55 protein-coding genes and 2 pseudogenes (2 of these 57 running past the window's edge) are annotated in these 56,730 nt (G+C 60.7%); 23 read left to right on the forward strand and 34 right to left on the reverse strand.

Translation table 11 applies throughout. From position 1 onward, the window contains the following. The 6 genes from N4R57_15875 to N4R57_15900 all read right to left on the reverse strand — a co-directional run. Positions 1-286, reverse strand: partial view of a hypothetical protein gene (locus N4R57_15875; GenBank protein ID UYV36468.1) — the 5' portion only. 1,139 nt of this gene lie to the left of the window's left edge; 286 of the gene's 1,425 nt are visible here — the first part of the coding sequence; it begins with the start codon at positions 284-286; its stop codon lies off the left edge, out of view. A gap of 529 nt (positions 287-815) precedes the next feature. Next, entirely contained in the window at positions 816-1,415 is a 600-nt protein-coding gene (locus N4R57_15880; protein ID UYV36469.1) for an ATP-binding cassette domain-containing protein, read from the reverse strand. A 57-nt stretch (positions 1,416-1,472) separates the two neighbouring features. Next, positions 1,473-2,216 (reverse strand): ABC transporter ATP-binding protein, encoded by a 744-nt coding sequence (locus N4R57_15885; GenBank protein UYV36470.1) that lies wholly within the window; start codon positions 2,214-2,216, stop codon positions 1,473-1,475. Next, entirely contained in the window at positions 2,216-3,172 is a 957-nt protein-coding gene (locus N4R57_15890; GenBank protein UYV36471.1) for a branched-chain amino acid ABC transporter permease, read from the reverse strand. Before N4R57_15890 ends, N4R57_15885 begins: the two co-directional genes overlap by 1 nt. Beyond that, positions 3,172-4,071 carry a branched-chain amino acid ABC transporter permease gene (locus N4R57_15895; GenBank protein UYV36472.1) on the reverse strand — a complete coding sequence of 300 codons (900 nt, stop codon included), beginning with the start codon at positions 4,069-4,071 and terminating at the stop codon, positions 3,172-3,174. The genes N4R57_15890 and N4R57_15895 overlap by 1 nt, the downstream gene beginning before the upstream one ends. A gap of 144 nt (positions 4,072-4,215) precedes the next feature. Continuing rightward, entirely contained in the window at positions 4,216-5,517 is a 1,302-nt protein-coding gene (locus N4R57_15900; GenBank protein ID UYV36473.1) for an ABC transporter substrate-binding protein, read from the reverse strand. 222 nt (positions 5,518-5,739) lie between these two features. On the opposite strand from N4R57_15900, the gene N4R57_15905 reads away from it, so the two are divergent. Both N4R57_15905 and N4R57_15910 read left to right on the forward strand, forming a co-directional pair. Then, a complete protein-coding gene (locus N4R57_15905) occupies positions 5,740-6,423 on the forward strand; it encodes a DUF2848 domain-containing protein (GenBank protein UYV36474.1) in 684 nt (227 codons plus the stop codon). 35 nt (positions 6,424-6,458) lie between these two features. Continuing rightward, positions 6,459-7,136, forward strand: coding sequence for a GntR family transcriptional regulator (locus tag N4R57_15910; GenBank protein UYV36475.1), 678 nt, complete (start codon positions 6,459-6,461; stop codon positions 7,134-7,136). Between the two features lie 10 nt (positions 7,137-7,146). On the opposite strand, the gene N4R57_15915 is transcribed toward N4R57_15910, so the two are convergent. From N4R57_15915 to N4R57_15970, 12 genes and pseudogenes are all read right to left on the reverse strand, one after another. Next, positions 7,147-8,478: an amidase gene (locus N4R57_15915; GenBank protein UYV36476.1), complete on the reverse strand. Its 1,332-nt coding sequence runs from the start codon at positions 8,476-8,478 to the stop codon at positions 7,147-7,149. Beyond that, positions 8,478-8,864, reverse strand: a complete 387-nt coding sequence (locus tag N4R57_15920; GenBank protein UYV36477.1) for a cupin domain-containing protein — start codon at positions 8,862-8,864, stop codon at positions 8,478-8,480. The genes N4R57_15915 and N4R57_15920 overlap by 1 nt, the downstream gene beginning before the upstream one ends. A 6-nt stretch (positions 8,865-8,870) precedes the next feature. Then, positions 8,871-10,358: a hypothetical protein gene (locus N4R57_15925; protein ID UYV36478.1), complete on the reverse strand. Its 1,488-nt coding sequence runs from the start codon at positions 10,356-10,358 to the stop codon at positions 8,871-8,873. A 17-nt stretch (positions 10,359-10,375) separates the two neighbouring features. After that, complete coding sequence (locus N4R57_15930) at positions 10,376-10,900, reverse strand: flavin reductase family protein (GenBank protein ID UYV36479.1); 525 nt, start codon at positions 10,898-10,900, stop codon at positions 10,376-10,378. After that, complete coding sequence (locus N4R57_15935) at positions 10,897-11,442, reverse strand: hypothetical protein (GenBank protein ID UYV36480.1); 546 nt, start codon at positions 11,440-11,442, stop codon at positions 10,897-10,899. Before N4R57_15935 ends, N4R57_15930 begins: the two co-directional genes overlap by 4 nt. A gap of 314 nt (positions 11,443-11,756) precedes the next feature. Beyond that, on the reverse strand, positions 11,757-13,151 hold the full coding sequence (locus N4R57_15940) for a M20 family metallopeptidase (GenBank protein ID UYV36481.1): 1,395 nt from the start codon (positions 13,149-13,151) through the stop codon (positions 11,757-11,759). Next, positions 13,148-14,715 (reverse strand): annotated as a pseudogene (locus N4R57_15945) (gamma-glutamyltransferase). The gene N4R57_15940 and the pseudogene N4R57_15945 overlap by 4 nt, the downstream one beginning before the upstream one ends. Beyond that, entirely contained in the window at positions 14,712-15,695 is a 984-nt protein-coding gene (locus N4R57_15950) for an ABC transporter ATP-binding protein (GenBank protein UYV36482.1), read from the reverse strand. Before N4R57_15950 ends, N4R57_15945 begins: the two are co-directional and overlap by 4 nt. After that, positions 15,692-16,687: an ABC transporter ATP-binding protein gene (locus N4R57_15955; GenBank protein UYV36483.1), complete on the reverse strand. Its 996-nt coding sequence runs from the start codon at positions 16,685-16,687 to the stop codon at positions 15,692-15,694. The genes N4R57_15950 and N4R57_15955 overlap by 4 nt, the downstream gene beginning before the upstream one ends. Next, positions 16,687-17,598: an ABC transporter permease gene (locus N4R57_15960; protein UYV36484.1), complete on the reverse strand. Its 912-nt coding sequence runs from the start codon at positions 17,596-17,598 to the stop codon at positions 16,687-16,689. The genes N4R57_15955 and N4R57_15960 overlap by 1 nt, the downstream gene beginning before the upstream one ends. A gap of 1 nt (position 17,599) precedes the next feature. Next, complete coding sequence (locus N4R57_15965) at positions 17,600-18,517, reverse strand: ABC transporter permease (protein ID UYV36485.1); 918 nt, start codon at positions 18,515-18,517, stop codon at positions 17,600-17,602. 130 nt (positions 18,518-18,647) lie between these two features. Next, complete coding sequence (locus tag N4R57_15970) at positions 18,648-20,159, reverse strand: ABC transporter substrate-binding protein (GenBank protein UYV36486.1); 1,512 nt, start codon at positions 20,157-20,159, stop codon at positions 18,648-18,650. A gap of 155 nt (positions 20,160-20,314) precedes the next feature. Here N4R57_15970 and N4R57_15975 point away from each other — a divergent pair, with 155 nt between their 5' ends. The 4 genes from N4R57_15975 to arsJ all read left to right on the forward strand — a co-directional run bounded on the left by N4R57_15975 (position 20,315) and on the right by arsJ (position 24,337). After that, positions 20,315-21,073, forward strand: a complete 759-nt coding sequence (locus tag N4R57_15975) for an IclR family transcriptional regulator (GenBank protein UYV36487.1) — start codon at positions 20,315-20,317, stop codon at positions 21,071-21,073. A gap of 155 nt (positions 21,074-21,228) precedes the next feature. Then, on the forward strand, positions 21,229-22,077 hold the full coding sequence (locus N4R57_15980) for a helix-turn-helix domain-containing protein (protein ID UYV36488.1): 849 nt from the start codon (positions 21,229-21,231) through the stop codon (positions 22,075-22,077). Beyond that, entirely contained in the window at positions 22,077-23,075 is a 999-nt protein-coding gene (locus N4R57_15985; protein UYV36489.1) for an ArsJ-associated glyceraldehyde-3-phosphate dehydrogenase, read from the forward strand. The genes N4R57_15980 and N4R57_15985 overlap by 1 nt, the downstream gene beginning before the upstream one ends. Continuing rightward, positions 23,072-24,337: an organoarsenical effux MFS transporter ArsJ gene (arsJ, locus tag N4R57_15990; protein UYV36490.1), complete on the forward strand. Its 1,266-nt coding sequence runs from the start codon at positions 23,072-23,074 to the stop codon at positions 24,335-24,337. The genes N4R57_15985 and arsJ overlap by 4 nt, the downstream gene beginning before the upstream one ends. 23 nt (positions 24,338-24,360) lie before the next feature. Here the strand turns inward: arsJ and N4R57_15995 are convergent, their stop codons facing one another. Continuing rightward, a complete protein-coding gene (locus N4R57_15995) occupies positions 24,361-25,269 on the reverse strand; it encodes a LysR substrate-binding domain-containing protein (protein UYV36491.1) in 909 nt (302 codons plus the stop codon). 112 nt (positions 25,270-25,381) lie between these two features. Between N4R57_15995 and N4R57_16000 the strand changes: the two genes are divergently transcribed. The 5 genes from N4R57_16000 to N4R57_16020 are packed head-to-tail and all read left to right on the forward strand — an operon-like array spanning position 25,382 to position 29,496. After that, the gene (locus tag N4R57_16000; protein UYV36492.1) at positions 25,382-26,404 is read left to right on the forward strand and encodes a D-cysteine desulfhydrase; all 1,023 of its coding nucleotides are present in this window, start codon (positions 25,382-25,384) and stop codon (positions 26,402-26,404) included. A gap of 44 nt (positions 26,405-26,448) precedes the next feature. Beyond that, entirely contained in the window at positions 26,449-26,919 is a 471-nt protein-coding gene (locus N4R57_16005) for an aspartate/glutamate racemase family protein (GenBank protein UYV36493.1), read from the forward strand. Next, positions 26,850-27,134: an aspartate/glutamate racemase family protein gene (locus N4R57_16010; protein UYV36494.1), complete on the forward strand. Its 285-nt coding sequence runs from the start codon at positions 26,850-26,852 to the stop codon at positions 27,132-27,134. Before N4R57_16005 ends, N4R57_16010 begins: the two co-directional genes overlap by 70 nt. Before the next feature lie 35 nt (positions 27,135-27,169). Further along, positions 27,170-28,444 (forward strand): histidinol dehydrogenase, encoded by a 1,275-nt coding sequence (gene hisD / locus N4R57_16015; protein ID UYV36495.1) that lies wholly within the window; start codon positions 27,170-27,172, stop codon positions 28,442-28,444. Between the two features lie 23 nt (positions 28,445-28,467). Beyond that, the gene (locus tag N4R57_16020) at positions 28,468-29,496 is read left to right on the forward strand and encodes a putative sulfate exporter family transporter (GenBank protein ID UYV36496.1); all 1,029 of its coding nucleotides are present in this window, start codon (positions 28,468-28,470) and stop codon (positions 29,494-29,496) included. Positions 29,497-29,546: 50 nt separating this feature from the next. Here the strand turns inward: N4R57_16020 and N4R57_16025 are convergent, their stop codons facing one another. The 9 genes and pseudogenes from N4R57_16025 to N4R57_16065 form a co-directional block, all read right to left on the reverse strand. Continuing rightward, the gene (locus N4R57_16025) at positions 29,547-30,530 is read right to left on the reverse strand and encodes a dipeptide ABC transporter ATP-binding protein (protein ID UYV36497.1); all 984 of its coding nucleotides are present in this window, start codon (positions 30,528-30,530) and stop codon (positions 29,547-29,549) included. Further along, positions 30,527-31,521: pseudogene (locus N4R57_16030) on the reverse strand (ABC transporter ATP-binding protein). Before N4R57_16030 ends, N4R57_16025 begins: the two are co-directional and overlap by 4 nt. Before the next feature lie 2 nt (positions 31,522-31,523). Continuing rightward, positions 31,524-32,441, reverse strand: a complete 918-nt coding sequence (locus N4R57_16035) for an ABC transporter permease (protein ID UYV36498.1) — start codon at positions 32,439-32,441, stop codon at positions 31,524-31,526. Beyond that, the gene (locus tag N4R57_16040; GenBank protein UYV36499.1) at positions 32,438-33,379 is read right to left on the reverse strand and encodes an ABC transporter permease; all 942 of its coding nucleotides are present in this window, start codon (positions 33,377-33,379) and stop codon (positions 32,438-32,440) included. The genes N4R57_16035 and N4R57_16040 overlap by 4 nt, the downstream gene beginning before the upstream one ends. A gap of 64 nt (positions 33,380-33,443) precedes the next feature. Then, on the reverse strand, positions 33,444-35,021 hold the full coding sequence (locus N4R57_16045; protein UYV36500.1) for an ABC transporter substrate-binding protein: 1,578 nt from the start codon (positions 35,019-35,021) through the stop codon (positions 33,444-33,446). Between the two features lie 49 nt (positions 35,022-35,070). Next, positions 35,071-36,567 (reverse strand): M81 family metallopeptidase, encoded by a 1,497-nt coding sequence (locus N4R57_16050; protein ID UYV36501.1) that lies wholly within the window; start codon positions 36,565-36,567, stop codon positions 35,071-35,073. A gap of 451 nt (positions 36,568-37,018) precedes the next feature. Beyond that, complete coding sequence (locus N4R57_16055) at positions 37,019-37,771, reverse strand: formylglycine-generating enzyme family protein (GenBank protein UYV36502.1); 753 nt, start codon at positions 37,769-37,771, stop codon at positions 37,019-37,021. 28 nt (positions 37,772-37,799) lie between these two features. Continuing rightward, a complete protein-coding gene (gene nirK, locus N4R57_16060; protein UYV36503.1) occupies positions 37,800-39,017 on the reverse strand; it encodes a copper-containing nitrite reductase in 1,218 nt (405 codons plus the stop codon). Positions 39,018-39,074: 57 nt separating this feature from the next. Then, complete coding sequence (locus N4R57_16065; protein UYV36504.1) at positions 39,075-39,506, reverse strand: pseudoazurin; 432 nt, start codon at positions 39,504-39,506, stop codon at positions 39,075-39,077. 149 nt (positions 39,507-39,655) lie between these two features. Between N4R57_16065 and N4R57_16070 the strand changes: the two genes are divergently transcribed. After that, the gene (locus N4R57_16070; GenBank protein ID UYV36505.1) at positions 39,656-40,375 is read left to right on the forward strand and encodes a Crp/Fnr family transcriptional regulator; all 720 of its coding nucleotides are present in this window, start codon (positions 39,656-39,658) and stop codon (positions 40,373-40,375) included. A gap of 19 nt (positions 40,376-40,394) precedes the next feature. Here the strand turns inward: N4R57_16070 and N4R57_16075 are convergent, their stop codons facing one another. After that, a complete protein-coding gene (locus N4R57_16075) occupies positions 40,395-41,300 on the reverse strand; it encodes an SDR family oxidoreductase (GenBank protein ID UYV36506.1) in 906 nt (301 codons plus the stop codon). A 154-nt stretch (positions 41,301-41,454) separates the two neighbouring features. Here N4R57_16075 and N4R57_16080 point away from each other — a divergent pair, with 154 nt between their 5' ends. Then, positions 41,455-42,360, forward strand: a complete 906-nt coding sequence (locus N4R57_16080) for an AraC family transcriptional regulator (protein ID UYV36507.1) — start codon at positions 41,455-41,457, stop codon at positions 42,358-42,360. A 51-nt stretch (positions 42,361-42,411) separates the two neighbouring features. Here N4R57_16080 and N4R57_16085 read toward each other — a convergent pair whose 3' ends face one another. Next, entirely contained in the window at positions 42,412-42,639 is a 228-nt protein-coding gene (locus N4R57_16085) for a hypothetical protein (protein ID UYV36508.1), read from the reverse strand. A 126-nt stretch (positions 42,640-42,765) separates the two neighbouring features. Between N4R57_16085 and N4R57_16090 the strand changes: the two genes are divergently transcribed. Genes N4R57_16090 through N4R57_16120 form a run of 7 tightly spaced genes read left to right on the forward strand, consistent with a single transcriptional unit; the run spans position 42,766 to position 48,922 of the window. Then, entirely contained in the window at positions 42,766-43,218 is a 453-nt protein-coding gene (locus N4R57_16090) for a cytochrome c (GenBank protein UYV36509.1), read from the forward strand. 12 nt (positions 43,219-43,230) lie between these two features. Further along, positions 43,231-44,580 carry a cbb3-type cytochrome c oxidase subunit I gene (locus N4R57_16095; protein UYV36510.1) on the forward strand — a complete coding sequence of 450 codons (1,350 nt, stop codon included), beginning with the start codon at positions 43,231-43,233 and terminating at the stop codon, positions 44,578-44,580. Positions 44,581-44,583: 3 nt separating this feature from the next. Next, positions 44,584-45,378: a CbbQ/NirQ/NorQ/GpvN family protein gene (locus N4R57_16100; GenBank protein UYV36511.1), complete on the forward strand. Its 795-nt coding sequence runs from the start codon at positions 44,584-44,586 to the stop codon at positions 45,376-45,378. Between the two features lie 5 nt (positions 45,379-45,383). Further along, a complete protein-coding gene (locus tag N4R57_16105; protein UYV36512.1) occupies positions 45,384-47,267 on the forward strand; it encodes a VWA domain-containing protein in 1,884 nt (627 codons plus the stop codon). A gap of 1 nt (position 47,268) precedes the next feature. Further along, a complete protein-coding gene (locus N4R57_16110; GenBank protein ID UYV36513.1) occupies positions 47,269-47,469 on the forward strand; it encodes a protein NnrT in 201 nt (66 codons plus the stop codon). Next, positions 47,466-47,726, forward strand: coding sequence for an NnrT protein (locus tag N4R57_16115; GenBank protein ID UYV36514.1), 261 nt, complete (start codon positions 47,466-47,468; stop codon positions 47,724-47,726). The genes N4R57_16110 and N4R57_16115 overlap by 4 nt, the downstream gene beginning before the upstream one ends. Before the next feature lie 2 nt (positions 47,727-47,728). Next, positions 47,729-48,922: an NnrS family protein gene (locus N4R57_16120; protein ID UYV36515.1), complete on the forward strand. Its 1,194-nt coding sequence runs from the start codon at positions 47,729-47,731 to the stop codon at positions 48,920-48,922. Between the two features lie 15 nt (positions 48,923-48,937). On the opposite strand, the gene N4R57_16125 is transcribed toward N4R57_16120, so the two are convergent. The 3 genes from N4R57_16125 to N4R57_16135 all read right to left on the reverse strand — a co-directional run bounded on the left by N4R57_16125 (position 48,938) and on the right by N4R57_16135 (position 53,070). Continuing rightward, positions 48,938-49,363, reverse strand: a complete 426-nt coding sequence (locus N4R57_16125) for a universal stress protein (GenBank protein UYV36516.1) — start codon at positions 49,361-49,363, stop codon at positions 48,938-48,940. 11 nt (positions 49,364-49,374) lie between these two features. Then, positions 49,375-51,999 (reverse strand): TRAP transporter permease, encoded by a 2,625-nt coding sequence (locus tag N4R57_16130; protein ID UYV36517.1) that lies wholly within the window; start codon positions 51,997-51,999, stop codon positions 49,375-49,377. A 111-nt stretch (positions 52,000-52,110) separates the two neighbouring features. Next, positions 52,111-53,070: a TAXI family TRAP transporter solute-binding subunit gene (locus N4R57_16135; protein ID UYV36518.1), complete on the reverse strand. Its 960-nt coding sequence runs from the start codon at positions 53,068-53,070 to the stop codon at positions 52,111-52,113. A 126-nt stretch (positions 53,071-53,196) separates the two neighbouring features. Between N4R57_16135 and N4R57_16140 the strand changes: the two genes are divergently transcribed. Further along, positions 53,197-54,519 (forward strand): aspartate aminotransferase family protein, encoded by a 1,323-nt coding sequence (locus tag N4R57_16140; GenBank protein ID UYV36519.1) that lies wholly within the window; start codon positions 53,197-53,199, stop codon positions 54,517-54,519. 3 nt (positions 54,520-54,522) lie between these two features. Here the strand turns inward: N4R57_16140 and N4R57_16145 are convergent, their stop codons facing one another. Continuing rightward, entirely contained in the window at positions 54,523-55,092 is a 570-nt protein-coding gene (locus N4R57_16145; GenBank protein ID UYV36520.1) for a TetR family transcriptional regulator, read from the reverse strand. Between the two features lie 175 nt (positions 55,093-55,267). Here N4R57_16145 and N4R57_16150 point away from each other — a divergent pair, with 175 nt between their 5' ends. Further along, positions 55,268-56,614, forward strand: a complete 1,347-nt coding sequence (locus N4R57_16150; protein ID UYV36521.1) for an NAD(P)-binding domain-containing protein — start codon at positions 55,268-55,270, stop codon at positions 56,612-56,614. Next, positions 56,611-56,730 carry the start of a bile acid:sodium symporter family protein gene (locus tag N4R57_16155; protein UYV36522.1) on the forward strand. Its footprint extends 786 nt past the window's final position, so 120 of the gene's 906 nt are visible here — the first part of the coding sequence; its start codon is at positions 56,611-56,613; its stop codon lies off the right edge, out of view. The genes N4R57_16150 and N4R57_16155 overlap by 4 nt, the downstream gene beginning before the upstream one ends.

Raw genomic sequence — 56,730 nt, forward strand, 5'->3', positions numbered from 1 at the left:
TCGCCGCGCCGGTGTTGTTGGTAAAAGTGTCGAAAAACCGCGCATAGCCCTGCGTTTCAGAGACGTAAATCTTGCGCGAAACATCAAGCCCGCTGGTATGGGTGCCAACAGTCTCGTGCTGGCGGCCATTCATGCTCTCGATCGATTGCGTTGCAGACGTGGCAAACCAAGAAAGACCAAACGCACTGTCAAACGCGTCATCCGTGCCGTCGAGAATCTCTCCTGTGTTCCTAATGTCCCATTCGAACCCGTCGCCATCTTCAAGATTTACGGTAAAAGTGGCCATTATGCTTTCCCTTTTAAAATTTCCCGAACTGAGCCAAGAGCAGCATGGGGACGATGGAAGCCAATGCCCAACAATCCGCTGATGATCAAATTCAGTTCAATTAATCCGATTTGATGCAAACACTTGCACGCGCGGCTACCGCCGTTTGGTTTCATTTTTTTCAATCAACTGCGGCATTCTAGCACGGGATGCTGATAGGTCAAATTTTATGATTGCGCGTTGACGGGGGCGGTCTGCTGTTGGGTCTGTCGGCATTAAGGGGCCGCATTGCGAGCGGTGTCACAGGCCGCAAGGCCGCTAAACGGTGCGCTAATTGGTGAGGCTTTTCAGGAGCTTGCTCTGTTTTTACCCTGTGCTTGTCTGTGCTGGCCCCGGCGTAGGCTCTGGCGCGCGGGTTGCGGTAGGGTCGACATTCACATGGTCGCGCCGGTCTTTGGTCACGGCGAGGTCAGGGTCAGGGTCGGTGCCAGGCAGGGCAAACGCGGGCGCATGTCGTGGGTGAATTGGGCCATGCGCCCGGCGCGAGTGCTTAGGCGGCGGTCAGAACGCCGCGTTCGATCTGAAGCGTTTCATCGGCGATTTCATCGAGCAGCTTGGGGGACGATTCCGTGATCAGCAGCGCGATGTCGGGCCGGTGCTCACGCAGTTTCGACAGCGTGCGCGCGTATTCAAGCGCCAGCGCCGGGGCGAGCCCCTGAAACGGTTCATCAAGGAACAGCACCTTGTCCGCCACCATCAGCGCACGACCAAGCGCCACCATCTTGCCCTGCCCGCCTGACACGCCGCCGCCGGGGCGCTGGCGCAGATTGCGAAGCTCTGGCAGGAACTCATAGACCTCTTCGAGCCTGCGTTTGCGTTCCGCAGCAGGCAGGTTCAGAGCGAGCGCCGGAAGCAGGATGTTGTCTTCGATTGTGAACTCGCCAATGAGGCGGCGATCTTCGGGGGAATAGCCGATCCCGAGGGCGGCGCGCGCATGGCTGGGTAGGTCATGCACCGCAGTGCCGTTCAGCCGGATCACGCCCTTTTGCCGTGGCAAAAGCCCCATGATCGCGCGCAGGGTTGTCGTTTTGCCCGCGCCGTTACGGCCGATCAGAACGGTGCAGACACCGGCCTTCAGATTGAACGCCAAGTCCCGCAGGGACCTGAACGCCCGCGATCTCGACAGAAAGGTCTTTGACTTCAAGCATTATATTGCCCCCACCACACTTTTCAGAACGCGCGGATCTTTCATGACCGTATCCGGGTGCCCTTCGGCCATGACCTGACCGGCCTCCCAGACCACAACGCGATCGGCGTATTTTTCAACGATTTCCATGTCATGTTCGACAAAGAGCGCGGTGATGTTCTGCGCCCTCATGGCCGTCATGAGCGTATCCATCAGTGGAAACCGCTCAAGCGCGGACACGCCACTTGTTGGCTCGTCCAGCAGCAACAGGCGCGGTCGGAGCGCCATGGCCACTGTGACATCAGCCAGTTTGCGCAGCCCTTCGGGCAAGGCCCCGGCGAGGGTGTTGGCGTGCTCTTTCAAGCCGAGCAGTTCAAGCAGTTCCATCGCCTCGTCGATATAGGCCGGGCGCGTCAGCGGCGTGAGCATCTCCCAGATGTTGCGATGGGCGGCAAGCGCGAGCATCACATTCTCGATGACCGTATGTTCGGTGAACAACTGCGGGATCTGAAAGGCCCGCGCGATCCCTTTGCGCGCAATCGTGCGCGGTGGCATCGCCGTGATCTCGCGATCTTCGAGCCAGACAGACCCGGCATTCGGGCGCAGATAGCCGGTGCATAGGTTGAGAAATGTCGTCTTGCCCGAGCCATTCGGCCCGATGATTGCAACGAATTCGCCCTCGTGAATAGTCAGGTCCACGCCGTCCGCAGCCTTGACGCCACCAAAGCTCACCTCAAGCCCTTGTGCTTTCAACAATGGTTTCATCACAGTTTCGGCTCCCCTTTGTGGTCCTTGATGCCGGACAGCTTTTCGACAAGGCCAAACAGGCCGCGCGGCAGGAAGAAGATCACGACAAGCAGGGTAACCCCGACGATCATGTTCCAGGCCTCGGCAAAGTATCCGACGGCCGCAGTGTGAACGACTTCGAGAAAGACCGAGCCGAGGAACGGTCCGGCGATGCCGGCGATCCCGCCCAGAACCGCAGTCAGAACAAAGTGGCCGCTTTCCGTCCAGAAGGCGTATTCCGGCAGGACGTGTCCGATCGACGTGGCCGCGATGGCCCCGCCCAAACCGGCAAGCGCCGCCGAGAGGCCATAGCCGACCAGAAGCACCGACCACGCCGATACGCCAAGATATTCGAGGCGTACTTCATTGGTGTGAACCGCCGAGAGCGCATGGCCCAGCGGGCTGTGCAGGTAGCGGTGCACGACAAAGCCGACCACAACCACCAACAGCAAGGCGATGTAGTAGAGCAGAGTGTCAAACGCCGCCTTTTCCAGCTCAAACCCGAAGGCCGTTGGCACCGGCACGCCGATCCCGTCGGTGCCGCCGGTGATGCCGTAAAGCTTGGACACAAGCGCATAGGCGACCATCGACACCGCGAGATTGAGCATCGCGAAAAAGATCGCGCGATAGCGGACAAGGAACATCCCGACAATCAGCCCGACAACCGCGGCAAGCACGGTCGATGCCAGCAGGATGAGAACGATGTCCGTCACCCCCAGCCGCGTGGCGAGGAAGGCCGCGCCATAGGCTCCGGCGGCAAAGAACATCGCATGACCGAGCGAGATCAGCCCCGCGCGCAACAGCAAGGCCACGCCCAGCGCCGCGAACCCTTTGGCCATGGCGATGGTTAGCACGAACTGGATCGAGGGAAACGCCAGAGGCGCGAGCATCATCGCAACAACGCCGCCGGCAAGTATGGTGTGAAATCTGGTCATCAGATCCTCCGGGTCGCGCCGCTGCCGAACAGGCCATAAGGCCGCACGATCAAAACGACGAGCATGACAAGATAGGGGGCGACCGCATCAAGCGCGGGGGCGAAATAGATCGCCAGCACCTTGGCGACAGCGACGATGATCGAGGCAAGGGCCGCGCCTTCGACCTGTCCAAGGCCACCGACAGCGGCAACGGCAAAGGCCAGCACCATGGTTTCAGCGCCAAGGCCGGGCGATACGCCGGATGTCGGGGTGGCCAGCGCCCCGCCCAGGGCCGCCAGAAAGACGCCGATGGTAAAGGCGATCACGAACATCTTGCCCGTGTCGATCCCCATCGCCTGTGACACTTCGCGGTCTTCGACGACCGCCGCCAACAGCTTGCCAGTGCGCGAGTAAGCGATGAACACCTTCAGCGCGATCAGCACGATAATCGCGAATGCGATCAGCAGCAGTTGATAGTTGAGATAGACGATCCCGCCGAGTTGGGTGATCCCCAGAAGTGCCATCGGTGTGTCCTGATAGACCGACTGCACGCCGAAAACCATGCGCTGCAGGTCTTCGAGGATCAGGAACAGGGCGAAGGTCACCAGCACCTGCACCGCTTCGCTTTTGTCATAGGTCCACCGCACCAACAGCTTTTCGATCAGCGGGCCGAACAGCAGGGCGACAAATGCCGCCGACAGCAACAGCGCCGGAAATGTGAGCCACGCAGGCAGGCCGGCAGCGATGATCCACATGCCGACGCTGGCGGCAACATAAGCGCCGATGGAATACAGGCTGCCGTGGGCAACATTCAGAATGCGAAGGACGCTGAACACCAGGGTCAGACCCACCGCCACGAAGAAGATCAGGGCGGCATTGGCGAGCGCGTCGACCGCCAAGGGGATGATTGATTGTAGCATTGTGTTTACCTTAACTCGGGCACGAACGCGGGCACGGAATTGAGTACAGATTTGGGGGCGGGCTGGGGCGGAGACGGGCTTTTACATGGAGCACCCGGCACCGCAAGTGCAGGACCCGCAACCTGTGCTGCGGGTCCTGCCATTTCATGTTGGCTTACTTGTAGCTACCTGGATCGGGCAGTTTGTCGAGGATCGACGGCGTGAGCGTGCCGATCCAGCCAAGCGGTCCTCTCCGAGCGGCGGCAGCAAAGTCGCGCCATCATAGCGCACCATGTTGCCGAGCACTGGATAGTCGATACCTTCAACGATCGTTGTCGTGCCGACGACCTGATCTACGATACCGTCGTTATCCTCACGGAAACGCATCTTGCCGGTCATCGTGTCCATGCTGAGACCTTCCATAGCGCCGACCAGTTCGGCATGGGTGGGCCATGTGCCGCCGTTGGTTTTCATGGCCGTTTCATAGGCGGCCTGCATCACAAGGAAGGCATTGGCCATCTTCACCGCCGGAAAGACCGGATCTTCGCCGAATTTCGCTTTGTAGGCGGCGGCGAAAGGCTCGGCTTTGCCGATTTTTTGCGCGTCCGGCGATCTCCACCAGCCGTCACCCAGCACGCCGACGATCACGCCTTCGGGCAGGTTAGAGCGTTGCAACACCGTTTCGCCAAGGGCGAGAACCGCTTTGCTCTGGGCGAAAATGCCGCGCGGCTGGGCCTGACGGATGAAGTTTTCAAGGTCGCCACCCCAGAGGTTCGAGAAGATCACGTCTGGGCGTGCCGCCGCGAGGCGCGAAATTTCGGTCTGATAGGTGGCTGAGCCCAGTTTGGGGAACAGTTCGGCCACGACTTCGGCTTCCGGCTTTACGGCCTTGAGCGTTGCCTTGACGATTTCGGCGGCGTCATGGCCAAAGGAGTAGTCCGGGTTGATAATCGCCACGCGCTTTACGTCCGGATTTTCCTCAAGAAAATAGAGCGTATAGGCCATGAATTCGGCAATCGTGTTGCCGTTGGGGCGATAGAAATAGTCGTAATTCTTTTTGTAAAGCTGGTGCGTGTCGCAGTTCCAACCAACCGTTGGCACCTGCAATTGATCCGCGATCGGTGCCAGAGCCAGACAGTTGCCAGACGACAGCGCCGCGATCATGAAGTCGGTCTTGCCTTCGGCCAAGCGGCGGTATTCCGAGATCACACCTTCGGCGCCTTGCGCCTCGTCTACAAAGGTGGCCGCGATCGGCACGCCGGCAATGCCGCCGTTTGCGTTGATCTGTTCGATCATGATTTCTGCGCCCTGCCGTCCCGGCATGCCATAGGCTGCCGCCGGTCCCGACATGAACGTGAAGACGCCGATGTCAATGCTCTCGGGCTTGTCCTGAGCCATCACGGATGTCGCCAGCGTTGTCAGGGCCAAGGCCGCAATGGCCAGGGTCTTTTGTCTGAAGTGTTGCATTCTACTTCCCCGTTTTGCTTTTCATCTTGGTTTCGCGGCGTTTTTCCAAAGAGCGGAGCGGGTTAGCCCGGCAAGCTCTAAATAAAAACGCTTGTGATATATCACATAATGATTGTAAAACCGATCCTGTCAAGACGGTTTCCGATGCGGCCCGCCCAAAACGTACAGAATTCAACAGCGCGTCCGAAAAACCATCAAATTGCTAAAGAAAAGGAACACTCCATGACGATTTCGTTGAACATCGTTTCCAAAAACGCCGAAGAGATGCTTGTTCTCGATGCGAATCAATTGGTGATTGCCGGTTGGGCCGGGCGCGACAAAGCTGCGATGGAGCACCACATTGCCGAGCTTGAAGCCCTCGGTGTGCCCCGCCCCGCGGAAACGCCGACTTTTTATCGTGTCGCAGCAAGCCGCCTGACCATTGATCCGTCGATTCAGGTTTCGGGCGATACATCAAGCGGCGAGGTCGAGCCGGTGATCGTTGCAAGCGGCGGAAAGCTGTTTGTCGGGATCGGGTCGGACCACACCGACCGCGAGCTTGAAGCGCATGGCGTGACCTTGTCCAAGCAGATCTGTGAAAAGCCGATATCGAGCACCCTCTGGCCAATTGAAGAGGTGATCGAGCATTGGGACCAGCTCATCATGCGCAGTTACATCGAGGAAGATGGCGGCTCTGTGCTCTATCAGGAAGGCACGCTGGATGGGCTTTTACACCCCCATGACACGATGAGCCGGTTGAACGGTGACGCCTCGCTTGAGGATGGCACCGTTTTGTTGTGCGGCACAGTGCCTGCGCTTGGCGGGATCCGCTCGGCGCCGCGGTTTGTGGCCGAATTGGAAGATCCTGTCCTTTCGCGCAAGATATCGCTACGATATGATATTGATGTCCTCCCGATTGCCGGGTGAAAAACTGACATATTAATTGATTTTCGGTAGATACAATGAACGAAATGAATGCGCCCAAACCCGAGCGGCCAAAACGTGTCTCTCTCAAGTCGCAGGCTTATGCGACTCTCAAACGGCGCATTCTCACCTGTGAATTGAAACCCGGCGCGGCGGTGACGGTCGCTGATCTTGCGGATGATCTTGGGATGGGCCGAATGCCGGTTCTTCAGGCGGTTGAGCGTCTGACGCTTGATGGTCTGGTCGAGGTCATGCCGCGCAAGGGGGTGGTGGTTTCGCCGGTGTCTCTGGATGATCTGGTCGAAATCAATGAGGTGCGCCTGTTGAATGAGGTGCAATCCGCCCGTTGGGCCGCCCAGCGCGCCAACAAGACGCAGATACAGGCGCTGAGGTCGAACCTTGAGCGTATGACCGAGGCCGTTGAGACGCGCGATGTGGCGGATATGATCGCCCTTGATAGCGCGTTTCACGCTCTCATCAGCCAAGCGGCGGGCAACTCGATCCTGGCTGAGCTGCTGGCCAATCTGCACGACCGCTCTCAGCGGTTCTGGACCTTGTCGCTCAAAGTGCCGGGGCACAATGATCTGGTGTGCGAGCAACACGCGATGATCATTGACGCCATCGCTCAGGGCGACCCGGACAAGGCCGAAACCGCAATCCGCGAGCATATCAACGCGTTCCAGTCGAACATTGTCGACGAAGTGCTGCGCCGCTGATTTACGTCGCTCACCGGCGCAACACCTGCTCCACGCTGCGCGCCATTGCGAACAGGCGGCGGTCGTCCATCGTTTCCCCCATCAGCATTAGCCCGACCGGCAGCCCATCAACCGGCAGCGGCAAAGAGATTGCGCATCTGTCGAGCAGGTTGGCGACGGTGGTGTTGCGCAGGGCCAGCAGGTTGGCCGCGCCAAAAGCCGCGTCATCCGCCATTTCGGCAAGTGTTGGCGCCTCCATCGCGACCGTTGGCATCAACAGCGCGTCAAACGGTGCCGTTGCAATATCGGCGCGCGCGATCATTTGGCGACGTGTTTCAAGCAGATCTTGATACTCTCCCGGATGCTGCGTTTCGGCTTTGCGGATGCGCGCACTGACGCGCGGGTCATACGCGGCCTCGCTTTTCGCAAGCATCTTTTGATGCACGGCGAAAGCTTCGGCGGCGATGATCCCGCCACGCGCGTTGAGTGCGGGCAGAGCATCAAGATCATCGAGCCGGACGCGCGCCACTTGCGCACCGGCTTGAACCAGCGTTTTCAGCCCCGCCTCGAATGCCGCGGCGACAGCGGGCGTAAGATCGTCGAGAACGAAGTTGTCCAGCACGGCAAAGCGCAGTTCGGACAGGTCCGGCGCGGTGAGCATCGGGCCGCTTTCGGCGGAAAGCACCGCGTCGACCATTTCGCAGCAGGTCACGCTGCGCGCGACCGATCCGATCGAGTCAAACGACGATGACAACGGGAATGTCCCATCCATAGGAATGCGCCGCGCGGTTGGCTTGAAGCCCGTGAGACCGCAAAACGCCGCCGGTATCCGGCATGATCCGCCGGTGTCGGTTCCCAGACCGACCGCAGCCATACCATCGGCCACAGAGACCGCCGCACCAGAGGATGACCCGCCCGGAATGCGGCGCCGGTCGACCGGGTTTGCCGGCGTTCCGTAATGCGGGTTCAACCCCAAACCGGAATAGGCAAACTCGGTCATATTGGTGTGACCCATAATGACCATACCGGCCTTTCGCAAACGCGCGACCACGGCGGCATCCGCCGTTGCCGGAGCGGCTTGGGCAAGCACCTGCGACCCGGCGATTGTCACCCGACCGGAGATGTCGAACAGGTTCTTGATCGACACCGAAATGCCCGAGAGCGGCGACGGGCTTGCGCCCTGCGCGTGCAGGGTGTCGTGCCGCTGGGCCTGAGCAAAGCTGCGTTCGGGGTCGATCATGGTGAACACGCGCGCGCCCTCGCCCGCGGTATCGAGGATACGATCCAGAGCAGCCGAGGTCAGGGCGAGGCTTGTGACCTCGCCCTCTGCAAGCTGTTTTGACAGGTCAGCGACAGTGTCCATCACGCGGTTTCGTCGAAGTAATGGATTTCCATCAACACGCATCCGCCTTCGGATTTGAACGGCCCATGATAGGCACCGGGCGGACGACAGGCATAGGTGTGGGGCGCGAAGGCTTCGCCGCCCTCGCCGTTTTCGTCATTGCCCACGGTCAGATCCCCTTCGACAAGGTAGACCTCTTCCCAATAGTCATGGACAAACGGCGCCGTTGTGAACACCCCGGGTTCAAACCGCAGCAAACGGGTGCGATTGCCGGTGTTGTTCTCTTCATCGAGCGCCCCGGCGAGGATTTTCTGTTTGATGCCACTGGGATAGCCCGGCGGCGTGTGCCAGCCCTCGGTCCCCATATCAATGGCGAAGAATTCCTTGTGTTCCTTGTTGATCGTCATCGTCATTTACTCCGCAGCAGTGGAAAATTTGGCAAGTTCGTCGTCGAGCGCGTAGCTGTCGAGCATACGATCGACAAGCCCGGTGCACCGATCCCAATCAAAGGTTCGGAACGAGTGCCCCTTGGTCACAAAGGTGGCGCCGGCATAGAACATCTCATACTGGCTGTGACGCGAAGCGAATTCCGAGCCGACAGCGTCCCACGCCAGTTTGAAGAACTTTACCCGGCCCTCTGAGGTGCTGGTCGGGGATTGCTGGGTTTTGCCGACCATCTCGCGGACTTCGGGGTTGGCAAAATCAGCAATTGACGAGGGCAACATGATCAACCCGCCGCCTGCCAGCTCGCGAAGCGTCGTGTTGACCGTGCCGTAGAGCTGTTGCGTCAGAACCTGCGCGGCATAAAGCGTATGGCGGTCGGGGATGAAGTATTCGCCGTGGTGGCTGCCCTTGATTTCCATCGCATGAACCAGCGCGTCAACCATGGCGCATTGCGAGGCCAGCTGCCCGAGCGTTTCACGCACCTGCGGGAAGCCGATCACGCCGTTGGTCTCGGCCGTTTTGCGAGCGATACCAAGCAAGAAGCGCATTTTGACCATCAGCCTGATCTGGGCCTGATAGTTCTGATAGACATGCGCGGGTGTGGCGTGGAACTGTTTGTTGCACATGGCGGTGTCTTGATTGATGAACACCCGGTCCCACGGCACTTTGACATCATCAAAATATAGAACCGCGTCGTTTTCATCAAAGCGGCTTGCCAGCGGGTGGTCAAACACGCTTTTGGCCGAAGCCTCGTAAGAATTGCGCGACAGGATTTTGAGCCCTTTGGCATTCATTGAGATGGTGAACGAAACCGCATAGGGCTCCTCGCCTTCCTTGAGGGGCTGAATGCAGGTCACGAACACCTCATTGGCGAGGATACCACCGGTGGCCAGCATCTTGGCTCCGCGAATGGTCAGCCCTTCGCTGTCCTGATCGACAACGCCCGCAGTCAGGAACGGATCCTGCTGTTCATTCGCCGTCTTCGAGCGGTCTGCCTGTGGGTTGATGATCACATAGGTGAGGTAGAGCTCGTTGTCGCGGGCATAGCGGTAATAGTCGGCCAGCGCCCCGGCGCGCTCCTTGTCATAGGCCTCGAATGCGTCGAGCCCCATATACATGCCGGCGATACAGGACGCCACGTGGTCGGGTGCCCGGCCAAGAAACCCGCCGTGAAGCTCGGTCCAGGCTTCGAGCGCCTTGCGCCGCTCAACCAGATCGGCGTGCGATTTCGGCAATTGCCAAATCCGGTTGGCGCGTTCCCCGCCAGAGCCTTCGATCTCATACGTCATGAGATCGCGGTTTTCCTTGGAGGATTGGAAATCATAAAGCCCCGCGACCGAACCAACCGCGTTGCGGAATGCCGGATGCGTTGTCGGGTCGTTGACTTCGGCCCCGTCGATAAAAATCTGCCGTCCGTCGCGGAGACTTTCGGTGTGCTGTTTGCCAGTCTTTAGCATTGTGAACTCCTGTTGGATCAATAGTGAATGGCCAGAGGCCAGTCGGTTTCCATTTGCTCGCCCAGCTTGAGCGAGGCATAGCGCCCCTTGGCGAAAACGAGCGGATTGCGGTCGGCGTCGGTTCGGTGTTCCGTGACGCGAGCGATGAAAAGCAGATGGTCACCGCCATCTATCACCCGGTCAGCAGCACAGGTGAAAACGGCGGCAGCGCCGGACAAAAGCGGCACGTCAAAAGCGCCGGGCTGGCTTTTGACGCCTTCCCATTTGTTGCCCGGCCGCGCGAAACGGTTCGACAGTTCGGTCTGTTCCTGAGACAGAACATGGATCGCATATCCCTCGGCGCGCTGCCAAAGCGGCAGACCGTTGGCGCGTTTGTCGATCGAAAACAGCACCAAGGGCGGATCGAGAGACAGCGAGTTGAACGAGCTCATCGTCATGCCGAGTTTCTCTTCATCGACGCTACAGGTCACGATGCACACGCCGGTCGGAAATGCACCAAAAGCGTTGCGCAGGGCGCGCTGGTCTTCGACAGAAACGCTCATGATGTGCCTCCATCCGGCGGCAGCAGGTAATCGGCCATCAACAGCGCCTTGACCGCGCTTTCGCGCAGATCGCGCGACAGGGTTTGCAGCATGTCGAAGTTCCCGGCATCGACGGGTTCAAACAGTTGGTCGTTGATTTCGGACTGCACTTTGGCAAGCGACTCCAGCAAGGCGAGCCCGCGCTCTGTCACGCTCAGCCGCACGCGTCTGCGGTCTTTGGGATGCGGCAGTTTGTTCAGAATGCCCAGCTTGGCAAGCTTGTTGGTCTCGGCCGTTACAAAGGCCGCTGAATGCGCCAGATGCTCGGCGACCGCGCCAACTCCGACCCCCTCTGCGCCCTGAAGCTGTCGGGTGGTGATCAGGATCGTGTATTGCGGACCAGTGAGGCCGATATAGGCGCCAAACCGGCTTCGGACCTGCTCAAGCCGCGCAGAAAAGGCGAGCAGATTGTGCAGCATTTTGCGAAACGCCAGATCGCTGCCATCGGCAAGCAAATCATCCCGCGTCACGGTCAAAAGGGATTTGGTTTGCTTTTCCTGCATTGGCTCACTCTACTATATCTGTGATATATTACATATGATCGTAAAGTAACTTAACTAAGTCGTCAAAGTAATTTATGGCATAAAATTCAGACCCTTAGAGCTTTGCAGAGAAAATTTCACGGATAAGGCCACGTAAGCTGGAGTCGATTCTTGTCAGCGATGCTGGCCTAAATCGCTGGGGAAAATGCTGGCCGAGCCGGCCTAGATATCGCGCGAGCGTTCGCTGCCCGCGCCACATCAAAGCGCGGAACAGCTCAAGTAGAGTAAAGAATCTAAGCGGCATCGCCCCTAGAATAGGGGCGTGCCCGGTCGTCTTAGCTGGATTTCGGCCCGCCGGTGGCGCCGACATCCCAGAACACGCCAGCCATAACGCGCAATGCGTCGCGGCAGATGGGTTCCAGGACATGCTCGTTCGGGGCGTGCTGAGAGCAGCCACGATAGGAATGCGGCACCCAGATTGTCGGCAGCCCGAGAATATCGGTGAAGCTGTCGTTGGGCAGAGACCCCGCCAAATTGGGCAACACATGCAGATCGCCCGCAGTTTCGCGGATAGAATTGCCGACGAACTGCGCCCAAGGATGCTCAGGATCGAGCCGTGTTGCGGCAAAGAAGCCCCGGTCATGTGGCTTGATCTCGACCTTCGAGAAGCCAAGCGCATCAAGGTGACGGCGCAGAGCGGGAACAACCTCTTCCGGGTCGGTGCCAACAACAAAGCGCAGCTGGCACGTCGCCCGCGCCCAGCCCGAAATCGCGTTAACCGGCGCTTCGGGCACGCCCGACACCATCGCCAGCACCGCGAAGCTGTTCCAGCCAAAGACGCGCTCGGCCGGGGTCAGGCTTTCTTCGCCCCAATCGGGGTTGACCGCCGGGCCGTTGCCGCCTTCGACCGGCAGGTCGCGCAGGGCGGCGCGCACGCTGTCGGTGAGGCTGTCGGGCCGCCATTCCGGCACTTTGATCTGGCCACGCACATCGGTGATCGAGGCGAGCGCATGGGCAAGGATCATCGCCGGATCGCTAAGCAGCCCACCCCAGTTTCCGGAGTGATGCGCGCCCTCATGGGTTTCGATCATCAGATCAAAAGTCACCCCCCCGCGCGAGCCCATGAACATGGTCGGCACTTCGGGTTGCAGGCGCGGCCCGTCCGAGGCGATCAGCACATCGGCAGAGAGCCTGTCCTTGTGGGATTTGAACACTTCGGGCAGGCCAACGGAGCCGACCTCTTCGCTCATCTCGATGACAATGCGCGTGTTGAAGCCCAAGCTGCCGCGCTCTGCCAGAACGGCCTCGAGTGCGGCGATGTTTACAAGGTGCTGGGATTTGTTGTCGGCGGTGCCACGGCCATAAAGCCGCTCTCCTTCCTCTACAATCTCCCACGGGGTCAGCCCCTCGCGCCACATGCCCTCTTGCCCCAGCACCGTATCGCCGTGGCCATAGGTCAGCACCGTGGTCAGGTCATCGCCCTCGTGACGTTCGCCCAACAGAAGCGGGCCGCCGCGCGGCTCGGGATTGTCGATGATCTCGCAGGTAAAGCCAAGCGCCGTCAACCGGGGCAGCATCGCCTCTTCGAGATAGCGCAGGCATTCGGCCTGTGCCGCATCATCAGGGTTCTGGCTTTCGCTGCGATAGGTCACCAGCTGCGCGAGGTCGTTTTGAAAGCTCCCCTCGTCGAAATATCGGCTGACGGTTTCGATGGCGGCGTTGCGGGTCATTGGTCTTCCTCAAGTGCTGCGTCGCCCCATGGCGACATGATTTCTGTGCACCCCGCATTGAGCGAGCCCGAGCGCATCACCCCGGCGGGGCAGGCAAAGGCATAGGGCAAAACGGTGCGGCGCGTTGTGCGAACGGGTTTGACGGCCTCAAGCGCGGCAATCACTTCGGCCGGTAGGGTCTCGTCAGCGATGATCTCATCGCCGCCCGACATGTCGATGCGCGGATGGTGAAAGGCGTCCTCAAGCGAGAGCCCGCCATCGAGCATCAGCGACGAGAGCTGTGCCACCGCCGAGACGATCTTGCGACCGCCGGAGGCGCCAAGCGCAAAGCGCCGGTCGCCCTGTGCGCCAAGCACCGGGCAGACGTTCATCAAGCAGGCCTTGTCCGGGCCAAGCGAGTTGGGCTTGCCCTGTTCGGGGTCGAACCACATGATGCCGTTGTTCATCAACAGGCCGGTCGTGGGGGAGACCACGCGGCTGCCGAAAATCGACAGCAGGGTCTGGGTGTTGCTGACCATATTGCCGTCGCGGTCCACCACCGAGAAATGCGTGGTGCAGCCGGGGGCTTCGGGGACTTCGCCGGTGTCGCCCATCTTGCCCAGACGTTCCGCATAGGCAGTGTCGAGCGCGGAGGCATAGGCAGAAAAGGCCTTGGCCGGTGTGCTAAGGGGCCCTGTGTTTCCAGCTGTTCGAACACGCGGGCAAAGGTCGGACCCGCCGTCAGGCCGGGCACCACGTGGCAGAGCGCATCGCGATATTTTACGGGCTGCGCCGCGCCCATCCATGCGCGATAGCCTTTGAGATCCTCAACCGAGAGGCTGCCGCCCTTGGCCTGCACATCGCCGGCGAGCGCATTGGCAATATCGCCCTGATAGAAGCTGCGCGCCCCGCCCCGCGCCAGCGCGTCGAGCGTGGCGGCCATGGCGGATTGATCGAGGTGGTTGTCGGGGATCGCGGTCCAGCCTGAGCCCTTCGGCCATTGCCCGTCATCAAGGAACATCGCCGCCGCCTCCGGGTCTTTGGCCAATTCGCGCGCGGTCGAGGCGATCAAAAGCGCGGCGCTCCAATCGACCAGCATGCCCTCTTTTGCGTGGGCAACTGCGGGCGCCAGAAGATCGGCCCAAGGCATCCGCCCCCAGCGCGCATGCGCCTGCCCCATGCCATCGACCACGCCGGGCACGGCAATCGCTGTAGCCCCTTGGACGTTGCGGTCATCGACGACCCGCTCCCATGGGAACAGGTCGCTGGCCTTGCCTTCGCCGGACAGCGGGTAGTCCGCCACACGCAAACCGCGCGGTGAGCGCATGCCGAAGTTGATCGCTACCGCCTCGCCCGTGTCCGCGCGCCAATGCAGCGCCGCGCCGCCGCCCGCGGGGCCGCTCATCCATGGTTCAAGCACGCCGACCACGAACGAGGTCGCCACCGCCGCGTCAACCGCATCGCCCCCGGCGCGCAGCACCTCGGCTCCGGCTTCTGCCGCGAGCCGGTGCTGCGAGGCGACAACGCCGCCTGCGGTTTCAATGACGTGTTTGCGGGTGTGCTGGGTACGTGACAGGGCGCTCATGCTGCGGCCTTTCCAAACATTGGGCTTTCCGGATCGTGCAAGTGGCATTCAACCCGACCTTCGGGCAGGGCCAGAGGGCGCGGCGCGGTGGTTTTGCACAGCTCGGTCGCATTCGGGCACCGGGGGTGGAAGACACAGCCCGACGGCGGATCAATCGGGTTGGGATAGGCCGTCCCGAGCGAGGTTTCAGGCACGCCAAGGCCCGGTTCCGGTGTCAGGACCGAGGCAAGAAGCGCCTTGGTATAAGGGTGCTTTGGCGCGTCGAACAGATCGGCCACCGGGGCCTCTTCTACGATCCGGCCCAGATACATCACTGCCACCCGCGTCGCGAGGTGTTCAACCACGGCGAGGTCATGCGAGATGAACAGATACGTGAGCCCGAATTCCTCGCGCAGCTCTCCCAGCAGGTTGAGGATCTGGCTCTGCACCGAGACATCCAGCGCCGAGGTCGGCTCGTCACAGATCACGATCTCGGGGCGCATCACAAGGGCGCGCGCGATGGCGACACGCTGGCGCTGACCGCCGGACATCTGGCTTGGATAGGTGTTCATCACCCGCGCCGGAAGGCCGACCACGTCGAGCGCATCGCGCACGGCTTTTTCCTGACTGCTGCGATCGCCGACGCCATGCACCCGCAGCGGTAGCGAGATGATATCGGCAATAGACTTGCGTGGGTTGAGCGAGGAATAGGGATCCTGAAAGATCGGTTGCAAGCGGCTGGCCAGTTGCCGCCGGTCAAGCCCCTGCATCGGCTCGCCATCAACCAGCACCTGACCCGAGGTCGGCTTTTCCAGCCCCAGCAGCAGCTTGGCCAATGTCGATTTGCCACAGCCGGATTCCCCGACGAGGCCCAGCACCTCGCCCTTGCCCAGCGAGAGCGACACCTCGTTCACGGCGGTGAGCGGTTTGCGCGGGCCGAACAGCCCCTGTTTCACGGTATAGGTCTTTTTGACTTGGTCGAGTGTCAGGACAGCGCTCATGCGGCTTCTCCTTCGGCGGAAAGCGCGCCATCGGCGTGGACGCATTTGAAAACATGGGTGCTGTCGCCGCGCTCAGGGATCGCGGCGCGACACTCTGGTGTGACATGCGGACAGCGGGTGCGAAAGGCACAGCCTGTGACCTCGCCCACCAACGACGGCACGATGCCGGGGATCGTGCCCAGCGGCGCACCGCGTTCGGTCTTGCCCGGTTGCGGAATGCAACGCAGGAGGCCACGGGTATAGGGGTGCGACGGGCGCGCGAAAATCTGCTCGGCCGCGCCGGTTTCGACCAGCTCACCGGCATACATCACCGCGACCTTGTCGGCGACGCGGGCTACCACGCCCAGATCATGGGTGATCAGGATCATCGCCATGTTCATCTCACGCGTGAGGTCGACAAGCAGGCGCAGGATCTGGGCCTGAATGGTCACGTCCAACGCCGTTGTCGGTTCGTCCGCGATCAAAAGGTCAGGCTCGCACATCAGCGCCAATGCAATCATCACCCGTTGGCGCAACCCACCAGAAAGCTGATGGGGATATTGCGACAGGCGGCTTGCAGCGGCGGTGATGCCGACCTTTTCGAGCAATTCAATCGCCCGCTCACGCGCCTTTGCCTTGCCGACCTTGCGGTGCAGCAACAGCGTCTCGGTCAATTGGTCACCAATCGTATAGGCGGGATTGAGCGAGGTCATCGGCTCTTGGAAAATCATCGCCATCCGGTTGCCGCGCAGATCACGCAGCACCCGGCGGTTCGATTTTTGCAGGTCGATCCCGTCGAACGTCATCTCGTCGGCCGAGCGTTTGATCGACTTGCCCAACAGCCCCATGACCGCCAGCGAGGTCAGGGATTTGCCCGATCCGCTTTCACCGACAATCGACAGGGTCTCACCGCGTTGCAGTTCAAAGTCGATCCCGCGCACGGCACGCAGAATGCCGCCCCCGGTGGGAATGTCGAGACAGAGGTTTTTTACGCTAAGCAATGGAGTGGACATCAGCTTCTCCCTTCCGGCGAGGTCACATCGCGCAGACCGTCACCCATCAGATTGATCGCCAGCACCAGCACGAACAGAACCGCACCGGGGATCAGCACCAGCCAGGGTTCGAACAGCATCATGTTCTTGCCCTCGGACACCATCAACCCCCACGACGGGGTCGGCGGTTGGACGCCCAGCCCAAGGAAGCTCAGCGCCGCTTCGAGCAGGATGGCGTGGGCCATCTCCAGCGTGATCACCACAATCAGGTTGTTAAAAATGTTGGGCATGATCTCGGTCAACAGGATGCGCGGCGTCGAACAGCCGATCACCTGTGCCGCCGCCACATAATCGCGCCGCGCCACCTGTAGCGTCGAGGCGCGCATCACCACGGCAAAGCGGTCCCAGAGCAACAGCCCCAGCACACAGATCACCACGGTCAGCGACCCACCAAGGATCGCCACCACCGCCAGCGCCACCAGCACCACCGGCATCGCCAGCCGCACGTTGATCAGGAAGGTCACGACCGCATCGACCCTGCCGCCGAAATAGCCGGCGGAGACGCCCATCGCGGTGCCGATCACACCAGAGATCAGCGCCGCAACCACGCCAATCAACAGCGACACCCGCGCGCCATATATCAGGCGCGACAGGTAATCACGGCCAAGGTGGTCGGTGCCAAGGGGATGTTCCCATGTGCCGCCCATAAACACGGGTTTGACCATGCGGTTCATCAGGCTCTGGGCATAGGGGTCATGCGGCGCCAGCAGCGGTGCCAGCAGCGCCACGACAACCAGCAACCCGACGATCACCATGCCAAAGATCAGCCCCTTATGTCCGCGTGCCCGCGCCATGAGCATTTGCCGCGGCGTCGGGCCTTGGATTTCCTGTGAAAGCGGATCGACGCCGGGATCTGTTGTTACGTTGCTCATATCATGCGCTCCGCATACGGGGGTCGAGCCATGCGTTCAGCACGTCCGCCAGAAAGGTGAAAACGATGTAGAACATCGAGAAGACAAGGATCAGCGCCTGCACCGTGGGCAGGTCATTGCGCGCAATGCTCTCCCAAGCGAGGAAGCCCGCACCGTGCAAGGCAAAGACGGATTCGACGACGATCGACCCGCCCAGCATGAAACCCATCTGAACCGCCGCGAGGCTGACCACCGGGATGATCGCGTTGCGCAGGGCGTGTTTGAACAACACCCGCCCCTCGCTCGCGCCTTTGGCCCGCGCTGTGCGAATGAAATCCGAGTTCAGCACATCCAGCATCCCCGCCCGCGTCAGGCGCATGATCGCTGGCATGGCGTAATAGCCCAGCACGATAGTCGGCATGATATAGTGCCGCCATGTCGTTGCCCCCGATGGCGGCAGCCAGCCCAGCTGGATCGCGAAGACCACGATCAGGATCAGACCGAACCAGAACGACGGCATCGCCTGTCCCGCCACCGACAGGAACAGAGCAACGCGGTCGATGATCGAGTTGGGACGGATCGCCGCGAGAACGCCTAGCGGCACCGCCACACCCAGCGCAAACAGGATACCGCAAAGCCCGAGCGTCATCGTCACCTGAAGCCGCTCGGCAATCAGCCCTTCAACCGGCAGCTTGAAATAGTAACTTTCGCCGAAATCCCCGCGCATCGCGGCAAACAGCCATTCGCCGTATTGCACCAGCATCGGCCGGTCAAAACCATAAATGCGGCGGATCGCATCGATATCTTCGCCGCTTGCGGTTTCCCCGGCCAGCGCCGCTGCCGGGTCGCCAGAAAGGAAGAGCAACGAAAAGCTGATGAAGCTGACTGTGAAAGCCACCAGCAGGGCAAGGCCCAGTCGTTTCAGGATGAAGGGAAGCATAAGGGTACCTCGGGCGTGTGGCGCGGGGCCGCACACGTTTGGGTGTCAGTCATATGAATAGGAAACGGGGGTCGGAAAACAGAGACGTGCGAAGCGGGGCAGGTGCGCATGGCCCCTGCCCCGGTCACTATCAGTTCCAGCTCATGTCGATAAAGCGCAGCACCTCGTCCGGTGTGGGCGTGTATGCGACATCGTTGGTGAACACATAGTTGGTGTTATAGCTGAACATCGGCGCCCAGAAGGCTTGGTCCGCGATGCGGTTGATCGCCTTGCCGTAGTATTCGATCCGCTCATCCGGATTGGTCGAGCTGTCGGCAACCTTGAGCCACTCCAGAACCTGATCGTCACGGGTGCTGTCGAGCGAGCCATGCTTGAAGAACTGGCTGACCATCGCCGAGGCGTCGTTGATCGAATAGCTGCCCCAAGTCTGGAAGGTCATCGGCACTTTGCCTTGCATGTTCAGCTCGCGCAGGGCCGAATACTGCAGCATCTTGAAGTCGGTCTTGATGCCAACAGCGTTCAGATAGGAGGTGATCGCTTCGGCATAGGCGCGGTCGCGATAGGCGTAGAACTCGGTCGTGAACCCGTCGGGATAGCCCGCCTCGGCCAGAAGTGCCTTAGCTTTTTCCGGGTCGTACTCATAGTTCTTCACGTCCTGAACACAGCCGAACTGGCTGGGGAAACAGGGGGTCTGAACCACTTTCGACTTGCCCTTGAGCAGCGCATCAACCAGCTCCTGACGGTTGATGGCATAGTTCACCGCCTGACGCACTTTCAGCTTGGTAAACGGATTATCCGCACCGGTCCGCCCGGCGCTGTCCATCTGGAGGTAGCCGACACGCATGGTGGATTCATTGGCCACCTTGAACTGTCCCATCTGGGCCAGTTTTTCGGCCTGATCCGCAGGCACCTGCCAAATCAAATCAAGCGAACCCGAGAAGAGCTCGGCCATCTGGGTGTTCACATCCGGGATGGTGCGGATGTCGACGTTCTTGATCTTGGGGGCTCCCTTGGGGCTGTCGTGGTAGCCTTCGTTGGCTTCGAGCACGAAATGCTGACCCGGCACCACGTTGGTCACCTTGTAAGGACCGGTTCCAACGGGTTTGAGACCCATGCCGGACGGGCCGACCTCGGCGTAATATTCATTCGGGTACATCGACACCGGACCCGACAGGAATTCGATCGCCGCCGGGAACTTGTCCTTGAGCATGATACGCACGGTGTAGTCGTCGATCTTCTCGGCCGACTTCATCCAGTTCACGTTGCGTTGGGTTTTGACGCCGTTTTCTTCCTTGGCGACGTAGTTGACCGTGAACACAACATCATCGGCGTTAAACGGCTCGCCATTGTGGAAGGTCACGCCTTCGCGCAGCTTGAATTCCAGCGTGGTGTCGTCGATCCATGTCCACGAGGTGGCAAGGTTGCCCTTGTATTCATTGGTCGCCGGATCGCGATAGATCAGCCCGTCCCAGATCGCGCGCTGAAGCACGACGCCTTCGCGCGACGAGTTAAAGTAGCTGTCGACGTTCTCAAGCTCTTTGGTGAACGCAACGCGCAGCGTATCGTTCGCCTTTTCGGCAACGGCGGGTGCCGCTGCTACAAAAAGCGCCAAAAGCGAGGAAGAGATCAGTTTTCTGGTCATGTCATATCCCTGATGTAAGTTTTTGCTTGGCATCACGGTATCATTATTTGATACTCAATGATATTATTTAATCATCGTAAGCGAAAAACCGGTCTACTCGTCAAGCCCTTTGTGAGGTGACAACAGGTAATCTCCGAGCAAAAGAGTGGAAAAAGATGGAAATGAAGCAGAATCCATTGTTCGCAGGCACCCTCGCCAAGGGATTGAAGCTGTTGCGCGCTTTTGACGAATCAAATGCGTCGTTGTCGCTGTCGGATCTGGTGGCGCGCACCGGGCTTGAGAAAAGCGCCGTGCAACGGTTTGCCCATACGCTGCACGCCGAAGGCATGCTGGAGCGCGACCCCGCCACCCGCCGCTATCAGCCCAGCCACGCGTGGCTGCAATTGGCCTATGCCTACTACTGGGCCGACCCGCTTGCGGCGCGTGCCTTGCCCAAAATGATCGAGCTGAGACAGGCAATTGGTGAGACAGTCAATCTGGCTGAAATTTCGGGCGATCACATCATCTATGCCCTGCGCCTGCCAAATCAGCGGGCGCAATTTGCCTCCAGCATTATCGGCCGCCGCCTGCCCGCTCTGGTGACAGCCTCGGGGCGCGTGATCCTGTCGACATGGACCAAAGAAGAGCGCGCGACTGCTGTTGCAAACTGGCCCATTCACAGCGCGACCCCCAAAACGGAAATCGACCGTGACGCGATCGCCCAGTCGATCGAGACCGCAGCCCAAGACGGCTATGCCCTGACGCAGAACCAGATGATTTTGAACGAAATCAGCGTGGCTGTGCCGGTTCTAGGCCCCGACGGCAGAGCAAGCGCCGCTATACAAGTCGCCGTTGCGGCCCACAGCTTTGATGGTGACAAAGTCAGAAAAGAGATTTTGCCCGCGCTTATGGATACGGCGAACGCGCTGCATTGATGGCGCAGGAGCGCTTGTCGCGCAAAGCTGCGATGCTCTGACCCGGTACAGCCGACACAATGCCTAGCACCGCTTCGTTCAGACCGCTTGGAAGCGTTAGGACTGTCATAAAAGCGTCACTTGGCACCGCCCACTAATTCACTTATTCATGAATTATGGATATAATGATTCCCAACCGCCTTTCGACCCTCGGCCATCCCCAGCGACTGGCTGTGTTCAAGCTGCTGATGCGGCGCTACCCTGATCGCGTGCCCGCGACCGAGCTGGCCCATGCGCTCGGGCTGAAACCGAATACGCTTTCCACCTATGTCAGCGCGCTTTTGCAGGCCGGATTGGTGCAACAGCAACGTGTTGGCACCTCTTTGCGCTATTCCATCGACATGTCCGCCGCCCGCGAGACCATTGATTATCTCCAGCACGACTGCTGCCGGGGCCGCCCAGAAATTTGCGCGTCAGCACCCTTTCCCACCCCGTCCGGAGACAGCGCCTTGACTGACCGTAAATATAACGTCCTGTTCATCTGCACCGGCAATTCGGCCCGTTCAATCTTTGCCGAATCCATCCTGCGTGACATCGCTGGCGATCGTTTTGTGGCCTATTCGGCGGGCATCACGCCGCGCTCCGAACTGAACCCCTTCGCGCTCGACGTGTTGCAGCAGAAGGGCCATAATGTTTCGGTCCTGCGTTCGAAAAACCTATCGGAATTTCAGGGCGCGGACGCGCCCGAATTCGATTTCGTCTTTACCGTTTGCGATCAGGCCGCAAACGAGGAATGCCCGGCATGGCGCGGCCAGACGATCAGCGCCCATTGGGGCCTGCCTGATCCGGTTTCTGTCGAGGGGACCGACGCGGAAAAAAGTCTCGCCTTTCATCAAACCTATGGTGCGCTGCGCAACCGGATGATCGGGTTCACCGCCTTACCGATTGCCTCGCTTGACCGTTTGTCCTTGCAAAAAGCGGTCGATGACATCGGCCAGATCAATGAAAAAGAAGGAGCCGCCTGATGACCGTTTACGCCCTTAACGGCCTTGGCCGGATCGGAAAGCTCGCGCTGCGCCCGCTGCTCGAACGCGGGGCCGAGATTGCCTGGATCAATGATGCGGTGGGTGATCCTGCCATGCACGCACATCTGTTTGAATTTGATACGGTTCATGGCCGTTGGGACGCCGCGTTTGAGCATGACGCCGATAGCGTCACCATCAATGGCGCGCGCCTGCCTTTTATCGGCACGCGCGACATCGCTGATCTGCCGCTTGAGGGGGTCGATGTGGTGATCGACTGCACCGGCGTCTTCAAGACCGAAGCCAAGCTCGCCCCGTTTTTTGAGGCCGGCGTGAAAAAGGTGGTGGTCTCTGCCCCGGTCAAGGACGGCGATGCGGCCAACATCGTCTTTGGCGTCAACCACGACATTTACGAGCCCGACCGCCACAAGATCATCACCGCCGCGAGCTGCACAACCAACTGCCTCGCCCCGGTGGTCAAGGTCGTCCATGAAAATCTCAAGATCAAACATGGCTCGATGACGACGATCCACAACGTGACCAACACGCAGACGATCGTTGATCGCCCGGCCAAGGACCTGCGCCGTGCCCGCTCTGCGCTGAACGCGCTGATCCCGACCACGACGGGCAGCGCCACAGCGATCACCCTGATCTATCCGGACCTCAAGGGCCGGTTGAACGGCCATGCCGTGCGCGTGCCGCTGTTGAATGCCTCGCTGACCGACTGTGTGTTCGAAGTCGAGCGCGACACCACCGCCGAAGAGGTCAACGCCTTGTTCAAAGCCGCCGCTGCCGGGCCATTGGCCGGAATACTGGGCTATGAAGAACGCCCGCTGGTTTCGACCGACTATACCAACGACGAACGCTCCAGCATTGTGGACGCGCTGTCGACCATGGTCGTCAATGGCACACAGGTGAAAATCTATGCGTGGTATGACAACGAGATGGGCTATGCGCACCGCTTGGTTGACGTGGCGATGATGGTGGGAGCCTCGGTGTGAGCCAAGCCTCGTCCCGGCCAGAGGGGATGTCGGCCTATATCGCCGTTACGGCGGCCTATTGGGCGTTTATGCTCACCGATGGCGCTTTGCGCATGTTGGTGCTGTTGCATTTTCACACGCTGGGCTTTTCGCCGGTGCAGCTGGCCTATTTGTTCGTGCTCTATGAAATTGCCGGTGTGCTGACCAATCTCGGCGCAGGCTTTATCGCGGCGCGGTTTGGGCTGACCTCCACGCTTTATGCGGGGTTGGGGTTGCAAGTGCTGGCTTTGCTGGCCTTGGCACAGCTTGATCCGACATGGGCAGTCGGGGCCTCTGTCGTTTATGTCATGCTGGTGCAAGGGGCGAGCGGCGTGGCCAAGGATCTGGCCAAGATGTCGTCGAAATCCGCCGTCAAACTGCTTGCTCCGTCCGAAGGGGCGGGCCTGTTTCGCTGGGTGGCTTTGCTGACCGGTTCGAAGAATATGGTGAAAGGCTTGGGCTTTCTTCTCGGCGCGGCGTTGCTGGCGACCATCGGGTTTGTCTGGGCGGTTCTGGGCATGGCGGCGATCCTCGGGCTTATCCTATTGGCTGTGCTGATCGCCATGCCCCCCGGCCTGCCCAAGGGCCGCAAGGACGCGAAGTTCTCGGAAGTTTTCTCAAAGTCGGGCAACGTCAATTGGCTCAGCGCGGCGCGGGTGTTCCTGTTTGGCGCGCGGGATGTTTGGTTTGTGGTCGGCATTCCGATCTACTTCTATGCGGTGCTGTCTGATGGCACGCCTGACGGCAATCGCACGGCGTTCTGGCTCATCGGCAGTTTCATGGCCGGCTGGGTGATCCTCTATGGCTTGGTGCAGGCGATTGCGCCGCGCATTTTGCGCGCCAACTCACGGCCAGAGCGTGAGCTGATCGCCGCCGCACGCACATGGGCTTGGGCGCTTGCAATTGTTCCCGGACTGCTCAGCATGGCCGCGCTTGTGGCGGAGGGGCCGCAGATGTGGCTCACCATCAGCGTCGTTGTCGGCTTGTTGGTGTTCGGTGCGGTATTTGCCGTGAATTCTTCGCTGCATTCCTATCTGATCCTGTCCTTCACCAAGGCCGAACGGGTCACGATGGATGTTGGGTTCTACTACATGGCAAATGCGGCTGGGCGCCTTGCCGGGACCGTGTTGTCGGGCCTCACATATCAAACCGGCGGACTGACTTTGATGTTGGCCGTGGCGGCGGTGATGGTTGCGCTGTCGGCGGTTGCTGTTGGCTTTTTGCGCCCGGCGCAAGCAGGCTGAAAAGGGCGCTTCTTAACGCGCTTTCACTCGTGTTCTGTTGCGGAACTCGCGCTGCCGGCGCCTTCCAACGCTGTCCAGATCGCGTCTTCGGCGTCTGATTTCTTGCCGATCAACCGGGCCGCCACAGTTGCGATCCGCGGCGTCGGCAGCACGTCGCTAAAGCTCTCAAGCTTGTTCTTAGCGGGGAGGTTCTCAACCATAGACTGTGGAATCCACGCGATGCCGATGCCATTTGCAGCCAGTTGCATCGCCCCGACCGTAAGCGCGGTCTCGACCTTGGTAGTGCGCGAGAAGGCATCGGCGATGCGCGGGTTCACCTCGGCGTTGATCAATTTGCCCAGAAAAACATCCGAAGGGTATCCGATCACCGGCAACTCCCCCATTTCGATCTGCTGGCGCAGGGCAGCCGTGCCGACCGGGATCAGCCCCTCGTCCGAGATCAACAACTCCTCGACATATTCCTCGGGTGGCTGGGCAAGCTCGGCGCGTGATTTGTAGGTCAGCACAAGATCCGCCTCTTTGGTGATCAACATCCCCCAGCATTCCGACCGGTTGGCCGACCGCAAACGCAAATCAAAGCCCAACGCCTCAAAATGGGTCGCAATCAGCGGCGGCAAAAGCGATGTCGTGATGGCGTGCTGGCTGGCGATGACCACACGGCTGCTCACCTCGCGGTCAGCCTTGCGCAGATCAACCACCAACCCTTTGAGGTCACTCGACAGGCGGCGCAGGCGGTCTTCGTGTTCGACAAGCATCCCCGTCGGACGCGCGGGCTTGCGCGACCGGTCCATCAGCTCAACACCCAAGTAGTCTTCGATACTGCGCACCCGCCGGGAAAACGCAGGCTGCGTCAGATAGCGTCGGCTCGCCGCTTCGTTCAGCGACTCGCTTTCAAAAATCGCGACAATATCTTCGAGCCATTCCAGCTTCATGGCGCCACCCCCACAATATGCGACTATTGCATAATAGGTCGAAAACTTGGCATTTGAGAACCCGAAATCTTCGTTGCATTCTAGGCCTGAACGCTACACCGGAGTTTCTACTATGCATTTCGCGCGATTTGACCGCATTCGTCTGGCCCACCTGCCAACGCCGCTTGAGCCGATGGACCGGCTGTCCGAAGCTCTGGGCGGCCCCCGTCTCTGGATTAAAAGGGACGATTGCACCGGTGTGTCCACCGGCGGCAACAAAACCCGCAAGCTTGAATTCCTGATGGGCGAGGCTTTGGCACAGAAAGCCGATGTGGTCATCACCCAAGGCGCGACCCAATCGAACCATGTCCGTCAGACCGCCGCGTTTTGCGCGCGGCTGGGGCTTGAGTGTCACGCGATCCTTGAAAACCGGACCAATTCCAACGATCCCGACTACCGCTCCAACGGCAACATCCTTCTGGATGCGCTTCACGGGGCCACGCTTGAACATGTGCCGGGCGACACCGACATGGTGGCCGCCTGTGAAACAGCCGCAGCCGAGCTGCGCGCCAAGGGCAAAAACCCCTATATCATCCCCGGCGGCGGCTCGAACCCTGTTGGGGCGCTTGGCTATGCCAATTGCGCGCTGGAACTGGTGAATCAAGCCAACGACATGGGGCTGGAGATCTCTCGTGTGGTTCACGCCACCGGATCGGCCGGAACCCAGGCCGGGCTGGTGACGGGCCTGCGGGCTCTCAATTCCGGCATCCCGCTGCTCGGGATCGGTGTGCGCGCGCCCAAGGACAAGCAGGAAGCCAATGTGTTCAAGCTCGCCCAAGCAACAGCCGAAAAGCTGGGCTGCCCCGGCGTGGTGTCGCGCGGTGATGTCGAGGCCAACACCGACTATGTCGGCGCAGGCTATGGCATTCCGAACGACGGCACCATCGAAGCCATCGAGATGTTTGCCCGATACGAGGCAATTCTGCTCGATCCGGTTTATTCCGGCAAAGGCGCGGCGGGGTTGATTGACCTTGTGCGCAAGAACGCCTTTGATCCGAGCGAGAACATCGTTTTCGTTCACACCGGCGGGTCGGCGGGGCTGTTCGGCTATCGCGCCTCGTTTGACGAGCCGCAGCTGGTCACGCTGTCGGCCTGAACACGCCAGAGACCGGACCAGAGCAAGAGCATCGGAACAGGATCATGAGCAAGACGATAGGCGTGCTGGGCGGCATGGGGCCAGAGGCGACCATCTTGATGATGTCGCGCCTGCTGGCCGCCACGCCCGCCTCGGATGACGCCGATCACATTCCGCTGCTCGTTGATAGCAACACGCAAGTGCCTTCGCGGATTGCCCATCTGATCGAAAAGACCGGCGAAGACCCGACCCCGGCCCTTGTTGCCATGGCGCAAAGGCTGGCCGCAGGCGGCGCGGCGTTTCTGGCCATGCCCTGTAACACGGCGCATAGCTATTATCCGGCAATTGCCGGATCGGTGCAGGTGCCCGTCTTGAACATGGTCGAGCTGACGGCCGATGCGGTGGTGCGCACCTCCCCCAAGGGCCGGTCGGCATCCTCGCCTCGCCCGCAGTCGAGATCACCGGCGTGTTCGCCCGCGCCTTTTCAGCGCGTGGCCGCGATGTCATCTATCCGGTCGACCGTGACCTTGTCCTGACGGCGATCCGCGCCATCAAAGGAGGAGATATTGCCGCCGCTTTGCCTATACTCGAAGCCGCAGCAGGCGAGCTTGCCCAAGCGGGCGCGCGTGTCGCCGTGATCGGCTGCTCTGAGTTTTCGATTGTCGCGGAGCACCTGTCGCATGCGCCCCTCGCGCTGATCGACAGTCTCGACGTTTTGGTGGACGCTTGTGTCACAGGCGCGAGCGACTAAGCCAGTTTATCCTAGCAGGGAGCCATGTTGGCCAAATGACCGTCACCTATCTGAAATCGGCCTTGCCGCAACCGCCCGAACAGAAAATCGCATTGCGCGATCAGGTCACGGATATCCTGTTGGCCATTGAAAAGGGCGGCGAGGCAGAGGCGCTGGCCTTTGCCCGCAAGTTCGACAATTGGGAGGGCGATGTCGTCGTCACCCCCGAAGAGATCAAAGCCGCCACCGCGCGTCTTGCGCCATCAGTGCGTGAGGACATTGATTTTGCGCATCAAAACATCCGCCGTTTTGCCGAGGCACAGCGCGACACGCTGACCGACATGGAGATCGAAATGGCGCCGGGGTTTTTCGCCGGTCAAAAGTCGATCCCTGTGCTTGCCACCGGCTGTTATGCGCCGGGCGGAAGGTTCAGCCACGTCGCATCGGCACTGATGACCATCACCACCGCCAAGGCCGCCGGGGTTGAGTTTGTCGCCGCCTGCTCGCCACCGCGCGGGGCCGATGGAATTTCCGACGAAATGGCCTATGCCATGTCCCTCGCCGGGGCCGACCGCATCCTGCGGATGGGCGGTGTTCAGGCGATCGCGTCGATGACCTTCGGGTTCTTTGGCATTCCGCCGGTCGATACGCTGGCCGGACCGGGCAACGCTTGGGTCGCCGAAGCCAAACGCCAATTGTTCGGGCGGGTCGGGATAGACATGGTCGCAGGGCCAACCGACAGCCTGATCCTTGCCGACGACACCGCCCACCCCGAGGTGGTCGCCTGGGACATGGTCGGTCAGATGGAACACGGCGCGGATTCGCCCGTGTGGCTGGTGACCAACAACGCAGCACTCGCGCATGAGGTGGTTGAATTGATCCCTAGCCTGATCCGCTCGCTTCCCGAGGCGAATGCCAGCTCGGCACAGGCCGCGTGGGACGCGCTTTCAGAAGTGGCCGTTTGCGAAACCCGCGAGGAAATGGCCGTGCTGGCGGATAAATATGCGCCCGAGCATTTGCATGTGCAGGCCTCGGACCTTGATTGGTGGCTGGGTAGGCTCAAGGCCTATGGCTCGCTTTTCCTTGGCGAAGAAACCACCGTTGCCTTTGGTGACAAAGCGTCCGGTCCGAACCATGTGCTGCCGACCTCGGGCGCGGCGCGCTATACGGGCGGCTTGTCGGTTCACAAGTTCCTCAAGACGGTGACTTGGCAACGATCAACCCAAGAGGCCGCCAAACGCGTGGCCGAGGTCACAGCGCGGATTTCGCGGCTGGAAGGCATGGAGGCCCATGCCCGCACCGCTGACATCCGCCTGACACAGCGCGACTAAAGCGCGACGAAGGAGACACACAGATGAACCTTTCCAACCGGGTCCGCACCCTTGCGGCGCCCGAAGCGTTTTTGCGCTTCCTCAAGGCGTGGGCCGGGCGCAACGGTCAAGGGCTGGCCTTGGCGGTGATGACCGCCATGGCGGCGGCGTTTCTGTCGCAACGCTGGGGCGCGCCACCAATGCTTTTGGCGCTGCTTTTGGGCATGGCGTTCTATCCGATGTCACAAGAGGCGCATTGCAAGGACGGCCTCGCCTTTGCCAGCGGCACATTGCTGCGCGCGGGCGTGGCCCTTTTGGGCTTGCGGGTCGAGCTTGCCGATTTGGCAGCGCTCGGGGTGGCGCCCTTTGCCGGCACCACGCTTTTGCTGGTGCTGACCATCGGCACGGGTCTTTTGGTGGCGCGGCTGATGGGGCGGGATATGTTCTTTGGCCTGCTCGCTGGCGGCGCGGTGGCGATCTGCGGCGCCTCGGCGGCGCTGGCCATTGCCGCCGCCCTGCCCGCGCAGCGGCTTAGAGGACAGGATGTCATCTTCACCGTTGTGGGCGTGACCTCGCTCTCCTCCATCGCGATGGTGCTTTACCCGATCCTGTTCGAGGCGCTGGGCATGTCGGATCGCCAGACCGGCTTCCTGATCGGGGCGACAATTCACGATGTGGCGCAGGTCGCGGCGGCGGGGTATTCGCATGGGGTCGAAACCGGCGACACAGCCACGCTGGTCAAGCTGAGCCGCGTCATCATGTTGCCGCTCGTTCTGCTCGCCGTGGCCTTTGCCGTGCGCACGCCGGGGCGCAAGGGCTTTGCCCTGCCGCCCTTCGTGATCGTGTTCGGCCTGTTGTTGTGCCTCAACAGTCTGGGCATCGTGCCAGAGCCCATGCGACAGGCGCTGGTGCAGCTTTCCTCGGTGCTCCTGCTGCTGGCGATTGCCGCGCTTGGGGCGCGCACTTCGCTTCCGGCGATGTTCAAACTGGGGGTCGGTCACCTTGCCGTGCCTGTCACGGCCACGCTGGTTCTGCTGGTCGCGGCGATTGGCTGGGCGGTTGCCGTGATCTAATCAGCGATCGCCGCGCGACGGCGCGGCGATCGGGGAACTGGGATCTGAAATCAGACCTCTTCGGCGTAGTGACAGGCGCTCATGTGGCCCGCACCCATGTCGCGCAGCGCCGGCACCTCTTGCGCGCAGCGATCTGTCGCCATCGGACAGCGCGTGCGAAAGAAACAACCGCTAGGTGGGTCAATCGGGCTTGGCACATCGCCGGTCAACACAACGCGGTCCCGCTCGGCCTCCGGATCGGGCAAAGGCACCGCCGATAGCAACGCCTTGGTATAGGGGTGGCGCGGCTGACGGAACATCGCCTCGCGGTCGGCGATCTCCATGATCCGGCCCAGATACATCACCGCGATCCGGTCGCTCATATGTTCAACAACGGCAAGGTCATGCGAGATGAACAAAAGCGCGAGCCCGAGTTCTTTTTGCAGGTCCATCAACAGGTTGATGATCTGTGCCTGCACCGAAACATCCAGCGCCGAAACCGCCTCGTCACAGATGACGATATCGGGTTCCGAAGCGAGCGCACGCGCAATGCAAATCCGCTGACGCTGACCGCCCGAGAACTGATGCGGCATGCGTGCCATTGCCTCGCGCGGGAGGCCAACTTTTTCCAGCAGATCGCCAACGCGAGTTCTACGCGCCTCGCGGGATTTGCCCATGCCGTGACTGCGCAGCGGCTCGGCGATCAGCTCTTCAACCGTCATCCGTGGGTTCAGCGAGGAAAACGGGTCTTGGAACACCACGTTCAGCCGCTTGCGCACCGGCTTCAACTGGGCCCGGCTAAGACCGTCAATGCGTTTGCCTTCCAGCGTGATTTCACCTTCGGTCAAGGGGATCAACTGGGCCAGACATTTGCCGACGGTTGATTTGCCGCAACCGGATTCCCCGACCAACGACAGGGTCTCGCCCTTGGCGATGTGAAAGCTAACGTCGCTCACCGCATGCACCGCCTTTTGGGTTTTCGAAAACATTCCGCTGGCGATGGGAAAGCGTTTGACCAAGTTGCGAACTTCGATGAGATGCGGGGCGTCGGTCATGCTGCGGATACCTCTCGTGGCGAAAAATGACAGGCCGCGAGATGCCCGGGGGCCTTGGCCTCTAGCGCCGGATCAATGCGGCGGCACACGTCTTGAACCAGCGGGCAACGGTCGGCAAAAGCGCACCCTTGAAGCGGTTTGGACAGGTCCGGCACGCGGCCGGGAATCTCGGCCAGCCGAACCGCTTCGCCCGCGCTCAAGGACGAGCCGAGCTTGGGCACGGCGTTGAGCAGCCCTTGGGTATAGGGGTGGCGCGGCGTGCGGAACAGGTCCTCAACGCGGGCCTCTTCGACCTTGCGACCGGCATACATGACCAGCACACGCTCGGCGAATTCGGCCACCACGCCCAGATCGTGGGTGATCAGCATAACAGCCGACCCCACCTTGCTGCGCAAATCCTGCATCAGGTCGAGGATCTGCGCCTGAATGGTGACATCAAGCGCGGTCGTTGGCTCATCCGCCACCAACAGCGCCGGGTTACAAGCCAGCGCGATGGCGATCATCGCCCGCTGGCGCATCCCGCCCGAAAGCTGGTGCGGGTATTCATCGACCCGCTGTTCCGGCGATGGGATACCGACAAGGCGTAGCATTTCAATAGCGCGGTTGCGCGCCTCGGCGCGGCTGGCGTTTTCGTGCAGGCGCACGGATTCACCGATCTGCTGGCCGATGGTGAACACCGGGTTCAGCGAGGTCATGGGCTCCTGAAAGATCATCCCAATCTCGGAGCCGCGCAGCTTGCGCATCTGCCGGTCAGATTTCTTGAGCAGGTATCCTCGCCGCGAAAGTTGATCTGACCGGCGACCTTGCCCGGCGGCGTCGGCAGCAGGCCAAGGATCGACATCGAGGTGACAGACTTGCCACAGCCGGATTCACCGACCACGGCCAGAGCTTCGCCTGCGTTTATGTCAAACGACAGCCCGTCAACCGCACGGTTCACACTGGTCGCGGTGCGAAAATGGATCTGCAGATCGCGCACTTCAAGAAGGGCCATGTTTACACCTCCTTCGCTAGTCGGGGATCGACCGCATCGCGCAGCCCGTCGCCCAGAAGGTTGACTGCCAGCACCGTGATCGACAGGAACAAAGCCGGGAAAAACACGATTGACGGCTTCACCTGCCAGAGCGCGCGCCCCTCGGCCATGATATTGCCCCACGACGGCACTGATGATGGCAGCCCCGCACCAATAAAGCTCAGGATCGCCTCGGTGATCATCGCAGAGGCGCAGATATAGGTGGCCTGCACCGTCAGGGGCGCCAGCGTGTTGGGCATGATATGGCGCCAGATAATGCCGAGCGTGCCGGTGCCACAGGCGGTCCCCGCCTCGACATAGGGCTGTTCGCGCACCGAAAGCACGACCGAGCGGGTCAGCCGCGCGACACGCGGAATTTCCGCAATCGTGATGGCAAGAATGACGTTAAAGACAGAACCGCCGCGCATCAGGGTCATCAAGGCAATCGCCAGAAGGATCGCGGGGATCGACATCAGCCCGTCCATCACCCGCATGACGATGTTATCAGCCCAGCGCAAAAACCCCGAAAGCAAACCAATGGCCAGCCCGACAATCGAAGCGCAAATCGCCACGCCTGCGCCGACAACCAGCGACACCTGAGCGCCATAGACCGTGCGCGAGAAGATGTCGCGACCCAGCATATCGGTGCCAAACCATGCCTCTTCCGAGGGCGGTTTGACCCGGAACGCGGGGTTGAGCGCGCTGGGATCATGGGTGGCGATGAACGGTGCAAAAATCGCCATCAGCGCGACCAGCACAAGCAGGACAAGACCGATCCACAATGTCGGATGCTCGATCAGCATCGCCATGGCGCGGCCACGTTGCGGCGGCGGCGTGAGGATCTGCGGTCGCGCGGGCGCGGCGGCATATTCGGGCTCGCAAGGAGTGGGTTGAGCGGTCAATAGCGTATCCTCGGGTCAATCAGGGTGTAGCTGAGATCAATCAGCAGATTGATGATGACGTAAACGAAGCTGAAGATCAGGATGATCGCCTGAATCACCGGATAGTCACGCCGCAGGATCGATTCGACCGTCAGACGGCCAAGTCCGGGCAGCGCAAAGACTGTTTCGATCACAACAGCGCCCGAGATCATAAGCGCGATCCCAAGGCCCACCACCGTGACAATCGGCACCATCGCATTGCGCAACGCGTGGATGAACAGAACCGTATGGCCGGCGGCCCCCTTGGCGCGGGCGGTGCGGATATAGTCCTGTTGCAAAATTTCCAGCATCGTCGCGCGGGTGATCCGCGCAATCAGAGCAACATAAACCCCCGCAAGCGTCACCGCTGGCAAGATCAGGCTGTGAAACCACGGCCAGATACCGTCAGCGATGGGTTTATAGCCTTGGACCGGAAGCCAGCCCAGCTTGAGCGACAAGGTCCAGGCCAACACATAGCCGACCACGAACACCGGCACCGAAAATCCCAGCACAGCAAACAGCATGATCGCCCGGTCAAGCAGCGAGCCGCGTTTCCATGCGGCGGCAACACCCATTGGGATCGCCACGATCAGCGCGAAAAACAATGTGACAATCATCAGCGACACAGTCGGTTCAACCCGTTGCAGGATCATCCCGGTCACGGGTTCCTTGGTAAAGATCGACGTGCCAAAATCGCCGCGGACCACCCCGCCCGCCCATTCGGCGAACCGAACAGGAAAGCTGCGGTCAAGGCCCAGCTGCGTGCGGATATTCTCGATGTCTTCCTGCGTGGCCTGATCCCCGGCCAGAATGGCCGCCGGATCGCCCGGTGCAAGATAGAGCAGGCTGAAGACGAATATCATCACGAACAAGACAACCGGAATCGTCGAAAGGATGCGTCTAAAGATATAGGACGCCATAGGCGGTCATTCCTCGAGCTTTGTCGGGAGCACGCTTGCAAGAGCGCGCTCCCGGCATGGCAATTTACATGCGATCAACGTTCCAGAACAGGCTGACCGAAGCTTGCAACAGACCTTTGAGGTTGCTGCGCACGGCACCATCACGGAAAGTCTGACCCAGCGGCACGGTGGGCACCTGATCAATCGCGCGGGCGTGGGCCTTGTCAAACAGCTTCTGCGCCTCCTCGTCGGATTGCGCCGAAAGCCAATCCGCAACGGTTTGCTCCATCTCGGGGTCTTTGTACCAGCCCCACCAGCCGGTCTCGCCCAGGCCACGTGTGGTGGCATTGGTCGCCGGGTTGTCGATGGAAATCGCGGGCCAGTTGGTGTGCGCAATGCTCCAACCGCCGTTTTCGACCGGCTCTTTGGACACGCGGCGCTGAACCACGGTGCCCCAGTCGGTTTCCTGCAGATCGACATTCATGCCGATTTTCTTGAGGATATCTGCCGTGATAAGGCCATGCGGATGGATCGAGCCGATATCGGTCGGGTTGATGATCACAACCTTTTCGCCGTTATAGCCCGCGTCCTTGAGCGCCTGTTTGGCACCCTCGACATCCAGCGAATTCATGATGCCTTCACCCAGCTCGTTGACCCCGGGCAGACCACAAGGGAACGACGAGAGACATTCGGTGCGGTTCGCCTCGCTTGCTGTGACCGACTGCATGTATGGCGTCTGGTTCACGGCCTTGAGAACGGCGCGGCGCACGTCGACATTGTTGAACGGCGGCTGCAGGTGGTTGAAGCGGATGACCGAGACGATGCCAAACGGATCCTGCCGGAACAGGTCCACGTCCGAGCTTGCCTCCATCAGCGGCGCAAGGTCAGGCAGGATCGAGGCGACCCAGTCCACCTCACCGGCCTGAATGGCAGCAGCGGCAGTGGCCGGGTCGGGAATGACCTGCCAGATCACGCGGTCAAAGTTCACCACCTTGCCGCCCGATGTCCATGCGGCGGCTTCGGCGCGCGGCACGTAACCGTCGAATTTCTCGTATACCATGCGGTCGCCCGAGACATATTCATCCGCCACCCATTTGAACGGGCCAGAGCCGACCATCTCGGTCACCTGCTCGGAAATATCGGTTTTCGCCAGCCGTTCCGGCATCATCATCGCAGGCGAGGAATGCGGTTTACCAATGGCGTGCAACAAACGACCAAACGGGCGGGTCAGCTTGATCAGGATGGTCTTGTCATCCTTGGCCGAGAAGCTCTCGGTCGCGGCGCCCAGCGCCTGACCAAAGCCGTCACGTTTGGCCCACCTTTGAAGGCTGGCGGCGCAGTCTTGGGCGCGCACAGGTTCGCCATCATGGAACATCAACCCGTCGCGCAGGGTGATTTCCCATGTCAGACCGTCATCCGACACCGTATGCCCCGCCGCCATCTGTGGCACGGGCTGAAGGTTGCCATCCATGCCATAGAGCGTGTCAAAAACACAGTAACCATGGGTGATCGAAACCGCCGCCGGGGTGAACACCGGATCAAGGATCGTCAGGTTCGAGGCAGGAACATAGCGCAGAACCTTGGTGTTGTTCTGGGCCAGTGAGGGGACAGACAGCAGCGGCGTCGCTGCGGCAGCACCAAGTAGGGAACGTCTTGTAATCATTTTATTTTCCTTCCTGAAGGTGAATGGATTTATCTTCTTTTTCTTCCGGTCACGCGGTCTGGGGGATCGGTTGAGGCGTCTCTGTGTCATCGGCGGGCCAGAACGGTCTTTGCCGTTTTTCCCAGTCCACATCTTCAAGCCGAAGCGGCGCGCCACCGGGGCCGTGGATGGCGATGAACTGCACGCCCTCTCCCAGGAGTTTGCGATAGTTCATAAGGTTCTTGAACGAGGCGATCTTCATCTTGGTGATATCAATGCCCGCCGCCGCATAATGTTCATCCATATGCTCGTAAAACGGCAGGCTCCCGACCAGAATACGCACCCCACCCGCACGCAGAACGGCCGAGGGGCCGGTGCCCACCGTGGCCCCTTTTGCCGGACCGCCGCAATAGGTGAACGCCCCGTCATACAGGTTTTCCACCGTCGCCGTCACTGTCACCGGCTTGAACCAGCGGGTGTCCTGTTTGGCGCCGACATGGAATTCCGCCTTGCCGCCTTCACCAAGCTCAAACGCCTGCGCGGCGACCTCGGGGTCGACGATAAACAGCGCAGCGTCGGTCTCGGGCGCCCCCTCCAGAAGGGCCGCCAGAAGCGCGGGGCTGTCGCCTTGCGCGCCCGCACCCATCGAATCCGGCGCATCAATGATCAGCGTCCGACCCGGTGCCTCGACAGCGGCCTGTACGGCCTCGGCCGGGGTCATCGCCGGCAGCTCGAAATCGCGCCGCCGCTCCCACATCGCGTCCAGCACGTCCTGCGCCACCGCATCTGCGCCCGCGGGGTCGCCATCGGTGATGGCAAGGCCGGTGATCCCGACATCGGCCATGTCGAGCCACGGCTGAACCGGAAAATAGCTGACCGACAGGGCGCGCCCTTCGGCCTCCATCTGGCGCGACAGCTTGGCCACCTGTGCCATCGGCTCGTCATTCAATGTCGCCCCGCCCAAGACCGGCACAATGGCGTTGTATTTGCGAATACGCGTGACCGGCGCGATCTCGCCCTTGACCGCGCGCACCAGCAAACCGGCGGCGCAGGCTCCGGTGCGATAGGCATCAACATGCGGATAGGTCTCGTAGCCAACGATGATCTGCGCCATATCGGCCATGCGCTGGGACACATGGGCATGTAGATCAAGGCTCACCGCAATCGGGATCGACGCATCGCCAAGCCGCTCACGAACCGCCTTGATAACCCCGCCCTCAGGGTCTTTCTCGGTCGCGCAAATCATCGCGCCATGCAGCGAAAGATACACTCCATCCAATGGCATGGCCGCCGTGATCCCATCGGCAATGGCCTCGACCACTTCGTCATAATAGGCGTCATCAACATGCCCACCAGAGACACAGCGCGACATGAGAATAGGAACGATCTCGGCCCCCGCCTCTTTCAGCGTGTCAACGCCACCGGACAGGCCCAATTGCTTGCCTGCTACGGCCTTGATGACCTCGTCTCCGCGAAACACACCGAACCTTGCGAAATCTTCCTTTCCGGCGACTCGCAGAGAAAGGCTGTTGCCCTCGAATTCAAAGCTGGCGATGGCGATTTTCATTGTCGTCTCTCATTGTCATCTCTCATTGTCGGCCTTCTGGCCCCCATACTGCCGCCCGGCGCAAGATCGTCGTGAAACGCGATCAAGCCGGGCGTGGAACTATGCGTCTATTGGAAAGTCTTGCAGGTGGCTGACCCGATTTCAAATGCGAATTGACGGTATCAACATGCAGTTTTTGCATATTGCGTCCCGATCCACGAAATCCCCACAGGAATGTAGACTTTGTTTTTATGACGCTTTGCCGCGTTCATGGCCCGAGGTTTCGCCGCAATATAGCATGGATGTCAACGCGTCTTGCACATCCAACTCGGACGCAACAGCGGGCCGCACCGCCCAAAAACCCATCACTACATTGGATCGGACGGAAATATCGGTGCTTTTTGGGGCCAGAGCCGGAGGGTCTTGGCCGTCTTACCGACCGAAGCGCGTGGGTGCCAACGGGCGCGCGGCGCTAGATCCGCTCGTCCGAAACCAGCCGCATTCCCAAATGCGCCGGAGGCGTGCCAACAGCACAGCCGCCGCGGGCCGGATCACGGATAAGAAATGACATGGCCGCCACATGCTCACCGCCAACAAAATAGGCCGGGCAGCGGTCCGGGTCGATCCCGCTGGCGGCCCCGGCATAGCATTCCTGCGTCCATTCCCACACGCTGCCGTCAAGATCAGCAATCCCTTCGGGCGAGACCGAAAAGCTGCCCTGCGGTTTCAACGCACGCGGCGCGTTTCCTTCGGTGAGATAGGCCGAGGCCCATGTCATCGACGGATCGGTAAAAATCGGATCTGCATGTTCGGGCAAGACCGGCTTGGCGAATTCGCCCCATTCGACCGCCGTTGGCAGACGAAAATTCTTGCCTGTCTGCGCGTTGATCCAGTGCAGGTATTCGCTCACATCAACATAGCTCAGACCAGTCGCCGGGGTCACGCTCGCGTCTTGGTCCGGACGGGCGCGCAGCTCCAACATACAAGCCCCCTGATCGTGACAGATGTTCCACTGGGCGATTGTCACTTCGTATTTCTGAACATGAAGCTGTGCGCCGCTGGGCAATGTCACAGGGCGCTCTGCCATTTGCGGCAGCAGCGACAAATCAGGTTCGGTGCCGCGCCAGTAAAGCGCGGCACCGACAAGGGCCACCACCGACACCGTCAGCGCAACCAGACGAAGGGACAACTTCGCAATCGGCATATGGGTCTCGGTGGTGGTCATGGCTTTAACCTTTCCGGTCAGCTTTCAGTCAGCTTGCAAAGGGACGCGGCGCGACAACCTGTTCCATCAGGTCATTGTTCCAATCGCCCTCGACAACAAAGTGAGCCGTGCCGCCCAGCATCGCGCCGATGATCAGGTTGTGGTTTACATAGGCATAGACGCCCGGTTGCTCGAAGGTATACATCGCCGCCGCCGCGCTACCGCCGCGCACAAACCATGTCTCCATCCCGGTCAATGGCACATCGGTGAACGAGCTTTCCCAGACATATTCGCCATGCCCGCCGATCAGGTGTGGCCGGCTGTCGACGTTGCACGAATTATGCACCATCAGAACAGTCTCACCAACCTTGGCCTTGAGCGCATTCTCACCCGTCAGGGCACCAACCGCGCCGTTGAACACCTGATGCGTCGGCACCAAAGTGCGCATCGCATCAAGGCTGTCGGAATAGTCATCGCCAGCCGCTTCATAGACCTTGTAGTCGCCGTTTTCGTCTTTCGGCAGATAGTAATCCTGCTCGCCGATATAGGCGATGCTGTCATAGCGCAGCGGATTGCCTTGAGGGTCTTTCAGCCCGTCACGCGGCAGCACCATAACGGCGCCATTCATGCCATGCGTCACGTGATAGGGGATCATCGCGCCACCGGGGGCACAGTGATAGGTGAAACAGCCCGGCTTGGTCGCTTTCCAGCGCAGAACGCATTCCTCGCCCGGATAGACATGGGTCAAGCCACCACCGCCCAACGCGCCGGTCGAGGCGTGAAAGTCGATGTTATGCTCCATCATCGAGCTTTCGGGGTTGCGCAGGGTCAGCTCGATCATATCGCCCTCGTGGCAGATGATCAGCGGGCCGGGAACAGACCCGTTAAAGGTCAACGCCCAAACGCTCGCGCCGGTGTCTTCGTCGACCACCATCAAACGCTCTTCGGTTACCATGGTGATTTCGATGATCTTCGGCCCGCCGGTGGCGACCTGCTCATGCTCCGGCGCAAATGGCGGCGCGACAAGCTCTTGTTTCACGCGGGTATAGCCTGCAAGGTCCGCCGGTTTGGCGGTGGTGTCTGCGGCCTGTTTCTCGGCAACCTTGTGAAGGTTGCGCGAAACGGCATCGGCTTTAAACGGTTGCGGCGTGCGCCGGGCGGCCATTGCGGTGGCACCGCTCATTGCCGCAGCACCGGCCAAAAGGGATCCGCGCAACACATTGCGGCGGCTGGTGTTCATAAGGCCCGGGTTAATGAACTTTGTCATAACAGTTTTCCTTTTCGGTTGGGTGGCACGGGACAGCGCCCCGTGCTTGCCTGATCGTCACATGTTGTTCAGTTGTTCTTCGAAACGCGCCTTGGCCTTCTTGGGCACACGCCCAGCCAGAAAATCTTCGGGGGCGGTTACGTCGCCGACAACGATCGTCATCACCATGCCCATGGCATAATGCGGCTTGCAAATGACGCCATAGACCCCTTCAGCGGTCAAGGTAACTTCAAGTTCTTGGTTGATTTTCCCTTTAAAAGGCTCGGCCCCTTCGGGGAGCATACCTTTGTTGATCTCGGCATTGTGGCCCTTGCTTGAGGCGACAAATTTGATCGTGTCGCCGGGGGCGGCCTTGACCAGGCTCGGTTCAAATACCATGCGCTGACCGTCGCTGCCTTTGTTGAGCATCTGAACCTCAAAGGTCTCGGCATAAGCGGCGCCACCCATCAGGCTGGCAAGAACGAGGGCTGCTGTAAGTGTTCGGCCCATTTGACAATTCCTTTCTTTCATCTTGTTCGTTGAGCCAAATATACCGAATACTGCGGACCAGAATTTGATCTGGCACAACCTTTGGCGCGATTGCTGGCGCGGGGGTCTTTGCGGATGCAGAATGTGTCGAAATGTGAGACAACACCTTAATGAGCGCGCCACAGACCAAAATACTGCCGCGGCTTGATGAAAGCCTGCTGACGCATCTGCCGCCCTTCTCGAAACTCGAGAAGCGCCAGATCCGCACGATTCTCGATCAGGCCAGCTCAAAACGCTTTGAAGCCGGGGCGCATATCTTTGACGAAGGTCTCCCCGCCGAGCGATTCTATATGCTGCTTGACGGCTATGTGCGCGTGGTACGTGTGACAAATACCGGCGAGCAGGTCACGGCGCTGCATATTCCCGCCGGTCAGCTTCTTGGCATCGCCCGCGCGCTGGGGCGTGACACGTATCCCGCGACCGCCATCACGGCCTCAGAGGCGCTTGCGCTCAGCTGGCCAATGCGGCTTTGGGATACGTTCATGGCCGAGTATGACGGCTTCGCGACCGAAACCTACAAGACCGTCGGCTTGCGGGTGGGAGAGATGAACAACCGGGTCGTCGAACTGGCCACGCAACAGGTCGAACGCCGCGTGGCCAATGCGCTCTTGCGGCTGATCAATCAGACCGGTCGCAAGGTTGACGGCGGGATCGAAATCAACTTCCCGATCACCCGCCAAGACCTGTCCGAGCTGACAGCGACCACGCTGCACACGGCAAGCCGCCTGTTGAGCGCCTGGGAGAAGGCAGGCCTTGTCGAAAGCAAGCGAAAACGCATCAAGGTGCTCGACCCGCACGGCCTCGTGGTGCTGGCCCAAGGCGCTGCCTAGGGCCAAAGCAAGCGTGCCCTCAGCCAGAGGCACGGAGCCGGTTCACAAGCAGGTCATCTTCCAAAATCGACCCCTTGAGCGTCTCCAGTTCTTCAACGTCCCAATTGGCGCTCAGATACCGGCCCTTGGCCCAATCCGCCTGCCCCGAGCAAAGCCAGACCGCAAAGCTCGCCGCCAAATCCGGCGCATCGACAAGATACTCATGCATATGGTCGGGCATATTATGCCCCAAATCGGTCGCAACGCCGCCGGGATGGATGGCGAAGCACTTAATCCCCTCCTCACCATGATCGCTCTGCACAAATTCACAAAGCCGGTTGAGCGCGTGTTTGGCCGTTTGATAGTCAGACGCCCCCGGCATCACGAATTGCGCCCCGATTGATGACAACAGAATAAGATGCCCGCCGCTGCGCCCTTGGGCCGCCCATGTTTTCGCGCTCTGAACCAGATGGGGAAGCGCATAGCGGATCACGTGATAGCTCCCCTGAACATTGACCTGCCAATTCCGCCACCACCCCTCGGGGTCGCTCTCGCCAATCTTGACCCACGGGCCAAGGTATCCGGCGTTGGCATCGGCCACATCAATGCCGCCGAACTGTGCCACGCACTCCTCGATCGCGGCACTGACCTCGGCGGCCTCAATCACATCACAGACGGAAAATGCGCATTGCGTGGCCGGATTTGCCTCGGCCACCAAGCGCTGCGTCTCTTTCAGCGCCGCTTCGGATCGCGCGGTGAGATAGAGCGCCTTGGCTCCGGCCTCGGCAAAGGCAACGGCGGTGGCCTGACCAATCCCGCGCGAGGCACCGGCGATGAAAACGACCTTATCCGCCGCGCTGTTTGCCAGCGCGCCTTTGGGGTCAATCGCATCATAGCGGCGGTGATGCGCAGTCAGATCGAGAAATTGGGATTGAATGGACGACATGGGAAACTCTCCTTCATTGCTGAGCACAGATATACCCGCATGTGGCCCGTCGCGCGTGTCACATCCTCGCCAAAACCTGCCAATTCCTCTAAATTGATGAATGAACTGCTGGATATGTGCATATCTTCCGCTAAGGTTCAGGAAGAGAGGCCCCATGCAGCTTTCAAAACTCACCGCATTGGCGTCGGAGTATTCACGCCGAAACCCCGAGAAATCACATGATCTTCCGGGGCTGTCGATCTATCGCCGCGACGCAATTAGCGAGATTGAGGCTTTGATCTATGAACCGGTCATGTGCCTGATCCTACAAGGCAGTAAAGTCACCTCGATAGGCGATCAACACGCCGAACTGCACCCCGGTGACGCGCTTTTGGTAAGTCACGACCTGCCTGTCGTGTCGCGGATCACCAAGGCCAGCCGCCAAGAGCCCTATACCGCGCTGATCCTCTCGCTCGATCTGGGCCTCGTGCGCAGCCTGTATGATCAGGTCGCGGATACGCATTTACATGATCACAGCGCCCGCTCCCTTTCGGTTTGCCGCGCCGACCCGGCGTGGATTGCGCCGCTGATCCGGTATCTCAACCTCATGAACAGCCCAAGAGATGCCGCCGTCCTCGGGCCATCTACCTTGCGCGAAATTCACTATCGGCTACTGCTCTCGCCGATTGGCCGGATGCTGAGGCGTTTGTTGATTGCCGACAGCCATGCAAACCGGATTGCCAAGGCGATCCAGACCCTTCGCGCCGGCTTTCGCTCACCGCTCAGCGTGGCGGATCTTGCCTCTGGCGCGGGGATGAGCACCTCGTCGTTTCATGCGCATTTCAAGTCGATCACCGGCACCACGCCGCTGCAATATCAAAAAGACCTGCGCCTGATCGAAGCGCGCAGCCTGCTGTTGGACAGACACTGCCCGGTTTCCGAAACCGCCTATGCCGTGGGCTATGAAAGCCCGACCCATTTCAGCCGCGATTACAGCAAGAAATTCGGCGTGCCCCCAAGCCGCGATGCAAACCTTGCATCCGCTCGGGATCAGCACCCGCCGCAACACGCTTCGCTCTGATGGCAGCGCCCTAAGCAGCGGTCTCATAAGGCGCCCGCGCCAAACCGGCGATCACCCCTCGCCCGATGCCTTTGCTGCATCCACTGCTGCCTGCAATTCCGCCAGAAACGCCGCCTCATCCAGCCCGTATTCCGCGCAGGCATCTACATAGGTGTGGAACGGGTTAATCAGACAGCCGACGCAGATCATCTTTTGGCGCAGGAAAACGGCAACCGTCTCGGGCCAAAGCTCCATCAACTTGGACAGCGGCAAGTCAGGATCGTCAAGTCGCGCACGCATCACAGCACCTTCTTTCTCCCCTGACCGAGCCTATCGCCTCAATCACGCCAAAGGTTGTGCTAGCGCAAACTTTGGTCATTCGCCGCGCGGTAGCAATGGGCATCCCGAATTCAAGGAGGCCAATTCATGGCAGAAATTCTGACGAAATCACGGGCGCGCAATATCTTTTACGGAGGCTCGATTTTCTTCGTTCTGGTTTTCATTGCGATGACCGTCCACTCGCACCGCTATGTGGTGCAAACCTCAACCGCCGGAATGGAACTGAGCGATCTGGTGCGCCAGGGCAAACATGTCTGGGAAAAACACTCCTGCATCAACTGTCACAGCCTGCATGGCGAAGGCGCGTATTTCGCGCCCGAAGTCGGCAATGTGATGACCCGCTGGGGCGTGTTGGATGACCCCGAAGGGGCGTTCGAAATGCTTGACGGCTGGATGAAATCACAGCCCTCCGGTGCCGAAGGGCGTCGCCAGATGCCGCTCTTTCAACTCACCGAAACCGAAACCCGCGCATTGGCCGAATTCCTGCGCTGGGCCGATCAAACCGACACACAGGGCTGGCCGCCCAACGACGCGGGATAAGGAGATACGCTTATGAAATATCAATCTCAATCCGTCGCCTTCTGGTATTTTACCGCTGCGCTGGCGCTGTTTGGCATTCAGGTTCTGGGCGGGCTTCTGGCCGGCTGGATCTATGTCTCACCCAATTTCCTTTCCGAACTTTTGCCGTTCAACATCATCCGCATGATCCACACCAATGCGCTGATCGTCTGGCTCTTGCTGGGCTTCTTCGGGGCCGCCTATTTCCTGATCCCCGAAGAATCCGAGCGTGAGATCTGGTCGGTCAAGCTCGCCTATATACAGCTGATCATTCTGTTGGTCGGCACTCTCGGCGCGGTGGGCTCCTATCTCGTCGGCATCCACGGCGGGCGCGAGTTTCTTGAACAGCCCCTCTGGGTTAAATTCGGTATCCTCGTGGCCGCGCTGATCTTCCTTTTGAACGTGTCGATGACCGTTCTTGCGGGCAAGAAAACCGCGATCACCAACGTGCTGCTGATGGGCCTCTGGCTCCTGTCGCTGCTCTGGGTGTTTGCCTTTATCAACCCCGACAACCTCAGCCTTGATAAAATGTACTGGTGGTTCGTCGTGCACCTCTGGGTCGAAGCGACCTGGGAGCTGGTGATGGCCGCGATCCTTGCGTTCCTTCTGCTCAAGCTGACCGGCGTTGACCGCGAAGTGGTGGAAAAATGGCTCTATATCATTGTCGCCACCGCGCTGTTCTCGGGCATCCTCGGGACCGGGCACCACTTCTACTGGATCGGACTGCCGGCCTATTGGCAGTGGGTCGGGTCGATCTTCTCGACTTTCGAAGTGATCCCCTTCTTCCTGATGATGTCTTTCGCCTTCGTCATGGTCTGGAAAGGGCGCAAGAACCACCCCAACAAAGCCGCGCTCTTGTGGTCGCTCGGCTCTTCCACCGTGGCCTTCTTTGGTGCCGGTGTCTGGGGCTTTTTGCACACGCTGCACGGCGTCAACTTCTACAGCCACGGCACACAGATCACAGCGGCGCACGGCCACCTTGCCTTCTATGGCGCCTATGTGGCTCTGAACCTTGCGATCTTCACCTACGCGATGCCGCTGCTGCGCCAACGTGCGCCCTATAATCAGGTGCTCAACATGGCGAGCTTCTGGCTGATGACCGGCGGGATGGCCTTCATGACCTTCGTGCTGACCTTCGCAGGCACCATCCAGACGCATATGCAGCGCGTCGTGGGCGACTATTACATGGACGTCCAAGAGAGCCTGTCGATCTTCTACCTTATGCGCTTTGGCGCCGGGGCGGCTGTGGTGATCGGCGCATTGCTGTTCATCTATTCGCTGCTGGTGGTGCGCAAGAACGAGATCATCGAGCCCGGCCCCGCCAACCCTGTTCCAGGAGAGTGAGCAATGGATATGGCACGCACACCCTCCCTGCCGTTTTATCAACCCACGGGGCGCGAATGCGACCTGTTTGAAACGGCCCATGACAACGGTTTGCCCCTTCTTCTGAAGGGGCCGACCGGCTGCGGCAAAACCCGGTTTGTCGAACATATGGCGGCGCGGCTGGGCAAACCGCTCTATACCGTGGCGTGTCACGATGACCTCTCTGCCGCTGATCTGATCGGGCGCTACCTGCTCAAGGGCGGCGAAACGGTCTGGGTCGACGGCCCGCTCACCCGCGCAGTGCGCGAGGGCGGCATCTGCTACCTTGATGAGGTGGTCGAGGCGCGCAAAGACGTCACCGTGGTGCTGCACCCGCTGACCGATACGCGCCGCACGCTGATGATCGACCGCACCGGAGAGGAGCTTGTCGCGCCCAAGGGCTTCATGCTCGTAGCGAGCTATAACCCCGGCTACCAGAACGTGCTCAAGCGGCTCAAGCCGTCGACGCGGCAACGCTTCCTGTCGGTGTCTTTCGACTTTCCCGATGCGGAAACCGAAATCGCCGTGGTCGCCCGCGAAAGCCGCCTTGAACCGGGGCGCGTCGCGCCGCTGGTGCGGCTGGCCGGACATATCCGGCGGCTCTCGGGCATGGACCTCGAAGAAGGCGTCTCGACCCGTCTGCTGATCTATGCGGCCACCTTGATGGCGGCCGGAACCAGCATTGATCAGGCGCTCGAAGCGGCCGTTATCGAACCGCTCAGCGACGAGCCGGACGTGCAGCAGGCGCTGCGCGACCTGATTGCCACCATCTACGGATAAGACAGATGCACCTCCTTGATCTCATGGAACCCGAAGAAACGGTCGGCAACCTCTGGCATGATATGGCCAGCGGGATCGGAGCGAATGTGTCTTTTCCCGAGGCGGGCGTCACGCTTGCCTCGGTCCGGCCCAGCCTTGCGGTGTTGTTCCGCTCGCTGGGCGGGAACGCGGGCGTGGAGATCGGAGAGGCACCCGCAACCCTCGCCCGCCACCGCCGCGCGCTGCGCCGCAAACTGGGGGCGGACCGCGATCGCGAATGGGTGGCGCGGTTTGATGGCGAACGCCTTGCGCTGCCGCCGTTTATAGCCGCTTTCCCCGACATGGCGCTGAACCGTGCCGCCTATTTCTGGCTGACGGCGCTGGCCGCGCGGATTGACCTCTCGCCGTTTGATTTCAACGTCGATGGCCCCGCGCTCGACTGTGCGCAAATCCGCGCCAATGCCGCCGCCGCCGATGCCGCCTATGCCGCCTGCCCCGGTCTGCGGGCAAGCTATGCGCAAATGGCGCAAGCCTGTGCCGACGCCCGCCCCGACCTCCTGCGCCCCGCCCAAGAAGCGGCGATGGAAGCCGCCATCCGCGATCAACTCTGCGGCGGCTCTGCGGTGCTGAGCAGCGGTCCGGCGCCGCGCGGGTACATGCCCGTCGCCCCTGTGCCGATCTGGCTGCAATTCGCGCCCCCCGGCACCGGAACTGCGGCCAATGAGGATCACGCCGACCCCGCCGCGCCGCCCCCCTCTGCCGCCCATACCAACCGCAAAATGGGCAAGCGCAAGGATCAGGATCAGCACAACCGCAAGGACAGCTTCATCATCCACCGCTTTGAATCGATCCTGTCTTGGGTTGAATCGCTCAACATCAATCGAAGCGTCGATGATGATGACGATGAAAACGCCCAGAAGGCGGCGGACGATCATGACGAGATCACCCTCTCGAAACAGGACCGCAAAGCGGCAACGCGCCTGCGCCTGCATCTTGACCTGTCGCCCGCCGATGCCGATCACGAGGCGCTGGCAGGCGAACACACCTACGGCGAATGGAACCACCGCTCGCGCAGTTACATGCCCGATCATTGCCGCGTTCTCGACGCGCCTGCCCAACCGGGTGATGCGCCTTTTGTGCCCGATGAACGGCGCATGCGCGAAGTGCGCCGCCAGTTCGAGGCGCTGCGCCCCCGCCGCATCCTGCAACCGCGTCAGGTTGACGGCTCCGAGCTTGATCTCGACGCGCTGTTGACCACGCGCGCCGATCTGGCCGCAACCGGGCGCGGCAGCGACCGCATCTGGCAATCCGCACGCCAGAGCGAACGTGACCTCTCGGTGGCTTTCCTGATCGACACCTCCCGCTCGACCGAAGCGGCGATTGGCGACACTTCGGTGATCGAGGTCGCCCGCGAAGCCATGGCCGCCCTCGCCGGGGGCATCGACGCCGCCGGTGACCGGCTTGCGATCTGGGGGTTTTCCTCGCTCCGGCGTGACCGGGTATTCCTGACCCGATGCAAAGGGTTCTCTGACCCGATGTCACCCGCGATCACCGCCAATATCGGCGCTTTGCATCCCGGCCATTACACCCGCCTCGGGGCTGCCATCCGCCACGTCAGCGCCCAGCTTGCCGAGGAGCCAAGCGCGCGCAAGCTGTTGATCGTGCTGACCGATGGCAAGCCCAATGACCTTGACCACTACGAAGGCCAGCACGGCATCGAAGACAGCCACATGGCCGTCCGCGAGGCCCGCAACGCCGGGCAAAGTCTGTTCGGCGTCATCATCGATGAGGACGGACAGGACTGGTTCGCGCGCATCTTCGGGCGCGGCGGCTTTGCCCTTCTACCCAACCCCGAGCGCCTGACCAAAGCGCTGCCCGACATTTATCGCACCCTGACCGAGGAGAGCTGACATGCGTATCATCCCCGCCTTTTTCGCCGCCTTTTGCACCACCTTTTTCACCACCCTGCTCGCCACCCCCGCGCTGGCCGAAGCCTACAAGAGGCCCATCCCACAGGCACAATCCGCCACCGCCGAATTCTGGTATGCACTGGCCTGCGTCGCCTTGATCGTCGCGATGGTTGTCGTGCATCGGCTGGTCTCGCGCCGATGACAGGCCCCAATTCGCGCCAAGGCTGGTCAACGCGCAAAATCGCGCTGGCGCTTTACCCGTTCGGCGCGGGGGCGGCGGCGGTCAATGTGTTTTTCGCCTCGCTGATCCTAAGCTGGGTCGGCGGGCCTGTCGCCACAACGGCTTGGGCGCTTGGCCTCGGTTGCCTGATCGGCGCACCGGCCACATGGTATTTCGCCCGTCACATCCGCCACCTGATGGACATTTCGGATGCGGGCGCAGAACAAGGAGGCGCCTGAAAATGGCAAAGTCATCCGCAGAGCAAATTCGCGCTTGGCAAGGCCCGGCACTGTTCAGCTTCGGCTTCCGGCCTTTCTTTTTCTTTGGCGCCGTCTGGGTGGTGCTGGCCATGGCGCTGTGGCTACCGATGCTTACCGGTGCGCTGTCGCTGCCAACGCGATTCGACCCGATCTCGTGGCACGCGCATGAGTTTCTGTTCGGCTATCTTGGTGCTGTGCTGGCCGGGTTCTTGCTCACCGCCGTGCCCAATTGGACCGGGCGTTTGCCGATGGTGGGCTGGCGGCTGGCCGCTCTCTTTGGGCTTTGGGTGGCGGGACGAGCGGCGCTGATGGTCTCGGCGCTGCTGCCCGTGGGGCTGGGCGCGGCAATCGACCTTGGCTTTCCCATCGTGCTCGGCGCGATGATCCTGCGAGAGATCGTGGCCGGCAAGAACTGGCGCAACCTGATCGTGCTGGCGCTCTTGACCGTGTTCACGCTGGCCAATGGGCTGTTTCACCGCGATGCGCTGCTGGGGGCGTTCGCCGCCCAAGGCATCGGAATGCGCCTTGGACTGGCCACCGCTCTGATGATGATCGCGGTGATCGGTGGGCGCATCATCCCGTCATTCACCCGCAACTGGCTCGCCCGGAGGGACACAACCGTGCGCCCCGCCCCGCCCATGCAACGCTTTGACAAGCTGGTGCTGGTGGCAAGCCTGCTGGCGCTCGCGTTCTGGGTCGCCCGCCCCGACGGCCCGCTCACCGGCGCGGCGCTGTTGGGGTTCGGCGCGCTGCACCTTGCGCGGCTGACCCGCTGGCAAGGGCATCACACGCTGAGCGAACCGCTCGTCTGGGTGTTGCATGTTGCCTATGGCTTTATCCCGCTCGGGGCCTTCGCGCTTGGGCTGGAGCAACTCACCGGATTGTTTGGCATTGCCGCGGCGCAACACCTCTGGATGGCGGGCGCGATCGGCGCGATGACGCTGGCGGTGATGACACGCGCAACGCTTGGCCACACCGGACAGACGCTCAGCGCCGACAAGGTTACTGTGCTGATCTATCTGAGCCTCTTTGGATCGGTGCTGGCGCGGCTCGCCATGGGCCAATGGCCCGACCTTGCACAGCTCTCCGGGGCGCTCTGGATAGCCGCCTTTGCCGGTTTCGCCCTTGGCTATGGCCGCGCGCTTCTCTGCCCGAAACCGGACAAGACGCGCTGATCGCGTTAGGCGCGCCTAGCGGATTACAAACACCGACTGCTTGGCATGGCGCGCCACACGCGCGGCATTCGGCCCGATCAGGTAATCCTGAAGCCCCGGCCGTACCGCGCCGATAAAGATCGCATCGACCTCGTATTTGTCGCCCGCCCGGATGATCTGATCATAGATCGACCCGTGGGCGACATGCAGCTTGGCATCAACATCGCGCGGAATGGCCTCTTTGGCCCAAGTCTCAAGCGCGGTTTTGGCCTGTTTGCTGACCTTGTCGGAATGGTTCGGCCCCAACATGGAGCCAACTATCGACATGCCGCTGTCGGGCACCACATTGACCACATGCAACAGCGCCCCTTCGCTTCGGGCCATGTTGACCGCCGCCTCAGAGGCACGCGTCGCACCATGGGAATCGGCCACATCGATTGCAAGCAATAGCGTTTTGAACATCTCTGATCTCCTCAGAAGGCAGGTTGCGTGGCACGCGGCCGTTGGATCATCACCATACCCATCAGCAACAAAAGCGCCGGGATAAAGAACCACTCCTTGGGCATCCGCTCGTTTTCGACCTCGGCCTTGACCACCGTCACCGGAGTGTCACCGTAAAAGTCATACTCGGTGCTCAAACCGCCATGGGGCCCGCCGAACGGTTCCTCCATCAACAGCTTGTCCCCCTCGGCCACAAGCGTCAGCTGCTGCGCGGCCAATGCGGCCTGCGCATCCCCCGGCACCGCCGGCACCAACAGAGTGGTAGGCCGCACCTTGCCATTGTCGAAATCCGGTCCCTGCACAGTCAGGCGAATGTCCTGACCTTCCTTGGCGCTGTCCATCAACGCCATCGCCGCCGGACCTTCGCCAATCGCGTATTTATCGCTCACCTGGTCCAGGAAGAAATCGGGCCTGAACAACATGAAGGCGATAAACAGCAGCACCGCGCTTTCCCACTTGCGCGACTTGGCTATGAAATAGCCCTGCGTTGCGGCGGCAAATAACAGCATCGCGATAAGGGATATGAAGAACACCAGCACCGCCTTGCCAAAGCCGACGTCGATCAACAACAGATCGGTGTTGAAGATGAACAGGAACGGCAGCAGCGCCGTGCGGATGTCATAGGCAAAGCCCTGCACGCCGGTCTTGATCGGATCCCCCCGCGAGATCGCCGCCGCCGCATAGGCGGCAAGGCCCACAGGCGGCGTATCATCCGCCAGAATGCCGAAATAGAACACGAACATATGCACCGCGATCAACGGCACGATCAGCCCCGATTGCGCGCCAACCGATACAATCACCGGCGCCATCAACGACGATACAACGATGTAATTCGCTGTCGTCGGCAGGCCCATCCCAAGGATCAGCGACAAAACCGCGACCAGCAGCAACAGGATAATCAGGTTCCCGCCTGACAGGATCTCGATCACCTGCCCGATCACCTGATGCGCCCCGGTAAGCGAGATCGTTCCAACGATGATCCCCGCCGCACCCGTGGCCACGCCGATCCCGATCATATTGCGCGCCCCAAGGATCAAACCGGCTACAAAATCCTGCCACCCGGCCGACCCTTCGCCGCCCACGTTGCCGCCGCGGAAAAACGCCTTCAGCGGGCGATGCGTCAGCGCGATGATGATCATGAACACAGTGGCCCAGAACGCCGACAACGCCGGCGACAAACGCTCAAGGCTCTCGGTGCGCACCATCAGGTTCCACACCAGAATAAAGATCGGCAGCGAGAAATAGGCCCCGCCAATCAGCGTCGGCGTCAGGCGCGGCGCCGCAGGCACCGGCGCGTTCGGATCGTCCACCTCGATATCCGGGTATTTCGCCGACACCCAGACCAGCACGACATAGATCACCGCCACCAATGCAACCGCGCCATAAACGCTCTCGCTCATGAACGGATCAAGCAGCGCCCGCAGCCCGACCATCGCAAAGGTGCAAAGGCCAAGGAAGATGAACCCCGACAGGAACAGGATCATAATCATCAGAACGCCGATCTTGCGGCCCTCTTTCTTCAACCCTTCCAGCCCCATCTTCAGGCTCTCAAGGTGAACAATATAAAGCAACGCGATGTAGGAAATCACCGCCGGAAGAAAGGCGTGCTTCACCACGTCGATATAAGGGATGTTGACATATTCAACCATCAGGAAGGCCGCAGCCCCCATGACCGGCGGCGTCAATTGCCCGTTGGTGGAACTCGCCACCTCGACGGCACCCGCCTTTTCCGCCGGAAAGCCGATCCGCTTCATCAGCGGAATGGTGAACGTGCCGGTCGTAACCGTGTTGGCGATGGACGAGCCGGAAATCATCCCGGTCATCATCGACGACAGGACCGACGCTTTGGCCGGCCCGCCGCGCAACGCTCCGAGCAACGCAATAGCGACCTTGATAAACCAGTTGCCCCCGCCCGCGCGGTCAAGCAACGCCCCGAACAGAACGAACAGGAAGATCATCGTCGTCGACACGCCAAGCGCGACACCAAACACGCCTTCGGTCTGCATCCAGTAATGGCCCAGCGCCTTGGAAAGCGATGCACCGCCATAATTGGTAATGTTGCGCGCCCATTCCGAATAGCCACCGAAAAAGGCAAACAGCACGAAACAGCTCGCAATGATCACCAGCGGCAATCCAAGCGAGCGGTAAACCGCGACCAGCAGAACCAGCATCCCGATCGCCGACATGGTCACATCCGTCGTGTTCCAAAGGCCGGGGCGGTCCGCGATCTCAAAGCGGAATACAACAAGGTAAAGACAAGAGCTGACCCCAAGGATCAACAGCACCCAGTCATAAGCCGGAATGCGATCTCTCGGAGAGGTCTTGAACAAGGGAAACGCCAGCGTCGCCAGCATGATCGCAAAGGCAAGGTGAACATAGCGCGACTGGGCAACGATATTGGCAAACATCGAAACGCCGGTCGACTGGGCCAGAATACCCGGCACCTTTGACGCGATATAAAGCTGGAACAGTGACCAGATGATGCAAGTCCAGATTATCAATCCGCCTTGCCAGTTGCTCGGGTTGCGCGCGCCGGTATCGGCCTCGGCCACCATGTCGTCTGCGCTGCGCTCGGGCTGCTGCGTTTGGTCTGTCATATTGTCCCCCTGATCACGGATTTTTCCCGTGTGGTGCTGCGCCCGTTCGTGGGGCGCAGCGCCGGTCTTTTAGACGTCAGGCGCTTGTAGCACAGGCCCGACAGGGCGCGATCACTTGATCAGACCCAGTTCTTTATAGGCCTTCTCGGCACCCGGATGCAGCGGCGCGCTCAAACCCGCCGACACCATCTGGTTCGGGTCAAGATTGGCAAACGCAGGGTGCAGCTGACGGAAATCTTCGATGTTTTCCATCACGGCTTTGGCCACCACATAGACGACCTCATCCGACACATCGACCGAGCTGACAAAGGTCGCGCCAACACCAAAGGTGGTGGTGTCCTGATCGTTGCCCGCATACATGCCGCCCGGAATGGTCGCGACGCGATAGTACGGGTTGTCCGCCACCAGCTTGTCAATCGCTTCACCGGTCACGCTGATCAGTTTCACGTCACATGTGGTGGTCGCTTCCTTGATCGCGGCAGCCGGGTGACCGATGGTATAGATCATCGCGTCAATGTTGCCGTCACAGATCTGCTTGGCCATTTCCGACCCTTTGTATTCGGTCGCAAGGCCAAGATCGTCCATGGTGATGCCAAAGGCGTTCATCACGACTTCCATCGTCGCGCGTTGACCGGAACCGGGGTTGCCGACGTTGACACGCTTGCCTTTCAGCTCTTCAAACTTGGTGATTCCGCTGTCACCGCGCACCAAAAGGGTGAACGGCTCGGCATGTACCGAAAACACGGCGCGAATGCCGGGAAAGGCTGCATCGCCTTCAAACTTCGAGGTGCCGTTATAGGCATGGTGCTGCCAATCGGATTGCGCCACGCCGAACTCAAGCTCTTTGGCCTTGATCGTGTTGATGTTGTAGACCGAGCCGCCGGTCGATTCGACCGCACAGCGGATGCCATGCTCTTTGCGCGACTTGTTCACCAGACGGCAGATCGCGCCGCCTGTGGGGTAATACACGCCGGTCACGCCGCCGGTGCCAATAGAGATAAACTCCTGCGCCGAGGCCGCTCCTGCGGAAATTCCGAATGCGGCGACAAGGCCGAATGCGAGGTTTTTCATTGATCTTTCTCCCTGATAGATCATTCTCAACTAAATCAGAAAGACACAGCCCTTCTATGGGGACGTATCTTCTCATGGTTGCAAGTTAACGGTCTTTCCACTGTGACAATCAAGGCCTGAAATCAAATGAATCACGTATTTCCCCGGCACTCGAAATCGCAACCCCTTGTTATTGCAGGGGGAAACGGTGTTTATCTTTTTGACCGGTCGGGAAAATCCTATCTCGACGGGTCGGGCGGCGCGGCGGTCTCCTGTCTTGGCCATGGCGACGCGCATGTGACTCAGGCGATCAAGGACCAACTCGACAAAATCGCCTTCGCCCATACCGGATTCTTCACCTCCGCCCCGGCCGAATCCCTCGCCGACAAGCTGATCTCGCTCGCGCCCGGCAGCCTTGACCGCGTTTATTTCGTCTCCGGCGGATCCGAGGCGATGGAAGCGGCCCTCAAACTTGCGCGGCAATATTTCATCGAAAAGGGCGCGCCCGAACGTCAGCACATCATCGCCCGCCGTCAGAGCTATCACGGCAACACGCTCGGCGCTCTGGCCACCGGCGGCAATGCTTGGCGCCGTGCGCCCTTCTCGCCATTGCTGATCGACGTTGCCCATGTCGCGCCCTGCTATGCCTATCGCGGCCAAGGCCCGGACGAAAGCGAAGCTCAATACCTCGACCGCCTCATCGACGAGATCGAGACCGAGATCACCCGCCTTGGCCCCGAAACGGTGATGGGCTTTGTCGCGGAACCCGTTGTCGGCGCAACCTTGGGCGCGGTGCCGCCGGTTGCGGGCTATTTCAAACGGGCGCGCGAGCTTTGTGACCGGCACGGTATCCTGCTCATCCTTGATGAGGTCATGTGCGGCATGGGCCGCACCGGCACGCTGTTTGCCTGCGAGCAAGACGGCATCGCCCCCGACATCTGTGCCGTGGCCAAGGGGCTGGGCGCGGGCTATCAGCCGATCGGCGCGATGCTCTGCACCGCTGCGATCTATGACACCATCGCCAACGGCTCGGGCTTTTTCCAGCACGGGCATACCTATGTGGGCCACCCCACCGCCTGCGCCGGTGCCTTGGCGGTGCTCGAGCGGCTCATCGACTACAAAGTGCTTGGCCGCGTCACCCCCGCCGGCAATGCCTTGCACAGCGCCCTGACCGAGCGTTTCGCCGATCATCCCAATGTCGGCGACATCCGCGGGCGCGGCTTGTTTCAAGGGCTTGAGCTGGTTTCGGACCGGGATAGCAAAACCCCGTTTGATCCCAACCGCCAACTCGCGGCCACGATCAAACGCGCGGCGTTTGAGGCCGGGCTGATCTGTTATCCGATGGGCGGCACCGTCGATGGCAAAAGCGGCGATCACGTTCTGCTCGCTCCGCCCTTCATCATCACCCAAGACCAGATCGGCGAACTGGTCGACAAGCTCGCCACCGCGATCGAAGTGGCTTTGGGCTGACCCCTATCGCGCGTGTCCTGAATGCGCGCGAAACCCTGCTTCGGAAAACGCCAATAGCGCCGCAACCGGATCAACGGCCCCCAGCCCCGGCGCAAGCCCCTCCATCCGCCAAGCCGAGGTAAAGATCGACAGCATCGACGACACCATAAACACCAGCCGCGTGCTCAACTCCGCCCGCGACGCGTCGGGCAAAGCCTCGGCCAGCGCGTCTAGGAAAATCTGCGCCGTGGGGTCAAAATACCGCTCGGCAATCCCGCGCCAACGCGGATCGGCCGATACATGCGCGATCAACCGGCCATAGGCCAGCCACGCCGCGCCTTCACGAGCCACCCTGTCGCTCAACGGCTCAACAAAGGCCGCCAGAATATCACGCAACTCGACCCGCCCCTGCGCCTTGGCCGCCGCCAGCGCATCCTGCCGCGCCTTGGCCAACACCTCCGCCCGCCGCGCCACCACCGCCTCGAACAACGCCTCCTTGCTGCCGCCGTGATGGCTCACCAATGCGCCCTGTACCCCGGCCACCCGCGCGATGTCGCGGATCGACGCCCCGTCAAAGCCACGCTCGGAAAACAACTGCTCAGCAGCATCAAAATCCGCGCCCGCGTCGCCAAAGAGCGTTGGCTCGGCGCGCGTTGTCGTTGTTTTTTATGCATAATTTCTGGCACCATAAATTTATCTTGCACTATTTTTAACAGTCGTTCAATTTAAAACTGCGTCACTCTGGCGCACTCTGGGAGGGGACAACGCCATGACGGCACGAGAGAGCGCAGCGCAACCTGCGCCCGACGACACCACATTCGCGCTGATCGGCGCGGGGCCGATGGGCCTCGCCATGGCCAAGGTGCTCAAGGAACAGGGCATCCCGTTTCAGGGGTTTGAGCTCAACTCAGATGTCGGCGGCCTCTGGGACATCGACGCGCCGCGCTCGGCCATGTATGACACGGCGCATCTGATCTCATCCAAAACGATGACGGAATTCACCGATTTTCCGATGCGCGACGAGGTGGCCGAATACCCCTCGCACCACGAAATGCGCCGCTATTTCCGTGATTTCGCCGCCCATTACGGCCTCTATGACCACTACCACTTCAATGCCGAAGTGCTGTCCTGCACGCCCCTCGGGGGCTCCGGTGACGGCTGGACCGTGACATGGCGCGACGGCGACGGGCGCGAGCATAGCGCCACTTACGCGGGCGTGCTGATCGCCAATGGCACCCTGTCCGAGCCCAACATCCCCAGCTTCAAGGGCGACTTCACGGGCGAGATGATCCACTCCGCCCAATACCGCTCCCCGCGACAGTTCGCGGACAAACGCGTGTTGATCGTCGGGGCGGGCAACTCCGGCTGTGACATCGCGGTGGATGCGATCCATCACGGCAAAAGCTGCGATATTTCAATGCGGCGCGGCTATTATTTTGTGCCGAAATACGTCTTTGGCAAACCCGCCGACACGATGGGCGGCGCGATCAAACTGCCCATGTGGCTCAAACGACGGGTTGATGGCGCGATCTTGAAATGGTTCGTCGGCGATCCCCAGAAATACGGCTTCCCCAAGCCGGATTACGCGCTCTACGAAAGCCACCCGATCGTCAATTCGCTGATCCTGTTTCACGCCGGGCACGGCGACCTCTCTGTGCGGCCAGACATTGACCGGATCGACGGGAAAACCGTGCATTTCACCGATGGCACCACGGGTGAATACGACATGATCCTCACCGCCACGGGCTATCTGTTGCACTACCCCTTCATCGACAAGGACCTGCTCAACTGGCAAGGCGCCGCGCCGCATCTCTATCTCAACGCCCTCCACCCCGAGCGTGACGACCTCTTCGTGCTGGGCATGGTCGAAGCCTCCGGCCTCGGTTGGCAGGGCCGCCATGAACAGGCCGAGATGGTCGCGCATTACATAAAAGGCATCGCCAACGGGACAGCCGAGGCGCTGAACCTGCGCGCCGAAAAGGGGCGCGGCTATGATCGCGCCACCGGAGGTATGCAGTATCTCGACCTGCCGCGCATGGCCTACTACGTTGACAAGGCCACCTATCGCAAATCGGTCAACGGGTGGATCAAGGCCTTGTCAGGGGGGGCATCATGAACGAGCTCGACAATGTGGTGATCAATTTCAACAGCACCGGCCTGATTGCGGTGAACGCGATCCTCGCCATCGTGATGTTCTCTATCGCGCTTGACCTCGGCCCGCGTGATTTTGCC

The organism is Rhodobacteraceae bacterium D3-12, assembly GCA_025916135.1.
Lineage (GTDB): Bacteria > Pseudomonadota > Alphaproteobacteria > Rhodobacterales > Rhodobacteraceae > JAKGBX01.

Bases quoted from the DNA above. Each gene is read 5' to 3' on its own strand.
- N4R57_15885 (UYV36470.1), bottom strand. From the start codon at position 2,216: ATGAAACCATTGTTGAAAGCACAAGGGCTTGAGGTGAGCTTTGGTGGC.
- N4R57_15890 (UYV36471.1), bottom strand. From the start codon at position 3,172: ATGACCAGATTTCACACCATACTTGCCGGCGGCGTTGTTGCGATGATG.
- N4R57_15895 (UYV36472.1), bottom strand. From the start codon at position 4,071: ATGCTACAATCAATCATCCCCTTGGCGGTCGACGCGCTCGCCAATGCC.
- N4R57_15900 (UYV36473.1), bottom strand. From the start codon at position 5,517: ATGCAACACTTCAGACAAAAGACCCTGGCCATTGCGGCCTTGGCCCTG.
- N4R57_15905 (UYV36474.1), top strand. From the start codon at position 5,740: ATGACGATTTCGTTGAACATCGTTTCCAAAAACGCCGAAGAGATGCTT.
- N4R57_15910 (UYV36475.1), top strand. From the start codon at position 6,459: ATGAACGAAATGAATGCGCCCAAACCCGAGCGGCCAAAACGTGTCTCT.
- N4R57_15915 (UYV36476.1), bottom strand. From the start codon at position 8,478: ATGGACACTGTCGCTGACCTGTCAAAACAGCTTGCAGAGGGCGAGGTC.
- N4R57_15920 (UYV36477.1), bottom strand. From the start codon at position 8,864: ATGACGATCAACAAGGAACACAAGGAATTCTTCGCCATTGATATGGGG.
- N4R57_15925 (UYV36478.1), bottom strand. From the start codon at position 10,358: ATGCTAAAGACTGGCAAACAGCACACCGAAAGTCTCCGCGACGGACGG.
- N4R57_15930 (UYV36479.1), bottom strand. From the start codon at position 10,900: ATGAGCGTTTCTGTCGAAGACCAGCGCGCCCTGCGCAACGCTTTTGGT.
- N4R57_15935 (UYV36480.1), bottom strand. From the start codon at position 11,442: ATGCAGGAAAAGCAAACCAAATCCCTTTTGACCGTGACGCGGGATGAT.
- N4R57_15940 (UYV36481.1), bottom strand. From the start codon at position 13,151: ATGACCCGCAACGCCGCCATCGAAACCGTCAGCCGATATTTCGACGAG.
- N4R57_15950 (UYV36482.1), bottom strand. From the start codon at position 15,695: ATGAGCGCTGTCCTGACACTCGACCAAGTCAAAAAGACCTATACCGTG.
- N4R57_15955 (UYV36483.1), bottom strand. From the start codon at position 16,687: ATGTCCACTCCATTGCTTAGCGTAAAAAACCTCTGTCTCGACATTCCC.
- N4R57_15960 (UYV36484.1), bottom strand. From the start codon at position 17,598: ATGAGCAACGTAACAACAGATCCCGGCGTCGATCCGCTTTCACAGGAA.
- N4R57_15965 (UYV36485.1), bottom strand. From the start codon at position 18,517: ATGCTTCCCTTCATCCTGAAACGACTGGGCCTTGCCCTGCTGGTGGCT.
- N4R57_15970 (UYV36486.1), bottom strand. From the start codon at position 20,159: ATGACCAGAAAACTGATCTCTTCCTCGCTTTTGGCGCTTTTTGTAGCA.
- N4R57_15975 (UYV36487.1), top strand. From the start codon at position 20,315: ATGGAAATGAAGCAGAATCCATTGTTCGCAGGCACCCTCGCCAAGGGA.
- N4R57_15980 (UYV36488.1), top strand. From the start codon at position 21,229: ATGGATATAATGATTCCCAACCGCCTTTCGACCCTCGGCCATCCCCAG.
- N4R57_15985 (UYV36489.1), top strand. From the start codon at position 22,077: ATGACCGTTTACGCCCTTAACGGCCTTGGCCGGATCGGAAAGCTCGCG.
- N4R57_15995 (UYV36491.1), bottom strand. From the start codon at position 25,269: ATGAAGCTGGAATGGCTCGAAGATATTGTCGCGATTTTTGAAAGCGAG.
- N4R57_16000 (UYV36492.1), top strand. From the start codon at position 25,382: ATGCATTTCGCGCGATTTGACCGCATTCGTCTGGCCCACCTGCCAACG.
- N4R57_16005 (UYV36493.1), top strand. From the start codon at position 26,449: ATGAGCAAGACGATAGGCGTGCTGGGCGGCATGGGGCCAGAGGCGACC.
- hisD (UYV36495.1), top strand. From the start codon at position 27,170: ATGACCGTCACCTATCTGAAATCGGCCTTGCCGCAACCGCCCGAACAG.
- N4R57_16020 (UYV36496.1), top strand. From the start codon at position 28,468: ATGAACCTTTCCAACCGGGTCCGCACCCTTGCGGCGCCCGAAGCGTTT.
- N4R57_16025 (UYV36497.1), bottom strand. From the start codon at position 30,530: ATGACCGACGCCCCGCATCTCATCGAAGTTCGCAACTTGGTCAAACGC.
- N4R57_16040 (UYV36499.1), bottom strand. From the start codon at position 33,379: ATGGCGTCCTATATCTTTAGACGCATCCTTTCGACGATTCCGGTTGTC.
- N4R57_16045 (UYV36500.1), bottom strand. From the start codon at position 35,021: ATGATTACAAGACGTTCCCTACTTGGTGCTGCCGCAGCGACGCCGCTG.
- N4R57_16050 (UYV36501.1), bottom strand. From the start codon at position 36,567: ATGAAAATCGCCATCGCCAGCTTTGAATTCGAGGGCAACAGCCTTTCT.
- N4R57_16055 (UYV36502.1), bottom strand. From the start codon at position 37,771: ATGACCACCACCGAGACCCATATGCCGATTGCGAAGTTGTCCCTTCGT.
- nirK (UYV36503.1), bottom strand. From the start codon at position 39,017: ATGACAAAGTTCATTAACCCGGGCCTTATGAACACCAGCCGCCGCAAT.
- N4R57_16065 (UYV36504.1), bottom strand. From the start codon at position 39,506: ATGGGCCGAACACTTACAGCAGCCCTCGTTCTTGCCAGCCTGATGGGT.
- N4R57_16070 (UYV36505.1), top strand. From the start codon at position 39,656: ATGAGCGCGCCACAGACCAAAATACTGCCGCGGCTTGATGAAAGCCTG.
- N4R57_16075 (UYV36506.1), bottom strand. From the start codon at position 41,300: ATGTCGTCCATTCAATCCCAATTTCTCGATCTGACTGCGCATCACCGC.
- N4R57_16080 (UYV36507.1), top strand. From the start codon at position 41,455: ATGCAGCTTTCAAAACTCACCGCATTGGCGTCGGAGTATTCACGCCGA.
- N4R57_16085 (UYV36508.1), bottom strand. From the start codon at position 42,639: ATGCGTGCGCGACTTGACGATCCTGACTTGCCGCTGTCCAAGTTGATG.
- N4R57_16090 (UYV36509.1), top strand. From the start codon at position 42,766: ATGGCAGAAATTCTGACGAAATCACGGGCGCGCAATATCTTTTACGGA.
- N4R57_16095 (UYV36510.1), top strand. From the start codon at position 43,231: ATGAAATATCAATCTCAATCCGTCGCCTTCTGGTATTTTACCGCTGCG.
- N4R57_16100 (UYV36511.1), top strand. From the start codon at position 44,584: ATGGATATGGCACGCACACCCTCCCTGCCGTTTTATCAACCCACGGGG.
- N4R57_16105 (UYV36512.1), top strand. From the start codon at position 45,384: ATGCACCTCCTTGATCTCATGGAACCCGAAGAAACGGTCGGCAACCTC.
- N4R57_16110 (UYV36513.1), top strand. From the start codon at position 47,269: ATGCGTATCATCCCCGCCTTTTTCGCCGCCTTTTGCACCACCTTTTTC.
- N4R57_16115 (UYV36514.1), top strand. From the start codon at position 47,466: ATGACAGGCCCCAATTCGCGCCAAGGCTGGTCAACGCGCAAAATCGCG.
- N4R57_16120 (UYV36515.1), top strand. From the start codon at position 47,729: ATGGCAAAGTCATCCGCAGAGCAAATTCGCGCTTGGCAAGGCCCGGCA.
- N4R57_16125 (UYV36516.1), bottom strand. From the start codon at position 49,363: ATGTTCAAAACGCTATTGCTTGCAATCGATGTGGCCGATTCCCATGGT.
- N4R57_16130 (UYV36517.1), bottom strand. From the start codon at position 51,999: ATGACAGACCAAACGCAGCAGCCCGAGCGCAGCGCAGACGACATGGTG.
- N4R57_16135 (UYV36518.1), bottom strand. From the start codon at position 53,070: ATGAAAAACCTCGCATTCGGCCTTGTCGCCGCATTCGGAATTTCCGCA.
- N4R57_16140 (UYV36519.1), top strand. From the start codon at position 53,197: ATGAATCACGTATTTCCCCGGCACTCGAAATCGCAACCCCTTGTTATT.
- N4R57_16150 (UYV36521.1), top strand. From the start codon at position 55,268: ATGACGGCACGAGAGAGCGCAGCGCAACCTGCGCCCGACGACACCACA.